Below are 55,997 nucleotides of genomic sequence, written 5' to 3' on the forward strand. Positions count from 1 at the left end.
ATCCGGGTCCACTCCGGGTTCACCGGTTGTTTCGCCCGAATTGGGAAGGTCCAGTCCAGGGTTGAGGCCGGTGTGGTGTCCGGTTTCGCCGCCCCAGCCCACGGGCAGGGGCGGGGGCGGCGGCCGTGGCGGCGTGCCGGGCGGGTCGGTCCTCGGGGGTGTCAGTCCTTCGCGGGTGAGCGCGGCGGGCTGACCGTCGTGCGCGGCGAACGGCGCTGCGAGGAGGTGCGGATGATGAGTTCGGTCGGTATCACCTGCTCGACCGGGCCGTCCGCGTCGATCCCCTCGATGGCGTCGATGAGGAGCTGGACGACGGCCGTGCCGATGCGGCGCGGTTTGAGCGAGAGCGTCGTGATGGGCGGTTCGGTGGTGGCGTAGACGGTCGACTCGCTGCAGCAGACCAGCAGCAGGTCGTCCGGGACGCGCAGCCCGTAGCGGCGCGCGGCCGCCAGGAGGTCGGTTCCGTTGGGGTCGAAGAGGCCGTAGACGGCGTCGGGCCGGTCCGGGCGGGCGAGCAGCCGGTCGGCCGCGACGGCGCCCGCGCACGGATCGTGCGCCGGATAGGCCTCGTAGACGGGGTCCTGGCCCACCCGTTCGCACCAGTTCAGGTACGCGGTGGTGGACAGGCGGGTGTACGTGTCGGTGGTGGTTCCGGTGAGGAGGCCGATGCGGCGGGCGCCGGCGTCGGCGAGGTGGTCGAGCAGGTCGAGGACGGCGGCTTCGTGGTCGTTGTCGACCCAGGCGGTGACCGGAAGGGTGCCGGCGGGCCGTCCGTCGGAGACGACGGGCAGGCCTTGGCGGACCAGTTCGGTGACGACCGGGTCGTGGTCGGAGGGGTCGATGACGACGGTGCCGTCGAGGGCGACGTTCGACCAGACGTCATGGCGGGAGGTGGCGGGGAGGATGACCAGGGCGTAGCCCCGGGCGAGTGCTGCCGATGTGGCGGCTCTGGCCATCTCCGCGAAGTACGCGAATTCGGTGAAGGTGAAAGGTTCATCCCCGTACGTCGTCACGGTCAGGCCGATGAGTCCCGATTTGCCCGTACGGAGCGTGCGGGCCGCCGCGGATGGGCGGTAGCCCAGCCGGTCGGCGACCTCGCGCACGTGGCGGCGGGTGGCGTCCGGGAGTCGGCCCTTGCCGTTGAGCGCGTCGGAGACAGTCGTGATGGAGACCCCGGCGGCGGCGGCGACGTCCCGGATGCCCGCGCGGCCCTGCCGGCTTCCCCGGGTCTGTGCCCGGCTCACCTGGTGCTTCCCTGCTGCTGTCATGGCGAGCCGATAGTAGGGCGATGAGGGCCGGTGGCGACGGTCGCATATGCAAGCATTGACAGGCACGTTTCTGCATGATCAAAAAGCATCAAGAGGCATGAAACCAAAGGCAGTTCAGGGCTTCACCATGAGACCTGTGGTTGTCGAACGGCGTACGCCTGGTGAGGGGGTGAGGTCTCGAAGAGGTCTCAACTCACCTCTACGGGGGATGCGCGCCACGGCGCCCGCCACCGGCGCACGCCACCCTGCCGCGCGCCCCTCAGGGGGTGCCGCGTTTCCACAGCGTGTCCCTCCTGTTGTCCACAGGCCATTCGCAGCGGGGGCGAATCCTCTTAAGGTGAGGAGTATTGGCGGTACGGACGGTCGAGGAGGCCACACAGTGAGCGAGACCAGCGGGACGAGCAAGGGCAGCCCGAGGCTGCGGGCCGAGCTGGACGGCGTCCCCACCTACAAGCCGGGCAAGCCGGCCGCCGCGGGCGGGCCGGTGGCCTTCAAGCTGTCCTCCAACGAGAACCCCTACCCGCCGCTGCCGGGGGTCATGGAGAGCACGCTGGCGGCCGCCGCGAACTTCAACCGCTACCCGGACATGGCCTGCACCGGCCTGATGGAGGAGCTGGCAGACCGCTTCGGCGTGCCCGTCTCCCACCTGGCCACCGGCACCGGCTCGGTCGGCGTCGCGCAGTCGCTCCTCCAGGCCACCTCGGGCCCGGGCGACGAGGTCATCTACGCCTGGCGCTCCTTCGAGGCGTACCCGATCATCACGCAGATCAGCGGTGCCACCTCGGTGCAGGTGCCGCTGACCGAGGGCGAGGTGCACGACCTCGACGCGATGGCGGCGGCGATCACCGACCGGACCCGGCTGATCTTCGTCTGCAACCCGAACAACCCCACCGGCACCGCGGTCCGCCGTGCGGAGCTGGAGCGCTTCCTCGACCGGGTGCCCTCCGACGTCCTGGTCGTGATCGACGAGGCGTACCGCGAGTTCGTCCGTGACGCCGACATCCCGGACGGCATCGAGCTGTACCGCGATCGGCCCAACGTCGCCGTGCTGCGCACCTTCTCGAAGGCGTACGGCCTGGCGGGGCTGAGGGTCGGCTTCGCGGTCGCCCACGAGCCGGTGGCGGCCGCGCTGCGCAAGACGGCGGTGCCGTTCGGGGTGAGCCAGCTGGCCCAGGACGCGGCGGTGGCCTCGCTGCGCGCCGAGGACGAACTGCTGGGGCGCGTCGGCTCGTTGGTGGCCGAGCGCGAGCGGGTCCACGCCGGGCTCGTGGCCCAGGGCTGGACCGTGCCGGACACCCAGGCGAACTTCGTCTGGCTGCGGCTCGGCGAGCGCACGGTGGACTTCGCGGCGGAGTGCGAGCGGCACGGTGTGGTGGTGCGGCCGTTCGCGGGCGAGGGCGTGCGCGTCACGATCGGTGAGACCGAGGCGAACGACCTGTTCCTGAAGGTGGCGGAGGGCTTCCGCAAGGAGGGCTGATCAGCCGCCGGCGAGCTCCACGCGGATCGGGTCGCCGTCCCTGACGGTGGCCAGGATCCGCGGGTCGCCGTCGAGCGAGCCCAGCAGGTTGCAGGGGCTCGCGAGCCGGCACTCCTCACCCCGGGAGATCGGGGTCGGGCCGTAGGGGAGGGCGAGGGCGTCGCCGTCCGTCCAGAAGGCCACCGTGCCCGGGTCGACGACCTGGCGTGCGCCGTCCTCGACGGGCACGGAGACCGGAGTGTCGAAGTAGACCTCCTCGCCCCAGGTGCGGGCGGTGGAGGAGATCGGGAGGGCTCCCGCGAGCGCCGTGCTCGTGGGGGTCTCCTCAAGGGTGGCCGTGGTGTGTCCGGCCGGCCAGACGATGCGTATCCGAAGGGTCATGCCCCGGATTCAACAATATGTTGAAGGCCCTGGGAAGAGGTGACCTTCGGTAGGGGGACCCCGACTGAAGGTACGGATTTCGTATGAGCAATAATGCTTGTGAATGTGAACGCGTTCACAAGCGTGTCCTGGTTCGTCCCTTAATAAGTGGGATTACCAGGGCAAACTGCCGATGTGACCACGGCGATGTAAGGAGAAAACGACGTGGACCTCGCTCTTGCGCCAGAGACTCTGGCGCGCTGGCAGTTCGGCATCACCACCGTCTACCACTTCCTCTTCGTCCCCCTGACGATCTCCCTCGCCGCCCTCACCGCCGGTCTCCAGACCGCCTGGGTGCGGACCGAGAAGGAGAAGTACCTCAGGGCGACGAAGTTCTGGGGCAAGCTCTTCCTGATCAACATCGCCATGGGAGTCGTCACCGGCATCGTGCAGGAGTTCCAGTTCGGCATGAACTGGTCCGACTACTCGCGCTTCGTCGGCGACATCTTCGGTGCCCCGCTCGCCTTCGAGGCGCTCATCGCCTTCTTCTTCGAGTCGACCTTCATCGGTCTGTGGATCTTCGGCTGGGACAAGCTCCCGAAGCGGATCCACCTCGCCTGCATCTGGATGGTGTCGATCGGCACGATCCTCTCCGCGTACTTCATCCTGGCGGCCAACTCCTGGATGCAGCACCCCGTGGGCTACCGCATCAACGAGGAGCGCGGGCGCGCGGAGCTCACCGACTTCTGGCTGGTGCTCACCCAGAACACCGCCCTCACCCAGTTCTTCCACACCATCACGGCGGCCTTCCTGGTCGGCGGCGCCTTCATGGTCGGCATCTCCGCCTTCCACCTGGCGCGGAAGAAGCACATCCCGGTGATGCGGACGTCGCTGCGGCTCGGCCTGATCACCCTGATCATCGCCGGCCTCGGCACCGCCATCAGCGGCGACCTGCTCGGCAAGGTCATGTTCAAGCAGCAGCCCATGAAGATGGCCGCCGCCGAAGCGCTCTGGGACGGCGAGGCGCCCGCACCCTTCTCGGTCTTCGCCTACGGCGACGTCGAGAAGGGCCACAACACGGTCGCCATAGAGATCCCGGGCCTGCTGTCCTTCCTCGCGAACGACGACTTCAGCTCGTACGTCCCGGGCATCAACGACGTGAACAAGGCCGAGCAGGAGAAGTTCGGGCCCGGCGACTACCGGCCCAACATCCCCGTCGCCTACTGGGGCTTCCGCTGGATGATCGGCTTCGGCATGGCGTCGCTGGGCATCGGCATGCTGGGTCTCTGGCTGACCAGGAAGAAGTTCATGCTGGCACCGGGACTGAGGACCGGTGAGGACGAAGTGCCGAACCTGGTCCTGTTCAAGCGGAAGGCGCTCAGCCCCCGCCTGGGCAAGTGGTACTGGATCATCGCCCTCTGGACCATGGCGTTCCCCCTGATCGCCAACTCCTGGGGCTGGATCTTCACCGAGATGGGCCGCCAGCCCTGGGTCGTCTACGGCGTGCTGCGCACCCGCGACGCGGTCTCCCCCGGCACCACCACGGGCGAAGTGCTCACCTCGATGATCATCTTCACGGCGCTCTACGCCGTCCTCGCCGTGATCGAGGTCAAGCTCCTCGTCAAGTACGTCAAGGCGGGCCCGCCGGAGCTCACCGAGGACGACCTCAACCCGCCCACCAAGATCGGCGGGGACTCTCGTGACCCCGACCGCCCCATGGCCTTCTCGTACTGAGGCTCAGGAGATCGAGGCATGGAACTCCACGACGTCTGGTTCGTACTCATCGCCGTCCTCTGGACCGGCTACTTCTTCCTCGAAGGCTTCGACTTCGGGGTCGGGATCCTGACCAAGCTGCTCGCCCGTGACCGGGTCGAGAAGCGGGTCCTCATCAACACCATCGGGCCCGTCTGGGACGGCAACGAGGTGTGGCTGCTGACCGCCGGCGGCGCGACCTTCGCCGCGTTCCCCGAGTGGTACGCGACGCTCTTCTCCGGCTTCTACCTGCCGCTGCTGATCATCCTCGTCTGCCTGATCATCCGGGGCGTCGCCTTCGAGTACCGGGTGAAGCGGCCCGAGGAGAGCTGGCAGCGCAACTGGGAGCAGGCCATCTTCTGGACCTCGCTGATCCCGGCGATCCTCTGGGGCGTGGCCTTCGGCAACATCGTCCGGGGCGTGAAGATCGACGCGGAGATGGAGTACGTCGGCAGCTTCTGGGACCTGCTCAACCCGTACGCGCTCCTCGGCGGCCTGGTCACCCTCACGCTCTTCACCTTCCACGGCGCGGTCTTCGCCTCGCTGAAGACGGTGGGGGACATCCGGGGCCGGTCGCGGGCGCTCGCGTTCAAGCTGGGCCTCGTGACGGCGGTGCTCGCGCTGGCCTTCCTGATCTGGACCCAGGTCGACACGGGAGACAGCTGGAGCCTCGCGGCGATGCTGGTCGCCGTGGTGGCGCTCGTCGGTGCCATCGCCGCCATCAAGGCGGGGCGTGAGGGCTGGTCCTTCGCGCTCTCGGGCGTCACGATCACCGCCGCGGTGGCGATGCTCTTCCTCGCCCTCTTCCCGGACGTCATGCCGTCTTCGCTCAACCCCGAGTGGAGCCTTACCGTGACGAACGCGTCGTCGAGCCCGTACACGCTCAAGATCATGACCTGGTGCGCGGCGATCGCGACCCCGCTGGTGCTGCTCTACCAGAGCTGGACCTACTGGGTGTTCCGTAAGCGCATCGGTACGCAGCACATCGCCGACGCTCACTAGAGGGGCATGTTTCACGTGAAACCGATCGATCCGCGCCTGCTCCGGTACGCCCGGGCCACCCGTCTCTTCCTGATCGCGGTGGTCGCCCTCGGCCTCGTCGGGGCGGCGCTGGTCGTCGCCCAGGCGATGCTCATCGCCGAGATCGTGGTGGGGGCCTTCCAGAAGGGCCAGTCGGTTTCCGCCCTGACCACCCCTCTGCTGCTGCTCGCGGGCGTCGCGGTGGCACGGGGACTGGTCTCCTGGCTGACCGAGCTCGCCGCCCACCGGGCGAGCGCGGCGGTCAAGTCGGAACTCCGGGGCCGGCTGCTCGGCCGGGCTGCCGCGCTCGGCCCCGGGTGGCTGAGCGGCCAGAAGACCGGTTCGCTGATCGCGCTCGCGACGCGGGGAGTGGACGCGCTCGACGACTACTTCGCCCGCTATCTGCCGCAGCTGGGACTTGCGGTGGTCGTACCGGTGGCGGTGCTGGCCCGGATCGTCACCGAGGACTGGATCTCGGCGGCGATCATCGTCGTCACCCTGCCGCTCATCCCGATCTTCATGATCCTCATCGGCTGGTACACCCAGGCCCGGATGGACCGGCAGTGGAAGCTGCTCTCCCGGCTCTCCGGACACTTCCTCGACGTGGTGGCCGGCCTTCCCACCCTCAAGATCTTCGGCCGGGCCAAGGCACAGGCCGAGTCGATCCGTGCGATCACCTCGGAGTACCGCCGGGCGACGATGCGCACGCTGCGGATCGCCTTCCTCTCCTCCTTCGCCCTGGAACTCCTCGCGACGCTGTCGGTCGCCCTCGTCGCCGTGACCATCGGCATGCGGCTGGTCCACGGCGAGCTCGACCTCTACACCGGGCTCGTCATCCTCGTCCTGGCCCCCGAGGCGTACCTTCCGCTGCGGCAGGTGGGGGCGCAGTTCCACGCGGCGGCCGAGGGGCTCGCGGCGGCGGAGGAGATCTTCGACGTCTTGGAGCAGCCGGTACGTGACGGCGGCACGGCGCCGGTGCCGGACGTCCTGCGGCTCGCACTCGACCGGGTGACGGTACGCCACGAGGGGCGCGCCGAACCCTCGCTCGACGCGGCGACGCTGACGGTCGAGCCCGGCGAGACGGTCGCCCTGGTCGGACCGAGCGGCGTCGGGAAGTCCACGCTCCTCGACGTGGTGCTCGGGTTCGCGGTGCCCGAGGAGGGCGGTTCGGTACGGGTCGGCGGCGAGGACCTCGCGGCGCTCGACCTGGAGGCCTGGCGGTCGCGGATCGCCTGGGTGCCGCAGCGCCCGTACCTCTTCGCCGGGACGGTCGCCGAGAACGTGCGGCTGGCCCGCCCGGACGCCTCCGACGAGGCGGTACGGGAGGCACTGCGGGACGCCGGGGCGGACGGGTTCGTCACGGGGCTGCCGCAAGGGCTCGACACGGTCCTCGGCGAGGACGGCGCGGGACTCTCGGCGGGCCAGCGGCAACGGCTCGCGCTCGCCCGGGCGTTCCTGGCGGACCGGCCGCTGCTGCTGCTCGACGAGCCGACGGCGGCGCTGGACGGGGAGACGGAGGCGGGAGTCGTCGACGCGGTCCGGCGGCTGGCGGCGGGCCGGACGGTGCTGCTGGTCGTGCACCGGCCTGCGCTGCTCGCGGTCGCCGACCGGGTGGTGACGCTGGGCCGCGCGGAGCCCGCCGGGGACGTGCTCGCCGCGGTTCCCGTCGCAGCGGGGGCGGCCGGGGGTACCGGCCGGGGCGACGGAGGCATCGGGCCCGACGCGGCAGCAGAGCCGTACCTCTCCGTCCCGCCCCGTGCGGAACGGACCCCCACCTCAGGGTCGTCGGTGCTCGGGCGCGTGCGGGGGATGGCCGGCGAGCTCAAGGGGCAGATGCTGCTCGCGCTGCTGCTCGGAAGCCTCGCGCTCGGGTCCGCCGTCGGACTGATGGCGGTGTCCGGATGGTTGATCTCGCGGGCGTCCGAGCAGCCGCCCGTGCTCTATCTGATGGTGGCCGTCACGGCCACGCGCGCGTTCGGCATCGGCCGGGCCGTGTTCCGGTACGCGGAGCGGCTCGTGTCGCACGACGGCGTGCTGCGGATGCTCGCCGAGCTGAGGGTCTCCGTCTATCGGGGCCTGGAGCGGATCGCCCCGGCCGGGCTGCGCCGCAACCGGCGCGGCGACCTGCTCGCCCGGCTGGTCCACGACGTCGACGCGCTCCAGGACTACTGGCTGCGCTGGTGGCTCCCGGTGGGCGCGGCACTCGTCGTGGGCGTGGCGTCCGCCGGGTTCACCGCCTGGCTGCTGCCCGAGGCCGGCGCCGTCCTCGCCGTGGGCCTGCTGGTCGCCGGGATCGCCGTGCCGGCGGCCGGCGGGGCCCTCGCCCGCCGGGCTGAACGGCGGCTGGCCCCTGCGCGAGGGGGCCTGGCGACCGCCGTGGCCGATCTGCTCCGCGGCTGCGCCGAGCTGACGGTGGCCGGTGCGCTGCGGGGCAGGATCGAACGGACCGGGGACGCCGACCGCGCCCTCACCGGCATCGCCTCCCGGCAGGCCGCGGCCACCGCGCTCGGGGCCGGACTCTCGGCACTGGTCTGCGGCCTGACGGTGGTGGCCGCCGCGGCCGTCGGCGTCCAGGGCGTGCGGGACGGGCGCCTCGACGGAGTGGCCCTCGCCGTGGTCGTCCTGACGCCGCTCGCCGCCTTCGAGGCCGTCACCGGACTGCCGCTCGCCGTGCAGTACCGGCAGCGCGTCAAGCACAGTGCCGAGCGGGTCTTCGAGGTGCTCGACACCCCCGTCCCCGTACACGAACCGGCCCGGCCCGGGACTCCCCCGGCCAGCCCGTTCCCGCTGGAACTGGACGGGCTGTCGGCCCGGTACGCCGGGCAGGACCGGGCGGCACTCGCCGACTTCCGGCTCACCCTGGAGGCCGGGCGGCGGGTCGCCGTCGTCGGCGCCTCCGGCTCGGGCAAGACCACGCTCGCCCAGGTGCTGCTGCGGTTCCTCGACCCGGAGCACGGCACGTACCGACTGGGCGGCGTCACGGCCGGGGAACTCGACGGCGACGCGGTACGGCGGCTGGTCGGCCTCTGCGCCCAGGACGCCCACCTCTTCGACAGCTCCGTCCGCGAGAACCTGCGGCTCGCCCGCACCGGGGCGGACGACGACGAGCTGCGCGAGGCGCTGCGCCGCGCCCGGCTGCTCGACTGGGTGGACGGGCTGCCCGCCGGGCTCGACACCCTCGTGGGCGAGCACGGCTCCCGGATCTCCGGCGGCCAGCGCCAGCGCCTCGCGCTCGCGCGGGCCCTCCTGGCCGACTTCCCCGTCCTCGTCCTCGACGAGCCGGCCGAGCACCTCGACCTGGCCACCGCCGACGCGCTCACCGACGATCTGCTGCGCGCCACCGAAGGCCGTACGACCGTCCTCATCACCCACCGGCTGCACGGCCTCGAAGCCGTCGACGAGGTGATCGTCCTCGACGGCGGCCGGACCGTGCAGCGCGGCCCGTACGCGGAGCTGGCCGCGGCGGACGGCCCGCTGCGCCGGATGCTGGAACAGGAGCGGCAGACCGATCTGCTGGCGGTGGGAGCGGGCGGAGCCGGCATGGCGGAGGGCGGCGGAGAGGACCAGCCGACTTTTCTCGCCAAATAGGACTTACTAGGCTCAAGCCCATGACCGCCGAAGAGTCCGACGCCCCGGACCCCCTGGAAGCAGCCACCCAGGCCACCCGCAGCCTCCAGGGACTGTCCACGGAGCTCACCGCCCGCGTGCCTCAGCTCCTGGAGGCCATGCGCTCGGTCGGTACCGGGCTCGAACTCCACTCCACCCTCGACCGCATCTGCGAGACCGCCGCCGAGCTCGCCGACGCCCGCTACGCGGCGATCGGCGTCGTCGACGACGAGGGCGAGGGCCTGTCCGACTTCGTCACCTTCGGCGTCGACGAGGCCACAGCCCGCCGCATCGGCCGCCGACCCGACGGGCACGCGGGACTGCTCGGCGCGCTGATCCGCGACCCGCAGACCATCCGCCTCGCCGACCTGTCCGAGGACCCCCGCGCGGCCGGATTCCCGCCGGGCCATCCGCCGATGCGGACCTTCCTCGGCGTCCCCATCCGGGTCCAGGGCGAGATCTTCGGCAATCTGTACCTCGCCGAGAAGCACGGCGGCGGCGAGTTCAACGACTACGACGTCCACATGGTCCGGGTGCTCGCCACCGAGGCGGGCATCGCCATCGGCAACGCCCGCCTCTACGAGGCCGCCCGGCAGCGCGAGCGGTGGATCGACGGCTCGGTCGCCGTCACCACCGCGCTGCTCTCCGGCGGCGACGCGGACGACGCCCTCACCGTCGTCGCCGAACAGGCCCGGCGGCTCGCCGACGCGGACGCCGGGATCGTGCTCCTGCCCGCCGAGGAGGGCGGCCTGGAGATCGTCGCCGTCTCCTCGCCCCGACCCACCAAGTCGCTCGGCGTGGTGATCCCGCCCGAGAGCGCCGTGGTCAAGGAACTCCTGGAGGGCCAGGCGGTCTTCATCACGGATGCCTCGACGGACCCGCGCATGATCAGCCGGCTGACCTCCGCGTACGGGCCCGGCATGATGCTGCCGCTGCAGAGCGGCGGGCGGGTCCTCGGGGCGCTCGCCACGCCCCGGGCGCGGGGCGCCCGCCAGTTCACCGAGGCGGAGCGGACGCTCGCCACCCAGTTCGCCTCGCAGGCCGCGCTCGCCCTGATGATGGCCGACGCGCAGCGGGACCGGGAGCGCCTCGCCGTGTACGAGGACCGCGACCGGATCGCCCGCGACCTGCACGACCTGGTCATCCAGCGGCTGTTCGCCACCGGGATGATGCTGGAGAGCGCCCAGCGCAGGTCGATCGTGCCGGCCGTGCGCGAGGGCGTGGGCAAGGCCGTCGACGAGCTGGACGTGACGATCCAGGAGATCCGTACGGCGATCTTCGCGCTCCAGCAGGGCCCCGCCGAAGCCCCGTCGGGACTGCGCACCCGCGTCCTGCGGGAGATCAACATGGCGGCCGTCCCCCTCGGCTTCAAGCCCGCGCACCGCTTCCTCGGCGCGATCGACTCGACGGTCGGCGAACTGACCGGCAAGAACCTCATCGCCGCCCTGCGCGAGGCGCTCTCCAACGCGTTCCGGCACGCCGAGGCGGACCGGATCGAGGTCGTCGTCGACGCCACCGCCACCCTTCCCGACGGCTCCGCGGGGGTGCGGCTCTCCGTCGCGGACGACGGCATCGGCATCCCGGCGGGCGGGCGCCGCAGCGGTCTGCGCAACCTGGCCCGGCGCGCCGAGTCACTGGGCGGCGCCAGCTGGTGCGGGCCGGGGCTCGGGGAGGACGGCGGCGGTACGACGGTGGTGTGGGAGGCGCCGCTGTAGTCCCCATACGGGAGCTCGGGTGTGGGAGTCCCCGTACGGGCGTTCCGGTGTGGGAGTCCCCGTACGGGCCGGTCGGCCTGACGGTCAGCCTTGCGCGGTGCCGTCCTGCGTCGCGGTGCCGTCCTGTGTCGCGGTCAGTGCCTCGGCGATCAGCTGCTCGATGACGACGGCGACCCCGTCCTCGTTGTTGCCGACCGTGCGGCCGGAGGCGGCGGCGATCACGTCGGGGTGGGCGTTGCCCATCGCGTACGAGCGGCCGGCCCAGGTCAGCATCTCGATGTCGTTCGGCATGTCGCCGAAGGCGACGACCTCGTCCGCCGTGATGCCGCGCTCGGCGCAGCACCGCGCGAGCGTGGAGGCCTTGGAGACGCCGAGCGCGCTGATCTCGATGAGCGCGGTGGGGCTGGAGCGGGTGAAGGACGCCAGGTCGCCGGCGGTCTCCTTGGCCACCGCGAGGAACGCGTCGGGGTCGAGCTCGGGGTGCTGGGCGAGCAGCTTGAGCACGGGTGCGGCGGCCCCGGGCGCCTCCTCGAAGAGGAGCTTCTCGGCGGTGGCGACGGTGGCGCCGGGGTCGAGGAAGAACGGCGGGTACTGCGGCTCGTAGTGGATGCCGGTGGTGAGCTCGACGGCGAACGAGGTGCCCGGGGCGGCGGCGCGCAGGGCCGTGACCACGGCGAGGGCGGCCGACCGCTCCAGCGGGCGTACCTCGACGAACGTGTTCTCTCCGTGGAGGTCCACGACGGCTGCGCCGTTCGCGCAGATCGCCAGGCCGTGCCCGTGGACGTGGTCGCTGACGACGTCCATCCAGCGCGCCGGCCTGCCGGTGACGAAGAAGACCTCGATTCCGGCTCGCTCGGCCGCGGCGAGGGCGGCGACCGTGCGTGCGGAGACGGACTTGTCGTCGTGCAGCAGGGTGCCGTCGAGGTCGGTGGCGATCAGCCGGGGCGCCGGCGCGGAAGGGCGCGGGGAACGGGGAGAGGTCACCGCACCATTCTTCCGCACCGGACGCACGTGCGTGCGGGGAGCCGCACATATGAGTGGCCTGGTTTCGGTCGGCCTGTGGCCGATACGGCTCAGTACGCGACCTCCACGACGGCCCGGTGGGCGCGCTCGTCGTCGACGCGGGTCAGCAGGTAGTGCGCGAGATCGGCACGGGAGAGGGACTTCGGCCGGTCCAGGTGACCGTTCTCGGCCGTGCGGTAGCTGCCGGTCAGCGGTCCGTCGGTGAGCATCGGGGGCCGTACCACCGTCCAGGCCGTGCCGCCGGCGGAGCCCGAGGTCATGAAGCTCTCCATCCGCGCCATGTCGGCGTAGCCGTGCCGGTAGAGCCGCTGGACCACGTACCGGGTGACGAGGCGTTGCGGCAGCGGGACGCCCGGGGCGATCTCCAGGCCCGCCGAGGAGAGGCAGACCAGTCGGCCGACGCCGGCGGCCTGCATGGCCTCGACGATGTTGCGGGTGCCCTCCGAGTAGACGGTCGTCGGGTTCTTGCGGTCGGTGCTGCCGAGGCAGGAGAGGACGGCGTCGTGCCCGGGGACCGCCCGCCGCCAGCCCTCGGGTGACAGGGCGTCCCCGGGTACGACGGTCAGCCGCGCCCCGGCGTTCGTGACCGGCAACCGGGCGGGGCGGCGGGCGACGGCGGTGACCTGGTGACCGGCGGCGAGGGCTTGGGCGAGGAGCTGCGCACCGGTGCCGCCCGTCACGCCGAAGAGAAGCAGCTTCATGACGTCCTCGTTCCCGTTCCTGTCTCCGTCCCCGTTCCCGTCCTCGTTCCCGTCTCTGTCTCCGCCCTCGTCTCCGTCTCCGTTCGGTTCGCCGTCGTTCCGCTCTCCGCGAGCGCGTCGACGAGCGTGATGGCGACGGCCCGCTGGCCTTCGAGGGTGAGGTGGATGCCGTCGTCGAGCTGCAGGCCGGCGGTGGCCTGCCGGGTGTCGACCGTGCGTTCCGGCCGGCCGAGGAGGAAGTCGGCGACGCCGTCGACGTCCTCGCTCGCCCAGCCGATGCCGGCGCGGCGGAAGTGCGGGTAGGCGTCCGCCCGTTCCTGGTCGATGGAGCTCGGGGTGAGCCAGATCCAGCGGTCCGGGGCGGTGTCTCCGGCGTCCCCGGTCCGCGTGGTCCGCCCGCCGAGTTCCCGCAGGGCGAGGAGGTTGCGGGTGGTCTCCGCCTCGCTGACCAGCCGGGTGCCGGGTGCGCCCGTGCCGCGGCCGAGCCGCTGGGCGTCGTTCGCGCCGAGCATGCACAGCACCCAGTCGGGGCGCAGGAAGGACAGTTGGGGCAGCTGGGCGAGGGCCTGGGAGGTGGTGAGGCCGGAGACCGCGAGGTTGACGAGCTCGACGCCGTCGGGGAGGAGGTGGCGCAGGATCGAGAACCACGAGAGCCGGTCGGCGGTGGTGCTCTCGCCGAGGGCCACGATCCGCTGCCCGGGCCGGAACGGCAGCCGGCCGGCCCGGTCGGCGAAGTCGGCGTCCTTCGTCAGCTCGGCGGCGGTGGCCCGCGCCTGCTCGTCGAAGTCCCGCAGCAGCGCGCGGTAGGCGTCGGCGTCCAGGCCGAAGAGCTCGGCCAGCCGCGCCTCGGGCAGCTCCCCCAGATAGCGCAGGGTCTTCTCGGGCTGCTGGAAGCGGACGAGCTTCTCGGTCAGGTGCGGGGTGGGGGGCGCGGTCGGCTGCGAGGTCATGTCAGTGCTCCTTGCGGGTGCGGCGGCGGGGCAGCAGGAATCCGGCGGCGATCAGCCAGCCCAGGCAGGTGAAGCGGGCCAGCGGAAGCAGCAGGGCGGCGCCGTCGAAGAGCAGGGTGAGCGTGGCGAGTTCGGCGACGGCCGCGAGGGCGAGGCCGGTGACGGCCAGTGCGCGGGGCAGCAGTCCGGCGAGGAGGCCGGGCACGGCGATCCCGGCCACGAGCAGGCCGAGCGTCACGACGTGCCCGGGGCCGCCGGTGGCGAAGGCCAGGTACTGGAGGGCCCGGGTGAGCGCCGGGAGTTCGAGGACCTCCGGGCGGGACAGGGTCCAGCTCACCAGGCCGCAGCAGGCCAGGAATCCGGCGGCGAGGAGGCCGCCGGCCAGGGCGATGGTCGCGCCGGGGGCGCGGACGCCGAGGCGGTGCAGCCGGGCCGAGACGGTGGCGGCGTAGACGGCCAGCGGGATCGAGGCCGCGAACTGGAGGGCGCCGGAGATCCGCACGGCGTCGGAGTGGGCGCGGAAGTACGCCACGATCTCGCCGCTGTCGCCGAAGGGCGAGGGGAACGGGTCGCCGCCGGCGAGCAGCGTGGCGAGGACGAGTCCGGTCAGGAACAGCGCGGTGAACACCACGGCGAGCACGCCCGGCGGCGGTCCTCCCTGGGCTTCCCGGGGGTTCCGGGGCTCTTGGTGTTCTCGGGGCTCCTGGCGCTCCCGGGGCGTTCCGGTCGGCTGGTGGGTGTCGGTTCGGCTCTCTGCAGACACGAGTCATGTCCGTTCTCTTAAGAGAATAGTTCACTGGAGAGAATCATTCTTGTCTCGTACCATAACCGGGTGAGTACCGACCGGCAACCAGCCGAAGACCCCGCAGCGGCCGCCGCCGCGCCCCCGCGCTTCGGCGCGTTCCTGCTCGCCCAGCTCGGGGCACACGCGGCCGGGCGCTTCGGCGAACGCGTCGGCGAACTGGGCCTCGCGCCGCCGGACGTCGGCCTGCTGCGGATGATCGCCATGGACCCGGGGCGCAGCCAGCGCTCCCTCGCCGCCGACCTCGGTGTCGTACCGAGCCGCGTTGTCGCGCTCATCGACAACCTGGAGCAGAAGGGGTTCGTGGAACGGCGTCGCAGCGCCGAGGACCGCCGCCACCACGAGCTGTACGTGTCCGAGGAGGGCCGTCGGGTCCTCGAACGGGTCCGGGAGGTGGCCGCGGCGCACGAGGACGACCTCTTCGCTGCGCTCGACCCGGAGGACCGGGTCCGGCTGACGGAGCTCCTCGGGCGGATCGCCGGCCAGCAGGGCCTCACGCCGGGTGTCCACCCGGGTTACCGGAACCTCCCGAAGCGTTCCGGCCGCCGCTGATCCGGCGCTCTACCGGCCCTTGCGCCTTCGGCGTACGAATGTGGCCGTAAACGCCCGTTCGGTTCCGGGTTGTGCGGGGAAGACCCTCAGGAGGCAGGGAGCCGGCGGCGTCTCGGAGGGGTGGGCATGGTCTCGGGTCGGCGGTCCGACGAGTGCGAGGCCTGCGGTGCGCCGTACGGCAGATGGATCGGGAGCCTCGGCATGGCCCTCTGCGGGACGTGCGAGCGGGCCGAATCGGAGCAGCCCGTGCGGGAACCGGTGCTGGTGGGCGACGTGCTGGCCGGCCTGACGGCCGCGGTGACGTTCGCGGCCGGCTCCGGCACGGCCGTGCCCGACGGGGTCGGCGTCGCGCTCGCGGCCCGCTCCGGCAGGTCCGTGCCGGACGCGCGGAACCCGTCGACCGGGACGCGCGACGGGCGCGGGGGCGGCGCCGGGGCGCGTACGGACGGCCGGCGGGCGCCGGCCAGGGGGCGTCCGGTCTGATCGGCGGGACACCCCCTTCGGGCTCAGCCCAGCTGGGCCAGGGCCTCGGTGGCGATCCGCTCGAAGACGGCCTGGTCGGTGGCGAAGGCGGAGTCCGCGACCGGCCAGTGGATCACGATCTCGGTGAAGCCCAGGTCGCGGTGGCGTCCGGCGAAGTCGACGAAGGCGGCCACGGACTCCAGCGGACCGTTGCGGTCCGGGGTGAAGCCGGTCAGCAGGATCTTGTCCAGGTCGGCGACGTCCCGGCCGGCTTCGGCGCACGCCTTGCCGAGCTTGTCGATCTGGCCGCGCAGCGCCGCCACCGACTGCTCGGGGGTCCCCTCCTCGTACAGCTTCGGGTCGCCGGTCGTCACCCAGGCCTGCCCGTGGCGGGCGGCCAGGCGCAGGCCGCGCGGGCCGGTCGCCGCCACCGCGAACGGCAGGCGCGGGCGCTGGACGCAGCCGGGGATGTTCCGGACCTCGTCCGCCGCGTAGAAGGTGCCGCGCTCCGTCACCGCGTCCTCGGTGAGCAGCCGGTCGAGCAGGCCCACGAACTCGCCGAACCGGTCCGCCCGCTCCTTCGGCGTCCACGGTTCCTGGCCGAGCGCGGTGGCGTCGAAGCCGTTGCCGCCCGCCCCGATGCCGAGGGTGACCCGGCCGCCGGAGACGTCGTCCAGCGACATCAGGTCCTTGGCGAGCGTCACGGGGTGCCGGAAGTTCGGCGAGGTCACGAGCGTGCCGAGCCGGAGCCGCTCGGTGACCGCGGCCGCGGCGGTGAGGGTGGGCAGCGCACCGAACCAGGGGCCGTCGCGGAAGGTCCGCCAGGACAGGTGGTCGTACGTGTAGGCGGTGTGGAAGCCGAGGTCCTCGGCGTGCCGCCACTTCCGGCGGCCCCCCTCGTGCCAGCGGTCGACGGGAAGGATCACGGTGCTCAGGCGCAGGCTCATGTCACCGAGCCTACGGCGGTCCGTGTCCCCGCGGCCGTCCGCGGTGCCGCGCGGGCGGTCGGCCCAGAGGGGGCCGGGGCCGTGGCGGTCAGCGGACGTTCTTGTTCATCCAGGCGGTGAGCGAGGCGCCGGGGACGTACTCCGTGTACGTCTCGTCGCCGGGCAGCGGCACGATCAGGCGCCAACCGGGCGGGAAGAATCGGCCCTTCACATGGGCGAGGCCGCCGTGGACGGAGCGGAGGAAGGCGGGGACGGCGTCGCGGGGCACGTCCGCGAACTCGATCCCCTCCACGATGATCTTGGCGTCGTCCTCGGGGAAGACCTGGACGGTGACGGAGGGGGAGCCGCCCAGTTCGACGTAGGCCTCGTGCGGGAGGGATCCGTCCGGGTCGAGGACGGCGAACGCGCCGGACGAGGTGCGCCGGGACGTCTGGTCCGCGCCGATGTCGTCGGTCACGGTCATCTCCAGCTCGAACTCCTGGGCGATCTCGCGGATCGCGGTGACGGCGGCCTCGGTGCTGGGCAGGTGCGGGTGTGCCATGAGGATGATCATGCCGCATGGCTCATTCCGGACACGGATTCACCCTGCGGACGGGCTCGCCCCGGGAAGCATGGGTTCACCCCGACAGACGGGCTCACCCCGGGAAGCGCGGGTTCGCCCCGGCACGCGGGATCACCCCGGGAAGCGCAGGAACTCCGGTGGGACGGCGTCGGCCAGCCAGACTCCGTTGGCGCTGACGCGGAAGACGTGCCCGGCCCGGTGCATGGCTCCGGCGTCCACGCTCAGGACGACGGGCCGGCCGCGGCGGGCGCCGACCCGGGTCGCGGTCTCCCGGTCGGGGGAGAGGTGCACGTGGTGGCGGGCCATGGGGCGCAGCCCTTCCGCCCGGATCGCGGGAAGCCGGCCCGCGACCGTACCGTGGTAGAGGTACGCGGGCGGTTCGGCGGCGGGCAGGTCCAGGTCCACCTCGACGGTGTGGCCCTGGCTGGCGCGGATGCGGGTGCCCTCGATCGCGAAGCGCTTCTTGTCGTTGGTCGCGACCACGTGGTCGAGCTCTTCGCGGGTGATGGGGAAGCCGTGCTCGGCGGCGGCCCCGAGGAGTGCGTCGATCTCCGTCCAGCCGTGTTCGTCGAGGGCGAGACCGATGCGCTCGGGCTGGTGACGCAGGTGCTTGGAGAGGTACTTCGACACCTTCACGGTGCGTCGTTCGTCCCTCTGTTGTGAGGTCATCCCGTCAGGATGCCGGAGCCGGGATCGCCGGACCAACGAATTGAATCGCCCTCATGAGTTGCGGCGTACATGTTTGATCCACAGCCAACATGACTTATCCACAGGCGAGTTGGCCATTCTGTGGACAACTGGCCTTTCATGTATCCCGAATTAGGTAAGTTAGTCCATGATGTGCCGATTTGAGGCGAGAGTGTCCAATGTTCTTTTGTGGACCTCTCGTTCGGTGGCCGCCGTGACGAAGGCCGCGACGCCCTCCGATCCGACGAGATCCTGAACCGCCCTGATCGTCCCGGCCGGTAGAGCCACCGCGCGCGGTTCGTCGGACTTCAGCTGGGGCGCCTCGGGCGAGAGGTGGAACTGGAGGTGCTGGGTCGCCAACAACTGCATCGCACGCGCCAGTTCGGCGTCGACCGTCTGCTGGGCGAGCGGGCGGAGCCGTCGCACCATGGTCGCCGCCTCGGCCGCGTCGGCGTCCGAGGGCGGCCGGTGCTCCAGATAGCGCGCGAAGACGTGCTCGGTCGTGAACTCCAGGAAACGGGAGGCGATGTGCTCGACCTGATCGCGAAGTTCCCTCAGGTGGCCGGTGATTGCGGAGAGCGGCACCCCGGCCGCGTACAACTCGACGGCCACGGCGAGCTCTTGCGGACTCGGTACGAGGTACTCCTCCGTCTCCCGGTCCGGCAGCGGCTCCAGTACGCCGAGCTCGACGGCCTCCCGGATCGCGCCCTCGTCCGGCATGCCGCCGAAGCGGGCGTCCAACTCCGTGCGGGAGATCCGGGCCGCCTCCTCGTCGGTCCACGGCCCGTGGACCTCCGCGACCAGACCGAGCACCCCGCCGAGCCCCCGGCCGGTGTCCCAGGCCTCCAGGAGCTCCTTGATCGAGGCCAGGGTGTACCCCCGGTCGAGGAGGTCGGCGATCTGCCGCAGCCGCGCGAGGTGCGCGTCCCCGTACACGTTCGACCTGCCCCGCCGCTCGGGCCGGGGCAGCAGACCGCGGTCCTGGTAGGCGCGGATCGTCCGGACCGTGGCCCCGCTGAGATGGGCCAGGTCCTCGATCCGGTACTCCGGCTGTGCTGACTGCTCGGACAAACCCGCTCCCACCGACCGCTTCCCGCACCCCGTCGCCGCGGGGCCCCTGCTGGGAGGGATCGTACGACCGCACGTCCCTCCCGCACCCGGCCCCCTACGCGGGCGGCTGCCAGCGGGCCAGGGCCCGCAGCGCGCCCGGGCTCAGCCGGGACAGGAAGTGGGCGCCCCGGGCCTCCGGCGTCACCGGGACGACGGCCCGGTCGTGCAGGACCGCCCCCAGGATCGCGTCCGCGACCTTCTCCGGCGGGTAGTTCCGCAGGCCGTACAGCCGGGTGGCCTTCTTCTGACGCCGCTTCTCCTCCGCGCCGTCCGTGACCCCGGCGAACCGCGTCGTCGCCGTGATGTTGGTGTTCACGATGCCGGGGCAGATCGCGGACACCCCGATGCCCTGACCGGCCAGCTCGGCACGGAGGCACTCGCTGAGCATCAGCACCGCCGCCTTCGACGTGCTGTACGCGGGCAGTGCGCGGGACGGCTGGAACGCGGCGGCGGAGGCGGTGTTGACGATGTGGCCGCCCTGGCCGCGCGCGGTCATCTGCGCGCCGAAGATCCGGCACCCGTGGATCACGCCCCACAGGTTGACGTCCAGGACCCGCTTCCACTCCTCGCTGGTCGTCTCGAAGAACGAGCCGGCGAGCCCGATGCCCGCGTTGTTGACCAGGACGTCGACGATCCCGTACTCGCTCGCCACCTTGGCGGCCAGCTTCTCCATCGCCTGCTCGTCGGCGACGTCGACGGTCTCGCCCCACGCCTCCGGGGCACCGATCAGCCGGGCCATCTCGGCCGTGCGGGCCGCGCCCTCGCCGTCCCGGTCCACGGCCACGACCCGGGCCCCGGCCTCCGCGAACGCGAAGGCGGTGGCCCGGCCGATGCCGCTGGCCGCGCCGGTCACCAGGACGAGCTGGCCGCCGAACCGCTCCGTGTACTCCGGCTTCACCGCGCTCTTCGCCGCCGTCGCCGCGACCGGCTTCGGAGCCTTCGTCGCCGGCTCCTCGTTGGCCCGCACGAACTCGGCGATCCAGGCGGACAGCTGGTCGGGTCGGGTGCGGGGCACCCAGTGCTTGGCGGGCAGGGTGCGCCGGGTCAGGTCCGGAACCCAGCTCCCCAGGTCGTCGTAGAGCCGCTCGGAGAGGAACGCGTCGCCGGTCGGCGTGATCAGCTGCACCGGCGCGTGGGCGTACGCGTCGGGGCGCGGCCGCCCGAGCCGCGCGCGGACGTTGTCCCGGTAGAGCCAGGCGCCGTGCGCCGCGTCGCTCGGCAGGGACGGCGTCGGGTAGTCGCCGGCCGGGACCTTCTCGACCCGCTCCAGGATCTTCGGCCAGCGCTTGCCGAGGGGCCCGCGCCAGGCGAGCTCGGGGAGCACGGGCGTGTGCAGCATGTACACGTACCAGGACTTGGCGCCCTGGCCGAGGAGCTGGCCGACGCGGCGCGGGGTGGGCCGGGCCATCCGCCGCTTGATCCAGTGCCCGAAGTGGTCGAGCGAGGGCCCCGACATCGAGGTGAAGGAGGCGATCCGGCCCTCGGTGCGCGGGACGGTGGCGAACTCCCAGGACTGCACGGAGCCCCAGTCGTGGCCGACGAGGTGGACCGGCCGGTTCGGGCTGACGGCGTCGGCGACCGCGAGGAAGTCGTCCGTCAGCTTCTCCAGGGTGAAGCCGCCGCGCAGCGGGGCCGGGGCCGTGGACCGGCCGTGGCCCCGGACGTCGTACAGCACCACGTGGAACTCCTCGGCCAGCCGGGTCGCGACCTCCGACCAGACCTCCTTGGAGTCCGGGTAGCCGTGCACGAGCAGGACGGTCGGCCGCTCCGCGTCGCCGAGCTCGGCGACGCACAGCTCTATCCCGCCCGTACGGACCCAGCGCTCCCGCGCCGTGCCGAGGCCGGCGATTCCCGCCATCAGACCGCTCCTTCGTTCCAGCGCCGCACGTGCGGCAGGTCGTCGTCCAGCCAGAAAGCGCTCTGCTCGGGATCCTTCGAGTCGGTGACGACCAGGATCTCCTCGAACTTCGCGCCCGTCCCCCGGAATCCGAGGTGCGGCTCGACCGCCCACAGGCCGGGCCTGGGCGGGTGGTCGGAGAACTTGTACGGCGACCAGAGCGGGGACCAGCCGTCCCGGTGGCCGTGCAGGGCGTCGCTCGCGAGCCCCTTGAGCGCCTGGGTGCCGAACCCGAAGAGCGTAGGCGACCAGCGGCGCTCGCTCACCCGGTCGATCTTGTGGGCGATGACGCCGAAGGGGTAGGCGCGGTGCCGGTTCGCGTACCCCTGGCGGACCATGAGCCGGTCCACGTCCTCGTATATCTCGCGCAGCGTGCGGCGCTCGCGCACCTCGCGCAGGATCAGCTCGCGGTGGTCCCGCAGGTCGGCGAGGAGCTTGTCGTGCAGGGGGTTGAGGCCCAGGCAGCCGCTGTACCCGATGTCGGCGGTGTGGCCCTTGTAGACCGGAGCCATGTCGAGGATGAACGGCATCCCCGGCTCCAGCCGCCGGTTCGTCGGGAAGAACTGCAGGGGGATCTTGAAGTCGACGAAGGCGGTGCGGTCCCCGAACCAGGCGAACGGCCGGTGGAACCAGTCCCGCACCCCGCGCTCGTACAGCCACTCCCGCTGCATCCGCGCGGCCTCGCGCTCGGTCACCCCGGGCTTGAGCTGCGCCGCGACGGCTTCCGCGCACTCGTAGGAGAGCCGCTGCACTTCCCTGAACCCCCGCAGCTCCGCGGAGAGTTCCCCTGTCACTGCTGAGGCCATGCCACCCGCCATCCCGTGTGAGCGCCCGATCGCACTACGCGTCCGTAACTTGACACCGATGAATGTGACAATGCTCGGCGGCTGCGTCAAGGGGTCGGGCACGAGCCTGTGGAAAACACCGACGGGCGGCCCCGGGGGAAGCCCGCCGCGCACACGGGGAAAGACTTTCGTCTCGACCTCCCCTACTGGCTTGTACTCCTCTGGTCGGACAAGGATCGAGCCGTTGGGCTGACGACCGCTGTGGCGCACACCACTACCTTCGAAACGTGACTGTGATCGCGACCGAAAGCCTCAGCAAGCGGTTCCCCCGGGTGACCGCGCTCGACCGGCTCTCCCTGGACATCGGGCCCGGTGTGACCGGACTTGTGGGTGCCAACGGAGCCGGCAAGTCCACCATGATCAAGATCCTGCTCGGCCTCTCCCCCGCCACGGAGGGCCGCGCCGAGGTCCTGGGACTCGACGTCCGGACCTCCGGCGCCGAGATCCGTGAGCGCGTCGGATACATGCCGGAGCACGACTGCCTCCCGCCGGACGTCTCGGCCACCGAGTTCGTCGTCCACATGGCGCGGATGTCCGGACTGCCCGCGACCGCCGCCCGCGAGCGGACCGCCGACACCCTGCGCCACGTCGGCCTGTACGAGGAGCGCTACCGCCCCATGGGCGGCTACTCGACGGGCATGAAGCAGCGGGTGAAGCTCGCCCAGGCCCTGGTCCACGACCCGAAGCTGGTCCTCCTCGACGAGCCGACCAACGGCCTCGACCCGGTCGGCCGCGACGAGATGCTCGGACTGATCCGCCGCGTCTGGACCGACTTCGGCATCTCGGTCCTGGTCACCTCGCACCTGCTCGGCGAGCTGGAGCGCACCTGCGACCACGTCGTCGTCATCGACGGCGGGCGGCTCCTCCGCTCCAGCTCCACCAGCGACTTCACCCGGATCACCACGACGCTCGCGGTCGAGGTCACCGACTCCGACACCCACCCCGACGGCACGGGCGCGCTCCGCGAGGCCCTCGCCGCCGCCGGCGTCACGATCCACGCGGGCGTCGAGGACGGCCTGCCCGGCGCCGGACACATCCTGCTCCTGGACGCGGCCGGCGAGGAGACGTACGACCTCGTGCGGGACACCGTCGCCGGTCTCGGCCTCGGCCTCGTCCGCATGGAGCAGCGCCGCCACCACATCGCCGAGGTCTTCCGCCCCGAGGGCGCCGAGGCGTCCGCGCAGCACGAGGAGGTGCAGGCCCGATGAGCACCGACACCTCCAAGGCCGCTCCCGACACGACCCGGATCCACAACATCGGCTACCGCTCCTACGACGGCCCGCGCCTCGGCCGGGCGTACGCGCGGCGGTCGCTGTTCTCGCAGTCGCTGCGCGGCGCGTACGGCCTCGGCCGCAGCGCCAAGTCCAAGGTGCTGCCGATGCTGCTGTTCGCGGTGATGTGCGTCCCGGCGCTGATCATCGTCGCGGTCGCGGTCGTCACCAAGCAGTCCAAGCTGTCGATCGAGTACACGCAGTACGCGCTGTTCCTCCAGGTCGTCATCAGCATCTACCTGGCCTCGCAGGCACCCCAGTCCGTCTCCCGGGACCTCCGGTTCCGGACGGTGCCGCTGTACTTCTCCCGCCCGATCGAGCGCGTGGACTACGTCCTCGCCAAGTTCGGCGCGATGGCCTCGGCGCTCTTCGTCCTCACCGCCTCCCCGCTGCTGATCCTCTGGATCGGCTCCATGCTGGCCAAGATGGACTTCGCCGAGCAGAGCAAGATGTTCGGCCAGGGGCTCGTCTCGGTGGCCCTGCTCTCGCTGCTCTTCGGCGGCATCGGGCTGGTCATGGCGGCCCTCACCCCGCGCCGCGGCTTCGGCGTCGCCGCCGTGATCGCCGTCTTCACGATCTCGTACGGGGCGGTCTCCACCCTCATGGGCATCGCCTACGCCACGGAGAACGAGGGCGCCATCCAGTGGCTCGGCCTGTTCTCGCCGATGACCCTCATCGACGGTGTGCAGACCGCCTTCCTGGGCGCACCGACGGGCTTCCCCGACGGCGGGGGTCCCGGCGCCGGTGTCGGCGTGGTCTATCTGCTGGTCGTCCTCGCGCTCGTCGCCGGCTCGTACGGCACCCTGATGCGCCGCTACCGAAAGGTCGGGCTGTGACAACGCTCCACATCGACCACGTCTCCCGCTGGTTCGGCAACGTCGTCGCCGTGAACGACGTCACGATGTCGGTCGGACCGGGCGTCACCGGCCTCCTCGGGCCCAACGGCGCGGGGAAGTCCACCCTGATCAACATGATGGGCGGCTTCCTCGACCCCTCCACCGGCACCGTCACCCTCGACGGCGCGAAGATCTGGGGGAACGAGTCGGTCTACCGCGAGATCGGCGTCGTGCCGGAGCGGGAGGCGATGTACGACTTCCTCACCGGCCGCGAATTCGTCCAGGCGAACGCGGAGCTGCAGGGCCTCGGCTCGACGGAGGCCCAGCGGGCGCTGGCCACGGTCGAGATGGAGTACGCCCAGGACCGCCGGATCTCCACGTACAGCAAGGGCATGCGGCAGCGCGTGAAGATGGCCTCGGCGCTCGTGCACGAGCCGTCGGTGCTGCTGCTCGACGAGCCGTTCAACGGCATGGACCCGCGCCAGCGCATGCAGTTGATGGACCTGCTGCGGCGGATGGGCGCGGAGGGCCGCACGGTCCTGTTCTCCTCGCACATCCTGGAGGAGGTCGAGCAGCTCGCCTCCCACATCGAGGTGATCGTGGCCGGGCGCCACGCGGCTTCCGGCGACTTCCGCAAGATCCGCCGGTTGATGACCGACCGGCCGCACCGCTATCTCGTCCGCTCCAGCGACGACCGGGCCCTGGCCGCGGCGCTGATCGCCGACCCGTCGACGGCGGGCATCGAGGTCGACCACGTGGAGGGCGGACTGCGCGTGCAGGCGGTGGACTTCGGGCGGTTCACGGAGCTGCTGCCGAAGGTCGCGAAGGAGCGCGGGATCCGTCTGCTGACGGTCTCGCCCTCGGACGAGTCCCTCGAATCGGTCTTCTCGTACCTCGTCGCGGCCTGAAAGGAGCCTGACCGATGTACAACCCCACAGTCGCCCGGCTCACCTACCGGGCCCTCCTCGGCCGCCGCAGGGCGCTGATCCTCTTCCTGCTGCCCGGCATGCTGCTGCTCATCTCGGCGGCGGTCCGCGGCTTCAACGGCGCGGACGACCAGGTCGCGGCCGACGTCCTCGGCGGCTTCGCGCTGGCCACGATGGTCCCGCTGATCGGCGTGATCGCCGGTACGGGAGCGATCGGACCGGAGATCGACGACGGCTCGATCGTCTATCTGCTGTCCAAGCCGGTGAAGCGGCCGACGATCATCTTCACCAAGCTGATCGTGGCCGTCGCGGTCACGATGGTCTTCTCCGCGGTCCCGACGCTGATCGCCGGATTCATCCTCAACGGCAACGGCCAGCAGGTGGCCGTCGCGTACACGGTGGCGGCGCTGGTGGCGTCCATCGCCTACAGCGCGGTGTTCCTGCTGCTCGGCACGGTCAGCCGGCACGCCGTGGTGATCGGCCTGGTCTACGCCCTGGTGTGGGAGGCGCTCTTCGGCTCCCTGATCGCCGGAGCGAAGACCCTGAGCGTCCAGCAGTGGGCGCTGGCCCTCGCGGAGAAGGTCACCGGTGACGGCCTGGTCACCTCGGACGTCGCGCTCCCGACGGCCTCGGTGCTCCTCATCGCCGTCACGGTCGCGGCGACCTGGTTCGCCGGCCACAAACTCCGCACCCTGAAGCTCGCGGGCGAGGAGTAGTCCCGAAGAAGGAAGCGGTACGGCTCCGGGGGCGTCCCCCGCCCCCGGGAGCCCCACCCCGGAGCCGCCCCGCCCCCGCCTTCCCCGCCCACCGCCCGGTTCACACGCTCCGGTTCACACGCTCCGGTGCAAACCGCCCGGCTCGCACCGCCCGGCTCGCACCGCCCGATTCACACCGCCCGGTTCACACCGTCCGGTCGCGGGCCGCGAGCAGGCCGACGGCGAGGGCCGCCGCGCAGACGCCGAGGACCACGCAGATCGGCAGGGTCCAGGAGCCGGTGGCCTGGTGGAGGGCGCCGGCCGCCAGCGGACCGGCCGCGGCGAGCAGATAGCCGACCGTCTGGGCCATCCCGGACAGCCTGGCCGCGGTCACCGCGTCCCCGGACCGCAGCACGATCAGGGTCAGGGCGAGGCCCACCGCGCCGCCCTGGCCGACGCCGAGCACCGCGGACCAGAGCCAGGCGCCCTGCACGGGCGCCGTCATCAGTCCGGCGTAACCGGCCGCCACCAGCGTGGTGACGAGGACGATCAGCGGGCGCTGGCTCCGCATCCGGCCGGCCAGCAGCGGCACCAGGAAGGCGCCGGCGACCTGGATCAGGTTGTTGAAGGCGAAGACCACCCCGGCGGTGGAGCGGCTCATCCCGTGGTCGGTGAACATCGTCGGCATCCAGGCGATCAGGACGTACGACCACAGCGACTGCAGCCCCATGAACAGCGTGACCTGCCAGGCGAGCGCGGAGCGCCAGACGCGCACCGGTCGGGCACCGCCGGCCGGGACGGCCCGTACGCCCGGGCCCGTACGGCCGCGGGCGACCACCACCTGCGGCAGCCAGGCGAGGGCCGCGACCACGGCGAGCAGTGACCAGACGCCGAGCGAGGCCTGCCAGCCGCCGCCCAGCGCCTTCTCCAGCGGCACCGCGGCCGCCGCGGCCACCGTCGCGCCGGCGATCATCGCGCCCGTGTAGACGGAGGTCATCGCCGCGGCCCGGTCCGGGAAGTCCCGCTTGATCAGACCCGGCGTCAGTACGTTGAGCAGGGCTATCGCGGTGCCGACGAGGATCCCGCCGCCGTAGAGCGCGAACACGGACGGCAGGACGCGCGCGAGGATGCCGGCGCCGAGCAGCAGGAGCGCCGCGAACAGCACGCGCTCGGCACCGAAGCGGCGACCGAGCCAGGGGGCCACCAGCGCCCCCACCCCGAGGAACAGCACGGGCACCGAGGTCACCAGCGAGCTCGCCGTGGAGGAGAGCCCGAAGTCCTCGGACATCTCGCCGACCAGGGGCGCCACGCTCGCCAGCGCGACCCGCATGTTCAGCGAGGCGAGCACGATGCCGGTCAGGAGCACCGCCGGGTGGGCGAGCAGCGCACGCCGGGCGGCCACCCGTCCGGCCGCCGGCAGTGCCGCAGCCCCCGTCCCCGCTTCGGCCGCCGTCCCCGCGCCGGTCGGCGCCGCCGCGCGGGTCTCCTGCTCCGCGCGTGCTCCGGTGCTCATCGGTGCTGTTCGGTCAGGGCGGCGACCGTCTCCATCGGGACCCGGAGCAGCTCGCGGGCCTGCCGCTCCGCCGCCTCCGGGTCGCCCGCCTCGATCGCCGTCACCAGTGCCTCGTGGGCGTCGATGTCGACCGGCGGCATCGCCTGGTCGCCGAGGGCTTCCACCAGCACCTCGTGCACCTGGGCGGAGAAGAAGCGGTACACCTCGACGAACGCCGCGTTGTGGGTCGCGCCCACGACCGCCAGGTGGAAGGCGAGGTCCGCGTCCGCGTCCCGGTCGCCCTCCTCCCGCAGGCCGGTCAGGGCCGCCCGCAGGCGCAGCAGGTCGTGGGTGTCGCGCCGGTCGGCCGCGAGCCGGGCCGCCTCGGCCTCCAGGGCGATCCGCAGTTCGAGGACGTCGGACGCGCCCGCGTGGCGCATTCCGCGCAGCACGGCGGTCGGGTCGGCGGTCGACCGGACGAAGGTGCCGTTGCCCTGGCGGGACTCCAGGAGGCCGGCGTGGACGAGGACCCGGACGGCCTCGCGGACGGTGTTGCGGCCCACGCCGAGCTGCTGTGCGAGGTCGTGCTCGGTCGGGAGGCGGTCGCCGACCGACCATTCGCCCTCGGCGAGCTGTGCGCGCAGCTGTTCCACGACGGAGTCCACCAGCGAGGTCCGCCCCGCCGCTGTGAGTGCCATTCCGTTCCGACCTCTCTATTCGCCCGGTTGTCCAGTCATCCTACAACTGCCCGCCTGACCGTCCGAGGAGCGCCGGACTACTGTGGGGCCGTACGTGGACCGAACACCCTCACCACCCTCGGGAGTCAGTCATGTCAGACCGCTTCGACGTCGTCGTACTCGGAGCTGGCCCCGGCGGCTACGTCGCCGCCATCCGCGCCGCCCAGCTGGGCAAGCGGGTCGCGGTCGTCGAGGAGAAGTACTGGGGCGGTGTCTGCCTGAACGTCGGCTGCATCCCCACCAAGGCACTGCTGCGCAACGCGGAACTGGCCCACATCTTCAACCACGAGGCCAAGACCTTCGGCATCAAGGTGGACGGCACCGTCTCCTTCGACTACACCGAGGCGTTCCGCCGCAGCCGCTCGGTCGCGGACGGCCGCGTCAAGGGCGTCCACTTCCTCATGAAGAAGAACGGGATCACCGAGTTCGACGGCCGGGGAACCTTCCTCGACGCGAACACCCTCCAGGTCGCCAAGTCCGACGGCACCTCGGAGACGATCCAGTTCGACAACTGCATCATCGCCACCGGCGCCACCCCGCGACTGCTCCCGGGCACCGCCCTCAGCGACCGCGTCGTGTCGTACGAGCAGCAGATCCTCGCCGAGGACGCGCCGCAGTCGATCATCATCGCCGGTGCCGGCGCGATCGGCATCGAGTTCGCGTACGTCCTCAACAACTACGGCACCAAGGTCACGATCGTCGAGTTCCTCGACCGGATCGCCCCGCTGGAGGACGAAGAGGTCTCCAAGGAGCTGGCGAAGCAGTACCGCAAGCTCGGCATCGACGTCCTGACCTCGACCCGCGTCGAGGCCATCGACGAGTCCGGCCCGCAGGTCCGCGTCACCGTCACGGGCAAGGACGGCGTCCAGAAGGTCCTGGAGGCCGACAAGGTCCTGCAGGCCATCGGCTTCGCCCCGAACGTCACCGGCTACGGCCTGGAGGCCACCGGTGTCGCCCTCACCGAGCGCGGTGCGATCGACGTCGACGGCCGCTGCCGCACCTCCGTGCCGCACATCTACGCCATCGGCGACGTCACCGCGAAGCTGATGCTCGCGCACACCGCCGAGGCCATGGGCGTCATCGCGGCCGAGACCATCGGGGACGCCGAGACGATGGAGCTCGACTACCCGATGATCCCGCGCGCGACCTACTGCCAGCCGCAGATCGCCAGCTTCGGCTGGACCGAGGCGCAGGCCCGCGAGAAGGGCTTCGACGTCAAGGTCGCCAAGTTCCCGTTCGTGGCGAACGGCAAGGCGCACGGTCTCGGCGACGCCACCGGCTTCGTGAAGATCATCGCCGACGGCACCCACGGCGAGATCATCGGCGCCCACCTGATCGGCCCGGACGTCACCGAGCTGCTGCCCGAGCTGACCCTGGCCCAGCAGTGGGACCTCACCGTCCACGAGGTCGCCCGGAACGTGCACGCGCACCCGACCCTGGGCGAGGCCGTGAAGGAAGCGATCCACGGTATTGCCGGACACATGATCAATTTCTGAGGTTTCTCCCATCTCGGGGTGATAGGCACTGAAAGGTGCCGAGCAAAACCTCTCCGGGTGGCGAACCGTCCCGGCCGATCAGGTCGTGGGTGCGTTCGTCACCCGGTACGCATGTGTGGCTGGCGGTCATCGCACTCACCAGCCTCGTCATCGCGCTCTCCCCGGCCGGTCTGGACACCTATCTCCTCCACCGCAACAGCAGCAATCTCCACCAGCTCGCCCACCACCCGCTGCGGGCCCTGCTCGGCAGCGCGTTCTGGATCGAGGACCCGGCCGACCTCCTGCTGTACGCGGTGCTCTTCGAGGTCCTGCACGCGCCCGTGGAACGCTGGCTCGGCACCCCGAAATGGCTCTTCACCGTCGCGACGGCCCATGTCGCGGCGACGCTCATCAGCCAGCAGGTGGTCCTCGCGGCCATCCAACTCCACGACGTGCCGCGCAGCATGGCGCACGTCGTCGACATCGGGGTCAGCTACGGGCTCGCCGCCTCGGCCGGGATCCTGACCTACCGGCTGCCGCGCCCCTGGCGCTGGCTCTACCTCGCCGGACTGCTCGCCTTCTTCCTCGTACCGCTCGCCGCCGACCGGACGTACACCGACCTCGGGCACGCCATTTCGCTGGCGATCGGACTCGCCTGCTACCCGCTGACCCGGGGAGAAAAATCGGTCGCACTCGAACAGGGGCCCGGCGCAGACTAGTTGTACGGGGGACACGGGGGATCTCCCGAAGGGGAGCGGCCGCTTCGAGCGCGTGGATCCGTCCGCGCGGGCCGCTCCCTCCCGGAGGATTGGCCGAGTGGTAAGGCAGCGGCTTGCTAAGCCGTAGTCGGGGGAGACCCCGCGCGCGTTCGATCCGCGCATCCTCCGCCGCGCACGACGAAGGCCACCCCGGAGGGTGGCCTTCGTCGTGTTTCGGAGGGTCAGGGGTCAGGCCGACAGCAGCCGTTCCAGGACGACCGCGATGCCGTCCTCCTCGTTGGAGGCGGTCACCTCGTCGGCCACCGCCCGGAGCTCCGCGTGCGCGTTCCCCATGGCCACGCCGTGGGCCGCCCAGCCGAACATCGGGATGTCGTTCGGCATGTCGCCGAAGGCGATCGTCTCCGCGGCCTTCACGCCGAGGCGGCGGGCCGCGAGGGAGAGGCCGGTCGCCTTGCTCAGGCCGAGCGGGAGGATCTCCACGATGCCGGGCCCGGCCATGACGACGTCGACGAGCCCGCCGACGGTCTCACGGGCGGCCCCGGTCAGCTCGTCGTCGGTCAGCGTCGGGTGCTGGATGTACAGCTTGGTCAGCGGCGCCGACCACAGCTCCGCCGGGTCCTGGTACGGCACGTACGGCAGGGGCCCTTCCTGCGCCCGGTAGCCGGGGCCCATCAGGACCTCGCCTTCCAGACCGTCACGGCTCGCGGCCAGGGCCAGCGGGCCCACCTCGGCCTCGATCTTGGACAGGGCGAGCCCCGCGAGCTGCCGGTCCAGGGTCAGCGAGGTCAGCAGCCGGTGCTCGCCGGCGTGGTAGACCTGCGCGCCCTGCCCACAGACCGCGATCCCCTCGTAGCCGAGGTCGTCGAGGATGTGCCGGGTCCAGGGCACCGCCCGGCCGGTGACCACGATGTGCGCGGCGCCCGCCGCCGTGACGGCGGCGAGCGCGTCCCGCGTACGGTCCGAGACGGACTCGTCGGAACGCAGCAGCGTGCCGTCGAGGTCCGTCGCGACCAGGCGGTAGGGGAAGGGGCTCACTTGGCGATCGGCTCCAGGACCTCGCGGCCGCCGAGGTAGGGCCGCAGGACCTCGGGCACCCGCACCGAACCGTCGGCGAGCTGGTGGTTCTCCAGGATCGCCACGATCGTGCGCGGTACGGCGCACAGCGTGCCGTTCAGGGTGGCCAGCGGCTGCACGGTCTTCTTGCCGCCCTGCTCGTCGCGCATGCGGACGGAGAGGCGACGGGCCTGGAAGCTGTCGCAGTTCGACGCGGAGGTCAGCTCGCGGTACTTGCCCTGGGTCGGGATCCACGCCTCGCAGTCGAACTTGCGGGAGGCCGAGGCGCCGAGGTCGCCGGTGGCGACGTCGATCACCTGGAACGGCAGCTCAAGACCGGTCAGCCACTGCTTCTCCCACTCCAGGAGACGCTTGTGCTCGGCCTCGGCGTCCTCCGGCGCGACGTACGAGAACATCTCGACCTTGTCGAACTGGTGGACGCGGAAGATGCCCCGGGTGTCCTTGCCGTACGTGCCGGCCTCGCGGCGGAAGCAGGGCGAGAAGCCCGCGTACCGCAGCGGCAGCTTGTCGGCGTCGATGATCTCGTCCATGTGGTACGCCGCGAGGGGCACCTCGGACGTGCCGACGAGGTAGTAGTCGTCCTTCTCCAGGTGGTACACGTTCTCCGCGGCCTGGCCGAGGAAGCCGGTGCCCTCCATGGCGCGCGGACGGACCAGCGCGGGGGTCAGCATGGGGATGAAGCCGGCCTCGGTGGCCTGCGCGATCGCCGCGTTGACCAGGGCGAGCTCCAGGAGCGCGCCGACGCCGGTCAGGTAGTAGAAGCGCGAGCCGGAGACCTTGGCGCCCCGCTCGACGTCGATGGCGCCGAGCGCCTCGCCGAGCTCCAGGTGGTCCTTGGGCTCGAAGCCCTCGGCCGCGAAGTCGCGGATGGTGCCGTGCGTCTCCAGGACGACGAAGTCCTCCTCGCCGCCGACCGGGACGTCCGTGTGGACGATGTTCCCGAGCTGGAGCAGGAGGCGCTTGGCGGTCTCGTCGGCGTCGTTCTGTTCGGCCTCGGCGGCCTTGACGTCGGTCTTGAGCTGCTCGGCCTTCTGGAGGAGCTCTGCGCGCTCCTCGGGGGTGGCCTTGGGGATCAGCTTGCCGAGCGCCTTCTGCTCGGATCGGAGCTCGTCGAAGCGGACGCCGGACGACCTGCGCCGCTCATCGGCGGAGAGCAGGGCGTCGACGAGCGCGACGTCCTCTCCACGGGCGCGCTGGGAGGCGCGAACACGGTCGGGGTCCTCACGGAGCAGGCGAAGGTCAATCACCCCACCAGGCTACCGTTGCGCGTTCGCCCGGCCCCACCGGATAAGGGCACGCGTTGTCGTGCGTGTTGTTTTGCCCGAATTGGGGCCCGTGTGAATGTCGGACCAGAGGGGCTCGCATTCACTTATCCACAGGCTGTGCGGAAGATCTGTGGACTACCGGGGAGGGGGAGTGGATTTCCGCTGCCGGTCCTGGGAATTCCGTGATCAAACACCATTTGCCCACTCATTTGGGTGGGAATTACTCGCCCCAAAGGGTTGATAGGGCGCGAGGCGCTGACGTGGGCGTCAGTCGGGCGCTGTGGACGGACGGCGGATGAGCGGGGAGTCGGCAGGGTGATTTGTCGACCTTGTCGGAGTGCGGTGTCGACTTGTCCCCAGGCTGGGTGAAACGCCTGTGGATAACCTCTGTGGGTAACTGAAAAGTATGCAGGTAGGACTACTGGTTCGCACCTGTGGACGACCGCCCCCGGCAGTGGGGGTGGTCGGTCAGTATCGGGTCAGGCCCGACCGTCCTGGGCCCTCGCCAGCCAGTCGGAGGCCGCAGTGAACGCCTGGTCCGAAGTCCCGCGCCGCAGCGGCAGCACGTCCTCGACGTCGACACCCGCCCTCGGGTACGAGCCGAGGAACCGCACCTGGGGGCAGATCCGCTTGAGCCCCATCAGCGCCTCGCCCACCCGCCGGTCCGAGATATGGCCCTCGGCGTCCACGGCGAAGCAGTAGTTCCCGATCCCGGCCCCCGTGGGGCGGGACTGGATCAGCATCAGGTTCACCCCACGCACCGCGAACTCCTGGAGCAGTTCGAGGAGGGCACCCGGATGATCGTCACCCAGCCACAGCACCACCGAGGTCTTGTCCGCGCCCGTCGGGGCCGCCGGGCGGGCCGGCCGGCCCACCAGCACGAAGCGGGTCTCGGCGTTCTCCGCGTCGTGGATCTCCGTGACCAGCGCTTCGAGGCCGTACGTCGCCGCCGCGAACTCCCCGGCGAAGGCGGCGTCGAAGCGGCCCTCCTGCACCAGCCGGGCGCCGTCCGCGTTGGAGGCGGCCGACTCCCACATCGCGTCGGGCAGGTGCGCCCGCAGCCAGTTCCGCACCTGCGGCTGGGCCACCGGGTGGCCCGTCACCGTCTTGATCTCCGAGAGCTTGGTGCCGGGCCGCACGAGCAGCGCGAAGGCGATCGGGAGGAGCACCTCGCGGTAGATCATCAGCGGCTCGCCGGAGGCCAGCTCGTCCAGGGTCGCGGTCACCCCGCCCTCGACCGAGTTCTCGATCGGGACGAGCGCGGCGGCGGCCTCCCCGTTCCGTACGGCGTCGAGCGCCGCCGGGACGGAGACCATCGGGACGAGCTCCCGCGTCGCCGCCTCGGGCAGCGTACGGAGCGCGGCCTCCGTGAAGGTGCCCTCGGGGCCGAGATACGTGAACCGGGTGGCGGACATACCGTCACCCTAATGGTCGCCGGGGGCGCGGGCCGCCCGCTCGAACGGACTCCCCGCTCATGCCTCCAGGAGCCGCTGGCCCACGTACTCGCCCTCGGCGGGGCCGCCCGGCACGGCGAACAGGCCGCTGGCCTCGTGGCGGATGAACGTGGACAGCGCGTCCCCGCGGTCGAGCTTCCGCTGCACCGGGACGAAGCCCTTCAGCGGGTCCGCCTGCCAGCAGACGAAGAGCAGCCCGGCGTCCGGAGTCCCGTCCGGGCCGATCCCGTCGTGGAAGGAGAACGGCCTGCGCAGCATCGCCGCCCCGCCGTTCTGTTCGGGGGCGGAGATCCGGGAGTGCGCGTTGTCGGGGATCACCGGCTTCCCGTCGGGACCGAGCTTGTTCAGGTCGAGTTCGGTCGTCTCGCCACCGCCGCTGAGCGGCGCCCCGTCGGACTTCCGCCGCCCGATCACCTGCTCCTGCCGGTCCTGGGGCAGCTTCTCCCAGTCGTCGAGCAGCATCCGGATCCGGCGCACCACCGCGTACGAGCCGCCCGCCATCCACTCCTCGGCGCCGCCCGCCCCGGCCGGGACGAAGATCCGCCGGTCGAAGTCGGGGTCCGTGGGCTTCGGGTTCCCGGTGCCGTCGACCTGGCCCATGAGGTTGCGGGCGGTCATCGGCTTCGCGGTGGCACCGGCCGAGCGGTTGAAGCCGTTCATCTGCCAGCGGACCCGGGCGGCGTCGCCCGCGTCCTTCTGCAGGGCGCGCAGCGCGTGGAAGGCGACGAGGGCGTCGTCGGCACCGATCTGCACCCACAGGTCGCCCTCCGAGCGCCTGGCGTCCAGCGCGTCGGCGGAGAAGGCCGGCAGCGGGTCGAGCGCGGCCGGGCGGCGCGCGGCGAGCCCGGTGCGGTCGAAGAAGGTGCGGCCGAAGCCGAACGTGACCGTGAGGGAGGAGGGACCCGCGTCGAGCGCGACACCCGTGTCCCCGGCCGGCGCCTTGCCCGCCATCAGCGCCTTCGCCGTGACCGACCAGCGGCGCAGCAGCGCGGCCGCCTCCTTGCGACCCGCGCCGGGGGCGAGGTCGAAGGCGACCAGATGGCCGCGCGACTGGAGGGGGGTGGTGATGCCGGCCTGATGTTTCCCGTGGAACATCACCTCGGTCGCGCCGACCGAGGTCAGCGCCGGCGCGCCGCCCGCCCCGGACCCGTCGGCGCCGTCGCCGCCGGACGCCGCCGCGGAGACGCCGACCCCGCCGGCCGCGCCGATGACGAGCCCGGCCGCGCCCGCCGCGCCGACGGTGCCGAGCAGGCGCCGCCGGGAGATCTCAAGGTTGTCGCTGTCGGTCACGTCGCTCAGCCGATCTTCACGTTCTTGTCGATGGTGGTCTGGTCGATCTCGGAGGTGCGGACGGTGACCTGGATCTTCCACTCGCCCGGCAGCGGGATCTGGACGCCGCTCGCGCTCCAGTGTCCGGTCTGGATCCGGTCGGGGGCGACGGGCAGCGGTCCGATGTCCTTCGCCTCCAGGGTGAGGGCCACCTTGATCTCCGGGACGTCCAGCGGCTTGCCGTTGGGGCGTTCGACGAAGAGGTGGAGAGCGTTGGCGCCGGTGCGGCCGGGGTCGAGGCTGAGCCGGACGACGCCCTTGCCGTCGACGCCCCCGGTGTCGAACGGCAGCCGGATGTCGACCGGCCGGTCGGGCACCGCGGCGGGACCGGCGGCGGTGGAGCCCGCCCGCCCGGCCTCCTCCTCGGTGCGGCCCGGCTCGGTCGACGTGAGGATCGTGGTCACGGCGAGCAGCACGACGGCGACGGCGGCCTCCGTCAGCACCGAGCGGCGCAGCCCGGCCCGCTCCGGATCGGCGTCCCGCTCCCGCTTCCGCCGCGCGGTGGCCACGGCGGCCCGCTGCCGGGCGAGCTGCACGGCCCGCTCGGGGTCGATCCCGGCGGCCTCGGACTCACGCTCGGTGTCGGTGTCGGTGTCGGTGTCGGACTCGGATACGGCCCCGGCCCCGGTCTCGGACTCGGCCTCAAGGCGAGCGTCGGTGTCGGTGTCGGTGTCGGTGTCGGCGTCGGTCTCGCTGCTGTCGGCCAGGCGCTGGGTCCAGCGGCGGGATATCCAGGCGATGCCGACGAGGACGGCGAGGAGGCCGATCTTGACGAGGAGCAGCCGGCCGTAGCTGGTGCCGGTGAGGGCGGACCAGGAACCGACCTGGCGCCAGGACTGGTAGAGCCCGGTGGCCGCGAGGACGGTCACGGAGCCGAAGGCGACCTTGGAGAAGCGCGCGACGGCACGGCGTTCGAGGGACGGCGCCCGGTAGAGGGCGACGAGGAGGACGGTGAGGCCGCCGAGCCAGGCGGCGACGGCGAGGAGGTGGAGGATGTCGACCGGCATGGCGATGCCGGGCTGGATGCCGGTCGAGGCGTGCTCGGCCAGGGCCCAGGTGCCGGCGATGCCCGCGGCGACGACGGTGCCGCCGATGCCGAGTCCGAAGGCGAGGTCCTTCCTCTCCTTCGGGTCGGTGCGCCGGGGGTAGGCGCCGAAGAGGACGGCCACGAAGAGCGCGGCGGCGCCGAGCAGCAGCAGCCGGGAGGTGAGCGCGGCCCCGGTCTTGGTCTCCAGGACGGCCTTCAGGCCCGCCAGGTCGAAGGCGTCCGCGAGCTCGCCGGAACCGGTGTACGGGTTGCGCAGGAGCAGCATCGCCAGGGTGGCCCCGGTGAGGGTGAGCCAGCCCCGTACGACCGTCTGCTGGACGGGCCGGACGCTCGCGCCGCGCGGCCAGCAGACCAGGACGAAGGCGCCGCCGCCGACGAGGACGGCGAATCCGGCGTACGAGAGGTAGCGCGCGATGCCGTAGAGGACGCCGACGGGTCCGCCGCCGGCCGCCTGGTCGGGCAGGGCGACGGAGGTCGTGGAGGGGGCGCCGATGGAGAAGGTGAAGGCGCCGGCGATGGGGTGGCTGTCGGCCGAGACGGTCTGCCAGGCGACGGTGTAGGTGCCGTCGGGCAGTCCGGCGCGGAGCCCCACCCCGTAGCGGACGACGGATCCGCTGCACAGGTCCCGGATCTCTCCGGTGTCGGCCCGCCGGCCCGCCGGGTCGAGGACCCGGATCGAGTCGGGGCTCATGGCCACCTGTTCGGAGAAGGTGAGGTTGACCTCCTTGGGGGCGGTGGCGACCACCGCCCCGTCCTTCGGGTCGCTTCCGGTCAGCGCCGCGTGCGCGGAGGCGGGGGCGGCGCCGGCGAGGAGCGTGCCGAGCAGCGCGGCCGCGAGGACGAGCAGCCGGGCCAGGGCGGTACCGAGGCGCGGGGCGGTGGTTGTCATCTCTGTGTCACTCCGTCAACGAGCTCAGTGCTGCTGCGGGTTGTGGTTGGCCGCCTCGACGGGAACGTCGACCTTGATGGGGTCGGCCTTCTCGAAGTGCAGCTCGATGCTGACCTTGTCGCCCTGCTTCGGCTTCGACTTCAGTTCCATGAACATGATGTGGTTGCCGCCGCGTTCGAGCTTCAGCTCCCCGTTCGCGGGGATGTCGAAGGACTTCACCTCCCGCATCTTCTGGTCCTTCGACTCGTGGATGGTGACGTCGTCGGAGAGCGGGCTGGTGACGGAGGTGAGCTTGTCCGCCGTGTCGCCGTCGTTCTTGATGGTGAGGAAGCCGCCGGCCATGTCCATCACGGGCTGGGGCATGAAGGCGCCGCTGACCTCCAGGCGGGGCTTGCCGTCGGAGGACGAGCACCCGGTCAGCGCGAGCGAGGCGGCGAGCGCCACGGCGGCGGTCAGGGCGGTGGTGCGGCGGTTCACGGGTTCTCCCCCTTGATGATCTTCGGCAGGTCCTTGGCGTAGTCGTCGACGGACGCGTCCTCGCCGTACAGGACGTAGCCCTGGTCGGTGGCGGGCGAGAAGGCGATGACCTGGGCTCCGTGCATGGAGACGACCTTGCCGTCCTCCACCTTCGGCGGGTCGATGCCGATGCCGATCTGCTTGGCGCCCGCCTGGATGGCGGAGAAGTCGCCGGTGAGACCGGTGAAGGAGGGGTCGCCGGCGGCGGGCAGCCACTTGGCGAGCTCGGCGGCGGTGTCCCGCTCGGGGTCGGTGGTGACGAAGACGACCTGGAGCTTGTCCTGGTCGGCCTTGGGGAGCCGCTTCTTGGCGATGGCGATGTTGCTCATCGTCAGGGGGCAGACGTCGGGGCAGTGCGTGTAGCCGAAGTAGACGAGGGTCGGCTTGCCCTTGGTGCGCTCGACCAGGTCGTACTTCTCGCCCTTGGTGTCGGTGAGGACGAGCGAGGGCTTGGTGAACGGCCGGTCGAGGACGGTCGCGGCCTTGGCCGGGTCGGTGCCGCCGGTGACCTCGGCGACCGGCCCGGAGGCCTTGTCGTCGTTGCCGCCGAGGCCGACGGCCGCGGTGAGGCCGATCGCCGCGGCGATGGCGACGGCCGCGATCACCAGGGGGGTGCGCCGCCCGGGACGGGCCGTGGCCGCCCCGGGCTTCTTCTCTTCAGACATGGTGGTTCTTTCGGTTCTCGGGTGAGGGTGCGGCCATCAGGCCGAGCGGCGGCGTCCGGCGAGGAGGCCGAAGGCGACACCGGCGACACCCACGAGGATGCCGATGACGCCGAGGACGCGGGCCGTGGTGTCGCTCGACGAGGGTGCGGCCGCGGTCTCCTCGTGGCCGCCGGCCTTGTCGTCGTGGCCGCCCTTCGCGTCCGCGGAGGCGGTGGCCGTGGGAGTGGCGCCGCCGCCGTGGTGGTCGGCGGAGGCGGCGGAGAGCTTCAGGACGGGGGCCGGGTTCTGCGGCTCCTCCGCACCCTCCTTCGACTCCTCGATCCAGCGCACGACCTCCTTGTTGTCGTACGTCTGGATCGCCTTGAGCACGAGCTCGTCGGTGTCCTCGGGCAGCCGGCCGAGGGAGAGCGGGAACTGCTGGAACTCGCCGGGGCCGATCTTCGAGCCGTCGGCGGTCCAGGTGACCTTGGCGACGGCCTGGTCGATCTTCTTGCCGTGCAGCTCCAGCGGCTTGGCGAGCTTGCTCTTGGTCACCACGGCCTTCCAGCCGGGGACGGGCTGCGGCATGACGGAGGCCAGCGGGTGGTCGAGCGGGAAGTTGACCTCGACCTTCACGGTGGAGGCGTTGTCGCGCTCGTTGGGGACCTTGAGGTTGACGGTCGCGTAGCCGCCCTTGGCGGCCTCGCCCTGCGGCTGGACGCTGACGTGCGCGAAGGCCGTACCGGAGAGCAGGACGACGGAGGAGAGGGCGATACCGCCGGCGAGGGCGACACGGGAGACGTTCATGGCAGAGGACACTCCAGCTCGGAGGAAGACGGGGGAGCCCGGCGCGCCGGGGGACACGATGTCCCAGCACAGGCGTGCGGACGAGCGCGGCCCCGCTCCCGGTGAGCGGTCCGCGTCAGGCTGCGAGGACGCAGTCGGCGGCCGGCGGGCCGCGCCTGATCACCGTGTTCCTGAGTGCCTCGGCTACCGGCGGCGGCGAGGAGTCGCCCGCGGTGCGGACGGCCGGCCGCGGTCCCGTGCGCGGGTCCGTCGGCAGTCCGGCGAGCAGGGCCCGTACGAGGCGCAGCGCGGCCCGCAGCGAGCGCACGAGCGCGCACTCGGCGAGCTCGGCGGCGCCCTGCCCGGAGAGCTCGACGAGCCGCCGGAGGGCGCGGTCGCCGCGGCGCAGCAGCCAGCCCGTGGCCAGCGCGGCGAGCAGGTGCCCGAGGAGCATGGGCAGCCCGGGCAGCAGGTCGGCCGCGGGCGCGGCGGCCGCGTGCCCGGTGTGGGCGTGCGGGCCGGCCGGGTCGAGTCCGGCGTCGGTGACGATCCGGGCGGCGTCGGCGGTGCTGAGGGACGACGGTCCCGCGCCGCAGACGAGCCGGGCGGCCATCCGTACGAGGGCTTCGTCGGCCTCGGGGCCCAGGGCGAGCCGGCGCTGTCCGAGGCCGAAGAGGACGTGCAGGCCGAGCTGCCCGCCGGCGAGGGCGGTGACGACGAAGCCGAGGGAGCGTTCGCGGCCGGCGAAGAGGACGGTGATCCCGAAGACGCCGAGGAATCCGGCGAGGAGGGTCCACAGGGCGATCCCCGCGCAGGCGGCGAGGGCGTGGCCCAGCGCGGACAGCACGACGCAGACCGCGGTGAACACCGCGGCCCTCAGCAGCCGTGGAGCGAGCGCGGGGGCAGTCATGGCGGGCCCATCATCGCACCAGGGGCCGCACCGCCATGCGGCAGGTCCGGAAGGTCGTTCTTGGGCCTCTTCGGGGTGACATACGGGGGTCTTCGGCCGGACATACACCGGCGCACGGCCGGTCGCATCCGCCGAACGAGCGCTCTTGACGGCTTCGGGGGCTTACGAAGGGTTCCGTCCGGCAATAGGTAACGGTATGTCGAGCCGCTGCCGGGAGGCTGGAGCATGAGCATCTGGTGGTCACTCCATCTGCGGCGCGAGGCCGCGAGCGTGCCCCTCGCCCGGCGGCTCCTGCTGGGCACGATGGAGACGGCGGGCGTCGACCCCGACGTGTCCTACGACCTGTCGGTCGCGCTCACGGAGGCCTGTGCGAACGCGGTCGAGCACGGCGGCGGGGCCGGTACCGGCCTGCCGGGCGGGTCGCCCTCGGGGGCGTACCGGGTGACGGCGTACCTGGACGGCGAGACCTGCCGCATCGAGGTGGCCGACGCGGGGCCGGGCTTCCCGGGCGCCGGGGTGCCGCGGGCGCCGTCGGACGACGCCGAGCACGGCCGGGGGCTGCGGCTGATCGAGGAGCTCGCCGACCACGTGCAGTTCGGGAACCGTTCGGGCCGGGGCGGCGCGGTGGTCAGTTTCGACAAGATCCTGAAGTGGCGGGACAGCCCGTCCCTGCTGCTGGCCTGACGGGCCGCCCCCCGGGGACGCTCGGTGGCACGGGGAAGGCCTCCCGCAGGTGACACGGGGAAGGCCTCCGTCGGAGACACGGGGAAGGGCCCCCGCCGGTCGGTCGGCGGGGGCCCTTCGGTTCCAACCTACGCGGAGGTCAGCCCTTCAGCGCGGCCATCCACGCCTCGACCTCGTCGGAGCGGCGCGGCAGCCCGTCCGACAGGTTCCGGTTGCCGTCCTCGGTGACGAGGATGTCGTCCTCGATCCGGACGCCGATGCCGCGGTACTCCTCCGGCACGGTCAGGTCGTCGGCCTGGAAGTACAGGCCCGGCTCGACGGTCAGGCACATGCCCGGCTCGAGGGTGGTGTTCACGTACATCTCGGTGCGCGCGGCGGCGCAGTCGTGGACGTCCATGCCGAGCATGTGGCCGGTGCCGTGCAGGGTCCAGCGGCGCTGGAGGCCGAGCTCCAGGACGCGCTCGACCGGGCCCTCGACGAGGCCCCACTCGACGAGCTTCTCGGCGAGGACGCGCTGGGCGGCGTCGTGGAAGTCGCGGTAGGCGGCGCCGGGCTTCACCGCGGCGATGCCGGCCTCCTGCGCCTCGTACACGGCGTCGTAGATCTTGCGCTGGAGCTCGGTGTACCGGCCGTTGATCGGCAGGGTGCGGGTGATGTCGGCGGTGTAGAGCTCGGTGGTCTCCACGCCGGCGTCGAGCAGCAGCAGGTCGCCGGAGCGGACGTCGCCGTCGTTGCGCACCCAGTGCAGGGTGGTGGCGTGCGGGCCGGCGGCGCAGATGGAGCCGTAGCCGATGTCGTTGCCCTCGACGCGGGCGCGCAGGAAGAACGTGCCCTCGATGTAGCGCTCGCTGGTGGCCTCGGCCTTGTCGAGGACCTTCACGACGTCCTCGAAGCCGCGGGCGGTGGAGGCGCAGGCCTTCTCCAGCTCGGCGATCTCGAAGGCGTCCTTGACGAGGCGGGCCTCGGAGAGGAAGACCCGCAGTTCCTCGTCGCGCTCGGCGGTGACCTTGTCGGTCAGCGCGGCCTCGATGCCGGCGTCGTGGCCGCGGACGTTGCGGACGGGGCCGGTGGCCTCGCGCAGCGCCTCGGCGAGCTCGCGGACGTCCTTGGCGGGGATGCCGAGGAGCTGCTCGGCCTCGCCGAGGGAGTGGCGGCGGCCGACCCACAGCTCGCCCTGGCCGTGCAGCCAGAACTCGCCGTTCTCGCGGTCGGAGCGCGGCAGCAGGTAGATCGTGGCCTCGTGGCCGTCGGCGGTGGGCTCCAGGACGAGGACGCCGTCCTGGGTCTGGTCGCCGGTGAGGTACGCGTACTCGGTGGAGGCGCGGAAGCTGTACTCGGTGTCGTTCGACCGGGTCTTCAGGTTTCCGGCCGGGATCACCAGGCGCTCGCCCGGGAAGCGGGCGGAGACGGCGGCGCGGCGCGCGGCGGTCTCGCCGGCCTGGGCGATCGGCGCGAGGTCGCGCAGCTCGGTGTCGGCCCAGCCGGACTTCATGTTCTCGGCCAGCTCGTCGGAGACGCCCGGGTAGAGGCCGTTCTTCCGCTGCTTGATCGCCTGCTCTTCGGTCGACTCTTCCGGGGTCTCCGGCGTGAGCTCCTCGGCCACGGGTCTGCCTCCTCTTGGTACGACACTGAACCCCCACCATCGTACGGTCGTGCGGAAGGGGGCACAGGGCCGGAAGGCCTCTTACCGAAGAGTCACGTTCCGCTTACACGGATCGCACGGGAATCTCACTCGAAGCGGGCGGCGAGCAGGACCACGTCCTCCCCGTCCACGGCGGGGTCGAGGCCCTCGGGCAGCAGGGTCCGCAGGACGTGGTCGGCCACGGCGCCGGGGTCGCCCCGGTCCGCCCTCGGCACGCTCGCGGCGGCCGCGTGCAGCCGGGCGAAGGCGCGGTCCATGGCGTCGCCGGTACGGCGGAGCAGCCCGTCGGTGTAGAGAAGCACCGTTTCTCCGGGCGCGGGGGACAGCTCCACGCTCGGCGCCTCCCAGCAGGAGAGCATGCCCAGCGGGGCCGACAGCGAGGTCTCGACGAACTCGGTCCGCCGGTCGCCGACGAGCAGCGGCGGGGCGTGCCCGGCCCCGGCGAGGACGATCCGGCGCTGCGCGGGCTCGGCGTACGCGAAGAGCGCGGTCGCCGAGCGGGCGGGCTCGGTGAGCCGGAGCAGCAGTTCCAGGTCCGAGAGGACGGCGACCGGGTCCTCGCCCTCCATCACGGCGTACGCCCGGAGCGAGGCGCGCAGCCGGCCCATCGCGGCGAGCGCGCTGGGTCCGGTCCCGGAGACGGAGCCGACGGCGAGCCCGAGGGCGCCGTCGGGCAGCGGCAGCGCGTCGTACCAGTCGCCGCCGCCCAGCGGTCCGGTGCTGTGGCGGGCGGCGAGCTGGACGCCGGGGACGCGGGGGAGGCGGCTGGGGAGCAGCTCCTCGGCGACGGTGGAGATCTGCACGCGGGCGCGCTCGACCTGGAGGAGGCGGGCGAGGTGCTCGGTGGCGAAGCGGCCGTAGAGCCCGATGAGGTGGCGCTGGCGGTCGGTGGGTTCGGCGGGCTCGTCGTAGAGCCAGACGGCCGCGCCGAGCCGGCCGGCCTCCTCGGTGGCGAGGGGGAGGGCGTAGCTGGCGGCGTAGCCGAGGCGGGCGGCGACCTCGCGGTGGCGCGGGTCGAGGCCTTCCTCGGTGCGTACGTCGCGGATGGCGATCGGATCGGGGACGTGGTCCGGGCGCCCGGGCTCGGGGAGGCCGTCGAGGAGGCGGCCGTAGCCGGTGGCGCCGCGCGGGACGGTCTCGATGGTGCCGAGGTCGGCGTGGGCGAGGCCGAGGCCGATGGTGGCGGCGGGGCCGAGGCCGTCGGACGGTTCGAGGACGGCCATGCCGCGGCGGGCGCCGACGAGCGCGGCGCCGGCGCCGAGCGCCTCGCGGAGGGCCTCGTCGAGGGAGGAGGTCCTGATGAGGCGCTCGGTGAGTTCGTGGAGCGTGGTGAGGTCGGAGACCCACGCGGCCAGCCGGTCCTGGATCAGCGCTCCGGGCGGCGGGACCGCGTCGGAGGGGGGCGCCGCCGCCGGGACGCCGGGGAGGGGCGCCGTAGTGTGCGGGGGCCCGGGAACCGTGGCATCGATTCCAGCCACTTTCGGCATGTGTGGGGCACTCATGTCAGTCGGCTTTCCGACCGGTGCGTTTGACGCCATAGCATCGCAAACCCCCATGTCATTCCGAGCCGCTCGATGCATCCACATGTACACGCACAAGAGGAACGATGTCCAGCATTGTCCCCACGGGACTTGTGGTGTCCGTGAGGTCGTGCGCGAGGGTTGAAGTGCGCGGGAAGTTGGCCGAAAATTGTCCCCGGTGTGCACCTTTTGCGGTCGACTGGCGTCGTTTGAAAGCGCGTCATTCCGAGCGTGCTGGGTACGTAATCGGTGACAGGCAGGGGCAGTTGGAGCTGCCCTGGAACGTGACGCGGGACCCCGGCGTCTTTCATGCCGCAGGCCGCACCCCCCTCCCGTGTGGCGGGGAACGTGTTCCGACCCGCCGCCGGACACGGCCCGGCACCACCTGGTTCTGACCTGGCTCCACCTGGTTCCACTCGGTTCCACCTGGTCCCGGCCCGGCCGGCCCCGCTCGAACGCGGGGCGCCACCCCGCCGACCCGGTACGCGCTGATACGCACGGTGAAGTGTCCTGCACATGGTGTGATGTGGATTCGGCGTTCAACGGAAAGGAACGAGCGCTCATGCGCGAGATCCTCGGAAGGCGACGCAGGCTCCGGTCCCGGCGCAAGGCGAGGACCGCCCGGCTCGACGCGGCGGTCACCTTCGCCGTCGAGTGGGACTGGCCCGTCCTGCCGGGAGCGGGCCTGAGAACGACGACCCGTACGGCCGCCGGCGCGGCCTGCGCCTGCCCCGACCCCGACTGCGCGGTCCCCGGGGCGCACCCGTACGACCCCGGACTGCTCGCGGCCACCACGGACGAGCGCATGGTCCGCTGGTGGTGGGCCAGGCGCCCGGACGCCCCGGTGCTCCTCGCCACCGGCGGCGGCGCGCCCTGTGCCGTCAGCCTGCCCGCGGTGGCGGGCGCGCGGGCCCTCGCCGCGCTCGACGCGACCGGCATGCGGCTGGGCCCGGTGGTCGCGACCCCGACCCGGTGGTCGATCCTCGTCGCCCCGTACGGCCTCGAACGGCTGGGCGAGCTGCTGTACGCCAAGGACAGCGTGCCCAGCTCGCTCCGTTTCCACGGCGAGGGCGGCTACCTCCTGCTGCCGCCCTCCGTCACGGGCACCGGCCCGGTCCGGTGGGAGCGGGCACCCCTCGCGGGCTCGGCCCGCCCGTGGCTGCCCGACGTCGAGGCCGTCGTCGACGCCCTGGTCGAGGCGAGCACGAGCACCCCGGGCGGCGGAAGCCGACTGACGTACTGAGGGACGGGGCGCAGGGGCGCCACGGCACCGGGGCACTCGGGACGCCGGGGCGGGCGCGGTCGTGTCGACGGCCGTTCACCCGAACGGGTGCGTACGGGGCCGACTTGTCCGGGAAACGGGCGCGCGGCAGGCCGGGCGCCCGCTGCCCGCCGATATGTTCACCCCACCGTTCGAGATCTCCAGCCGAGCAGGAGCAGGTGGGTTCCATGAGTCCGGTGAACCTCCGCGTGGTCGGACTCGGGACCACCGTCACGGTGGCCGTCCTGCTGCCGCTCGTCGCCATGGCGGGGCCGACGGGGGACCCCGCACGCTCCTCCGGCGCGGGTGACGCGAAGGCGGGGGATCTGCTGAGGGACCTCGGTCTCGGGCCGCGTACGGCCGCTTCTCCCGCGGCCCCCGCTCCGGCCGCTCCCGGCGCGGCCGCCGCTCCGGCGGCCCCGGAGCGGGTCACGCGCTGCGGTCCGGAACTCGCCTCCCCCGAAGGGGTCGAGGCGCAGACCTGTGTGCTGAGCGAGGGTCCCGACGTCTGGGCGCGCACGTACTACCGGAACGCCACGCGCCAGGATCTCGACGCGTTTCTTACCCTCATGGCCCCCGGCGGGCGGACCGTTCAAGTGCGTTGCCCGGTTCTCGCGCAAGACGAGCCGGGAACCTGCGAAACGCCTCCGGAGCGTGCTCGCGGCGCGGCCACGGCCTATACGGCGGTGTCGGAATTCGCGGGCACCGGCGAAGGCGCAGGCACTCCGCTGCTGCTGCGCTCGGGCAGCAACACGGCGGACAGCGAAGGAAGTTGAGAGTCAACGCGCCGGCCCTGCCGGAAGCGGACATGGAAAGGCCCGATCGCTGGCGACGGGGGATGCACCAGCGACCGGGCTTCCAGAACGGTAACAAGAGATCTGCTGTTCGCAAATTCGATCTCGGTTATTCGGACAGGGATTTACCCGTCCCCCGACCGTGTTGTGGCGGAAGTCACCGACTGGTCGGTCTGTCAGTCACCGATACCACCTGGGGTATCAGCTGAGAGTCACCTGACGGTTCGTGAGGCCGCCGCGCGCCCGGCGCTCCTCCGCCGTGAGCGGAGCGTCCGAGGCGAGCGCCTCGGCCAGCCGCTCGGCGAACTCGGCCGCCGGCTTCTCGCACTCCTCGGCCGTCATCGACGTCGGCAGGTCCCACACCGGCACCATCAGGCCGTGCGCCCGGAAGGAGCCGACGAGCCGGGTGTCCGCGCCGAGGGAGGTGCCCTCGCCGGCCTGGAGGCGGGCGAGCGCGTCGAGGAGCTTCTCCTCCGGGTACGGCATGACCCAGCGGAGGTGGTTCTTGTCCGGGGTCTCGCACCAGTACGCGGAGTCCACGCCCGTCAGCTTCACGGTCGGGATCGCGGCCGCGTTCGCCCGCTCCAGGGAGGCCGCGACCTCCGGGTCGCCGCCGTCCGCGGACTGCGGGATCCAGAACTCGAAGCCCGTGTGGACCTCGGGCGCGAACGCGGCGTCCGCGTCGAGCAGCTCCTGCAGGCGCGGGCCCTCGGCCGGCACGCGGCGCGCGGGGACCGGGGTGCCCGGCTCGACCTCCAGCGCGCGCTGGAGGGTGTCGGCCAGATCGCGGGCGAGGTCGCCGGAGGTGGAGTCGTTCTGCAGGGCGAGCAGGACGGAGCCGTCGTCGCGGCGGAGCGCCGGCCACGCCATCGGCAGCACGGTCGCGAGCGTCACGGACGGCACGCCCTCCGGCAGCCCTCCCTTCAGGGTGAGCGGCACGGTGGCGGCGGGCACCAGCTCGCGCAGCGCCACCCAGTCGCACTCGCCCGGCAGGCCCTCGAACGGACGCTGGACGAGCTCGGTCACGGCGTGTGCGGCGGCCCGGCCGTGACACGCCTTGTAGCGGCGGCCCGAACCGCACGGACACGGCTCGCGGGCACCGACGACCGGGATCTCCCCGCTCGTGACCTGTGCCTGACCGGTCTTGCCGGCCTTCGTCTGGGGGCGCTTCTTGGCCATGGTGTGGCTTTCTCCCGATCGCGGCGTGCTGCGCGCTGTGTGCGCTGAGTGCGTGCTGTATCGGGCGCGAGCCTAGCCGCACCGGACCCGACCGCCCCTCAGGCGGGGCGCGGAGCTCCCGTCAGGCGACCGGACCTGCCGGTGCTCGGCGTCGGGGCTCGCGGGTGCTCGGCGTCCGGCTCGCCGGTGCTCGCCGGTCTGGGCGGTGTCGGGTCCTCGCCGGTTCGGGCGGTGTCCGGTGCTCGCCCGGAGGCTGTCCGTTCCCGCCGTCCGTGGCGGGAACCCGAGGCTCTGCCGGGCCGACGTCGATTTCTCGCCGTCCGCGGCATCGGGGCCTTGCCAAGCCGGCGTCGGGTTCTCGTCGGTCCGGGCGTCGGTTCCCATCGGTCCGGGCGTCGGGCGTCGGGCCTCGCCGGTCCGTCGCGCGGGCCTCGCCGGCCGCGCTCCGGGGTCAGTCCAGATCGTCGTACGCGTCCAGGAAGTCGAAGCCGGAGCCGCCGCCGACGCGTGCCGCGAAGTCCTCGCGGCGGTGCCCCTCGGTGACCACCACCCAGACGGTGACCTCGCCGGTCGCGCTGTCCCGCACGCCCCAGTCCTGGGCCAGCGCACCGATGATGTTCAGCCCGCGGCCGCCGTGCGCGGTGACGGAGGGCGTCGACGGAACGGGGCGCGTCGGACCGCCGCCGTCCGTGACCTCGACCCGCAGGCCGCCGGCCGGATCGACCCGCCAGGCCGCCCGTACATCACCGTCGCCCCGCTCCGAGCATCCCAGCGGCCTGGCGTACCGGCAGGCGTTGCTGAGCAGCTCGGAAAGGATCAGTACCGCGTCGTCGACGACCGATTCGGACACCCCGCTGCGGTACAGCTCGTCCCGCATCCGGTGCCTCGCCTCACCCACGCCGGCAGGGCCATGGGGTACGGCCATGCTCGACGACGTGGGCACCTCTTGTGCCACCACCAACGCCACCCCCGAGACCTCCTTTGCCCCACGCCACCGTGTGGATGCCCCAATGGCCTGGACCGGAAACCGGCCAATCCGCGTTCGATGAGGCACTCGTGACGATCGCGTACACACAGAACGCGCCGGTGCACTCCCTGTAAGTCCTGTTGTGTCCTGTGAAGGGTGAGAAAAGAGAGGCGAACGAAAAGGGAGAAGTCGGGATATCGGCGCTCAGTCGCGGCCCAGTTGGGCGAGCACCTGCTTCGGGCGGTTGGTGATGATCGCGTCAACGCCCAGGCGCTCGCAGAGCTCGACGTCCTCGGCGTCGTCCACCGTCCAGACGTGGACCTGGTGCCCGGCCTTCTGGAGCCGCAGGATCACCGCGGGGTGGTGGCGGACGATCCGGATCGACGGACCGGCGATGCGCGCGCCCGCGGGAAGCCGTCCGTCGCGCAGCCGGGGCGAGACGAACTGGGCCAGCGAGACCGTGGGCAGCGTCGGCGCCGCCGCGGCGATCCGGTGCAGCGAACGCGCCGAGAAGCTCATGATCCGTACGGGAGAGTCGGCCGGGGACTCCGGCTCGTCCAGGCCGAACCGCTTGAGGAGCTGGAGCAGCCGCTCCTCGACCTGGCCCGCCCACCGGGTCGGGTGCTTGGTCTCGATCGCCAGCTCGACCCGGCGCCCGGCATCGGAGACCAGCTCCAGGAGGCGCTCCAGGGTGAGGACGGACGTCGAGCCGGGATCGCGCCGGTCCGGGCTCTCGCCCGACTCGTCGCGGCCCTTCCAGGTCCCGAAGTCCAGCGCCGCGAGATCGGCCAGTTCGAGGGCGGACACGGCTCCGCGACCGTTCGAGGTGCGGTCGACGCGGCGGTCGTGGACGCAGACGAGATGGCCGTCGGCCGTGAGCCGGACGTCGCACTCCAGGGCGTCGGCGCCGTCCTCGATGGCCTTCACATAGGCGGCCAGGGTGTGTTCCGGTGCGTCCTCGGATGCTCCACGGTGGGCGACGACCTGGAGGGGGACGCGGTTCGGGTGCTGCCGTGCGTGAGTCACGGCGTCATGGTGCCATTGGCGCGGTGCGGCGGGCACACCGGAGCGGGTCCGTTCTGTCCGTATATAAAGGTGTGGGTGCGAATGCACAGCTCCGCCTTACAGCGGCCTGACGTCCGGTGGGAAAAGCTGGTGCAGCACCCTGGAGCAGTAGAAGCAGTAGAAGCAGTAGAAGCAGTAGAAGCAGTAGATGCAGTAGGTGGTCAGCAGGACCACATCCCGCGCAGTCAACGAGGAGAGCGAGCTGTGAGCACCGAGAACGAGGGCACGGCGGTTCCGGCGGACCCGGCTGCCCCGTCCGCCCCTCCCACGCCTCCCGCACCCCCGACGACTCCGCCCACGAAGAGCGCGACGGAGTCGGCGGCCCAGGCCGCCCCGGCCCCGGCGGCCGCGGAGCCCACCCCGGCCGCTCCCGCGGAACCCGAGCCCGCCCCGACGCAGACGCTGCCCCGGACCGAGCCCCAGGCGCCCGCTTCCGACCAGGCCCACACCCAGGCTCAGCCCGCTTTCGACCAGGCCCACGGTCAGGCTCAGCCCGCCCACGACCCGGCTCACGCCCAGCCCGGCTACGCGCAGGCCCCGGCGGGCGCGCAGGCCCCGGCGGGCGCGCAGGCGCCGGCCCACGCCGCGGCCGGTGGCTGGCCGCCGCCCCCGCCGGCGGTACCGGCGTGGGGTGCGCCGCCCCCGCCCGCGCAGCCCGCACCGGGGGCCCGGAAGCGGGCCGGCGGGATGGTCGCCGCCGTCCTGGTGGCGGCGCTCGTCGCCGGCGGCATCGGCGGAGGCATCGGCTACTGGGCGGCGGAGCGCGGCGACAACGGCGGCTTCAGCTCGACCACGGTCTCCTCCGGCGACGCCCCGGCCTCCTTCAAGCGCGAAGCGGGCACGGTCGCCGCGGTGGCGGCGAAGGCACTGCCGAGCGTGGTCACCATCCAGGCGAAGTCCGGCGGCAGCGAGGGCGAGGGCGGCACGGGCACGGGCTTCGTGTACGACCAGGAAGGCCACATCGTCACCAACAACCACGTGGTGGCGTCGGCCGCGGACGGCGGCACGCTCTCCGTGACCTTCTCGGACGGCAAGTCGTACGACGCCGAGGTCGTCGGCCGGGCCCAGGGCTACGACGTCGCCGTCCTGAAGCTGACGAACGCCCCGAAGGGGCTGACGCCGCTGCCGCTCGGCGACTCCGACAAGGTCGCCGTCGGCGACTCGACGATCGCCATCGGCGCGCCCTTCGGCCTGTCGAACACGGTGACGACGGGCATCATCAGCGCCAAGAACCGCCCGGTCGCCTCGGGCGACGGCTCCGGCGGCAGCAACTCGTACATGAGCGCGCTGCAGACCGACGCCTCGATCAACCCGGGCAACTCCGGCGGCCCGCTGCTCGACGCGAGCGGCGCCGTGATCGGCATCAACTCGGCCATCCAGTCCACCGGCAGCGGCTTCGGCCAGTCCCAGGCGGGCTCGATCGGCCTCGGCTTCGCCATCCCGGTCAACCAGGCCAAGAACGTGGCCCAGCAGCTGATCAAGACGGGCAAGCCGGTCTACCCGGTGATCGGCGCGACCGTGAACATGAACAGCAAGGGCGGCGGCGCCACCATCGCCTCCCAGGGCGCCGGCGGCACCGCCCCGGTCACCGCGAACGGCCCCGCGGCCAAGGCCGGCCTGAAGGCGGGCGACGTGATCACCGGCTTCGGCGGCCACCAGATCGACAGCGGCCCCACCCTCATCAGCGAGATCTGGACCCACAAGCCCGGCGACTCCGTGAAGGTCACCTACGAGCGCGACGGCAAGACCGCCACGGCCACCGTCACCCTCGGCGAGCGCACCGGCGACAGCTGACGACCCCCGCCGCACGCGAGGGAGGGGAGCACCGGACACCCGGTGCTCCCCTCCCTCGCGTCACGCCCGTCCGTCGTAAGACGACTGCGAGTGCGTGCCCGTGCCCGTGTACGCGTACGTGTGCGGATCCGCGTACGTGTACGGCGCGGCGTCGGACTCCCACGCCCCCGGCGCGACCCCGACCTCCCCGATGTCGACCCGGGAGGCACCGCCGCGGCTGCTGCGGCTGCCGTGGCTGCCGTGGCCGGTGTGCCGTCCGTGCCGTCCGTGCCGTCCGTACTGCGGCTCGTCGCCGTCCCCCATGATCAGCAGCGGGTCGAACATCACGACGGCCGCGGCGAGGACGAGGAAGATCAGCGGCCCGACCAGCATCGGCAGGACGTTCAGGAGCGACGACCCCTCGGCCGCGTGCGAGACGTGGTCCACGCGCACGCTGACCGCGGCCATGCCGGTGTAGTGCATGCCGGTCACGGCGATGCCCATGACCACACTGGCGCCCAGGCTGGCCAGGAAGCCGCGGATCGAGACGGCCGCCCACAGCGCGGCGGTCGCCGCCGCGACGGCGATGAGAACGGACAGGGCGACGACGACGGGGTCGTACAGGAGCCGCCCGCCCATCCGCATGGCCGCCATGCCCAGGTAGTGCATGCCGGCGACGCCGAGACCGGTGAGCACGCCCGCGAGCAGCAGCGGGGTCGGCCGGGTGCCGAGGTAGCCCACGATGAACACGCCCACGCCCACCACGAGCACGGCCACCCGTGCCCGCCCGGCCCCGGCCACCCACAACCGCCCACCCTCAAAAGTCAGTACATCCGCAGCAGCGCCCAGCCGGTAGGCTGTAGCCGCTCCGCAGCAGGTGAGGCGAGGCACAGGTGGGTTGCCCGAGCGGCCTAAGGGAACGGTCTTGAAAACCGTCGTGGCGCGAGTCACCGTGGGTTCAAATCCCACACCCACCGCAGACGAACGGCCCCTGACCGGATGGAACGGTCAGGGGCCGTCGGCGTTCCCGGTGCCGTGGTGAGGGGAGCGGGTGGGGTCAGGGGTGGGTGCGGGCCTGTGGGTCGTTCAGGCAGAGGGCGATGTTGCGGACCGCCGCGGTGAGTTCCTCGATCACCCGGGCCGCCTGCTCCGCGTTGTGGAAGACCGGGCGGTCCGTGAGGGAGCGGCTCAGCTCCTCCGCGGCCCGGACGGCGGGGCCGGCGTCCCCGGCGGCCGCGGGAGGGGCCGCGGGCACGGGAGGGGCCGCGGGCACGGGCGCCGCGCTCTGAGGGGGAGGCGGAGGGGCGGAGGGGTACGACTCGGGCTCCGTCCGGTAGCCGCCGAAGGACGGCGAGAAGGAGCCGGAGCCGACGGCCAGGGAGGTGCGCGCCTCCTCCCGGATGTGCGGGACCGCGAAGTGGTTCTGCTCGTGCTGCGGGACCGCGAAGTGGTGTTGCTCGTGCTGGGGGGCCGCGAAGTGATCCTGTGCGTGCTGGGGAACTGAACCCTGTCCGTGCTGGGGGGCCTGAGTCTGGTCGTGCTGCGGGACTGGGACCGGGGTCGGGGCCATCCCGTGCTGGGGAGCCGGGGCCGGGGCCATCCCGTGCTGGGGAGCCGGGGCCGGGGCCATCCCGTGCTGGGGGGTCGGGGCCGGGGGCTGGGACTGGCGGGCCCGGGGAAGGGCCAGGTGGTCGAAGCCCGGGAACGCCGGCGTGGTCGGGTGCGCGGCGGGCTGGGGGTACTCGCTCTGCCACTGCGCGCGGTAGTACTCCACCTGGTCCTCGCAGGAGGAGCGGGAGTGGAAGACCGCGGTGTCGTCGCCGAGGTCCGGGTACCAGAGGTTGGGGCCGGGGAAACGTACGGTCCGCATGCGGGGTTTGATCTGCTCGGCGCACCCCATGCAGCAGCCCTCCGGCACGATGAGCGGGATGCCGCCGGTCTGCTCCGGACGCCGGGGGCCGCCCTCCGGGCAGTACTCCCCGTGGTGGCAGGGCGGCAGTTCGCCGCAGGCCCGGCAGACGGCGTAGTGCTCGGGGAGGACCTGCCAGTCCAGGCTGGCGGGGGCGCACCAGTGCTTCACCGCCGACCGGGGCAGGTTTTCGTCGCGCAGCACGAGCACCACCGGTCGCCTGTAGAACTCGGCGCGATCGGGGGCCGGTTTGAACGCCTGGTTCTCGGCCCGCCGCAGTTCGTTGGCGTGCCACCACAGCTCCACGTGGTCGCGCCATGCCTTCTCATAGGATTTCGGCCATGAGTTGTCCGGGTAACCGGTGATCTCCAGGACGCGCCACGCCCGTCGGTCCAGCACGACGATGGAACCGGCCCGGAGCCGCAGATGTGTTCCCTTGCCGTCCTCGTCCGGCCAGTCGTGACGGCCGATGAGCGTGGGCTGGTCCGGGAGCCACCTGCGAATCTGCATGACACGCTCCTAGGCGAAGAAACCTCATAGTTTCAACTGGGGCAGTAGGTGACATTCTGAACAATTTAGGCTTCGGCTTGGGGTTAGACACGCACACAGCGCTGATCGATTGAGGGCCGGAAACGCCTTCTGGCCGGGCATTTCGCTTCTCCCGCCCGACGGGATCCGGAGACGCGCGTCCCCGCGGGGCGGCTGCCGCGGAGCCGGGTGCGGCGTCCCGACACCCACTCGTACGCGTGACGCCGCTTCCACCGTCGTCAGCCCGTACGTATGCATCATCCCGTGCGGTGGCCGCCGGCTGCTTCGGACGGGGGTTTCTCGGTCCGGAGAGGTGGTAAAGCGGCCGTCCCCCCGCGGGCGGGGCCGGTGGGGCCGGGAACCGCGGAGACGGCGGTGTGGAGATGCGCGTCGTGCTCGTCCGGGGAGACATCACCGCCGAGGCGGCGGACGCGGTGACCGGCAGGCTCGGTGCGGGACCCTGTTCGTGCTCCGCACACGTCCAACGCCTTTGTCAGGACTTCCCACTGATCATTTCAGAGGGAACGGTCTTTGAAACCGTCGTGGCGCGAGTCACCGTGGGTTCACATCCCACACCCACCGCAGTGGGCCGGCGCGTGCGCCGGACGAGGAGGGGCGTCCCGGGTTCTTCCGGGGCGCCCCTTCGTCGTGGGCCCGTACTCCCGTCGGAGGTCCTGGCTCGCGGAGGGGTGCGGGGCGGGTGAGCATCGCAGCAGGTGTGGGTTGCCGCCCGCCCTCGACCGCTCGGGGTTCCGGCCGGGGTTTCCTCCCGGCGGTCGGTGGACCCCTGGTCTTCCCCGCCCCTTTCTGGAGGTACGCGTCATGGCAGGCTTCTCGCTCGACTCCGTGGAGGCCGTCGTCGGCGGCGGAAGGGCCGTGATCTCGGCCGACGACAGCACGGTCGTCGCCGCCGTGCAGGACACCCTGCGGCACGGCAGGTCCGCGACGTTCTACTTGACCCCGGAGCAGGCGGCGACGGTCCGGTCCTGGTACTGGACGCCCAAGCGGGTCGCGGAGCGCGGGCTGGAGCCCGTGTCGAACGAGGAGCTGCAGAGGATCGAGTCCGAGTTGGGGGTCGGGGGCATGGGCCACTCGTACTCCAACCGGGTCGCGTGCGAATGCGGGGCCGTCTACGGGGCGTTCGAGTTCGTCCAGCAGGGCATCGCGGAGCACGGCAAGGAGCAGGTGGACGCGGTGCTCGCGCTGGAGGACGTCTACGTCCTGCGGGTCAATCCCGTGAACGCCTCCGTGTGCCCCGCCTGTACGCGCGGGATCCTCGTCGGCCACGAGTACGACATGGCCAGCCGGTACGGGTGCTCCCGGACCGAGGCGCCCGTCTGACGGCGGAGGCGGCAGGTCGGACCGGGCGTCTCCGGCGTCTCGTCGCGGACCGCGAGGTGCAGGGCTTCGGGGGAGACGGCTCAGCGGATGCGGATTGCGGGGGGTGCCGTGATGCTGGAGGGGCTGGAATCGCGCTAGGAGGCCAGGATGTCCATGTTGGACAAGCTCAAGGGAATGCTGAAGGGCCACGAGGAGCAGGCGTCCCAGGGCATCGACAAGGCCGGCGACTTCGTCGACCAGAAGACCCAGGGCAAGTACAGCGGCCAGGTCGACACCGCCCAGGAGAAGCTCAAGGAGCAGCTGGGGCGCACCGACCCGGGGCAGGGCCAGGACAAGCCGCCCCAGCCGTAGGACCGCGCCGATCCCGCCGCCGCGGGTGTCGGCCGGCAGGTCCGTACGCCGGACGGTGAGGGGGCGCCCCGGGTTCTTCCGGGGCGCCCCTTCCGGGTCGCGGGGGGCGCCCCTTCCGGGTCGTGCGGCGGCCTGTCAGGGTGCGCGGTGGGAAATCCGATGGCCGGGGCGCATCCCGGGGGGCTTGAATCCGGCGGGGACGACCGGAGGAAAGGGCTCATCGTGGTGCGCATCGTGCTGGTTCAGGGGGACATCACCGCGGAGGCGGCGGACGCCGTGGTCAACGCCGCGAACTCCTCGCTGCTCGGCGGCGGCGGCGTCGACGGCGCCATCCACCGGAAGGGCGGCCCGGAGATCCTCGCCGCCTGCCAGGACCTGCGCCGCTCGCACTACGGCAAGGGCCTGCCGACCGGGCGGGCCGTGGCGACCACGGCGGGGCGCCTGCCGGCCCGCCACGTGATCCACACGGTGGGGCCGGTCTGGTCGCGGGACGAGGACCGCTCGGACCTGCTGGCCTCCTGCTACCGCGAGTCCCTTCGGGTGGCCGACGAGCTCGGGGACCGCACCGTCGCGTTCCCGGCGATCTCCACCGGCATCTACGGCTGGCCGATGGACGACGGTGCCCGGATCGCCGTGGAGACGGTGCGGGCGGCCCGTACCGAGGTGGAGGAAGTGCGCTTCGTGCTGTTCGACGCGCCCGCGTACGCGGCTTTCGAGGCGGCGGTGGGGGACGCGGGCGCGTAGACCGCGCTCCGGGGCGCGGACCGGCCTCGAACTCCTTCGCCGTGATGGCTCATGTGCTCGATGGCTCGGTACGGGAGACGCGCCGGGGCGTCCGTGCCAGGTGGCGGTCGGCGGAGAAGGTGCCGGAACGCTTCCCCCCTTGCGGCACACCGCCCGTGCCCGTACCGACCCCGCTTCACCCCGGTGAGCTGCGGCTTTGATCGGACTGCCGGGGTTTATCGGCTTGTCCTCACGCTTGCGGGGGAATCGGTCGCTCCGGGGTGGTTCGCCGGGGATTCGGTGGGCAACTCTGGAGTCGCGACGTCGAGCAGAAAACGACCGGGGCGGTAGGCCGACTGCCTTGGAAATGGCCGTACTTCAGCACCGATTTCAGTTCCCGGAGGAACACACATGGCAAGCATCCGTACCGCCCGCATCCTCGCCGCTGCCGCCGCCCT

General features: G+C 72.1%; 52 protein-coding genes and 2 tRNA genes (1 of these 54 running past the window's edge). 23 read left to right on the plus strand and 31 right to left on the minus strand.

The window, feature by feature from the left end; all coding sequences use genetic code 11:
* Positions 1-161 precede the first annotated feature (161 nt).
* A complete protein-coding gene (locus ACFCY7_RS06035) occupies positions 162-1,268 on the minus strand; it encodes a LacI family DNA-binding transcriptional regulator (protein WP_376481734.1) in 1,107 nt (368 codons plus the stop codon).
* 379 nt (positions 1,269-1,647) lie between these two features.
* Between ACFCY7_RS06035 and hisC the strand changes: the two genes are divergently transcribed.
* Positions 1,648-2,745: a histidinol-phosphate transaminase gene (gene hisC / locus ACFCY7_RS06040; RefSeq protein WP_376481735.1), complete on the plus strand. Its 1,098-nt coding sequence runs from the start codon at positions 1,648-1,650 to the stop codon at positions 2,743-2,745.
* On the opposite strand, the gene ACFCY7_RS06045 is transcribed toward hisC, so the two are convergent.
* Complete coding sequence (locus ACFCY7_RS06045) at positions 2,746-3,126, minus strand: cyclophilin-like fold protein (protein ID WP_376481737.1); 381 nt, start codon at positions 3,124-3,126, stop codon at positions 2,746-2,748.
* A gap of 204 nt (positions 3,127-3,330) precedes the next feature.
* Between ACFCY7_RS06045 and ACFCY7_RS06050 the strand changes: the two genes are divergently transcribed.
* The 4 genes from ACFCY7_RS06050 to ACFCY7_RS06065 are packed head-to-tail and all read left to right on the plus strand — an operon-like array spanning position 3,331 to position 11,198.
* Positions 3,331-4,839: a cytochrome ubiquinol oxidase subunit I gene (locus ACFCY7_RS06050; RefSeq protein ID WP_376481739.1), complete on the plus strand. Its 1,509-nt coding sequence runs from the start codon at positions 3,331-3,333 to the stop codon at positions 4,837-4,839.
* An 18-nt stretch (positions 4,840-4,857) separates the two neighbouring features.
* On the plus strand, positions 4,858-5,859 hold the full coding sequence (cydB, locus tag ACFCY7_RS06055) for a cytochrome d ubiquinol oxidase subunit II (RefSeq protein ID WP_376481741.1): 1,002 nt from the start codon (positions 4,858-4,860) through the stop codon (positions 5,857-5,859).
* A gap of 15 nt (positions 5,860-5,874) precedes the next feature.
* Positions 5,875-9,465 (plus strand): thiol reductant ABC exporter subunit CydD, encoded by a 3,591-nt coding sequence (gene cydD, locus ACFCY7_RS06060; RefSeq protein WP_376481743.1) that lies wholly within the window; start codon positions 5,875-5,877, stop codon positions 9,463-9,465.
* 20 nt (positions 9,466-9,485) lie between these two features.
* On the plus strand, positions 9,486-11,198 hold the full coding sequence (locus tag ACFCY7_RS06065; protein ID WP_376481745.1) for a GAF domain-containing sensor histidine kinase: 1,713 nt from the start codon (positions 9,486-9,488) through the stop codon (positions 11,196-11,198).
* Between the two features lie 84 nt (positions 11,199-11,282).
* Here the strand turns inward: ACFCY7_RS06065 and ACFCY7_RS06070 are convergent, their stop codons facing one another.
* From ACFCY7_RS06070 to ACFCY7_RS06085, 4 genes are all read right to left on the minus strand, one after another.
* Positions 11,283-12,182 carry a Cof-type HAD-IIB family hydrolase gene (locus ACFCY7_RS06070; protein WP_376481746.1) on the minus strand — a complete coding sequence of 300 codons (900 nt, stop codon included), beginning with the start codon at positions 12,180-12,182 and terminating at the stop codon, positions 11,283-11,285.
* An 89-nt stretch (positions 12,183-12,271) separates the two neighbouring features.
* Positions 12,272-12,922: an NAD(P)-dependent oxidoreductase gene (locus ACFCY7_RS06075; RefSeq protein WP_376481748.1), complete on the minus strand. Its 651-nt coding sequence runs from the start codon at positions 12,920-12,922 to the stop codon at positions 12,272-12,274.
* Positions 12,919-13,872 carry an SGNH/GDSL hydrolase family protein gene (locus tag ACFCY7_RS06080; RefSeq protein WP_376481749.1) on the minus strand — a complete coding sequence of 318 codons (954 nt, stop codon included), beginning with the start codon at positions 13,870-13,872 and terminating at the stop codon, positions 12,919-12,921. Before ACFCY7_RS06080 ends, ACFCY7_RS06075 begins: the two co-directional genes overlap by 4 nt.
* Position 13,873: 1 nt before the next feature.
* Positions 13,874-14,512 carry a hypothetical protein gene (locus ACFCY7_RS06085; protein WP_376481751.1) on the minus strand — a complete coding sequence of 213 codons (639 nt, stop codon included), beginning with the start codon at positions 14,510-14,512 and terminating at the stop codon, positions 13,874-13,876.
* Positions 14,513-14,704: 192 nt separating this feature from the next.
* Here ACFCY7_RS06085 and ACFCY7_RS06090 point away from each other — a divergent pair, with 192 nt between their 5' ends.
* On the plus strand, positions 14,705-15,226 hold the full coding sequence (locus tag ACFCY7_RS06090) for a MarR family winged helix-turn-helix transcriptional regulator (RefSeq protein ID WP_376481754.1): 522 nt from the start codon (positions 14,705-14,707) through the stop codon (positions 15,224-15,226).
* Between the two features lie 126 nt (positions 15,227-15,352).
* The gene (locus tag ACFCY7_RS06095; protein WP_376481755.1) at positions 15,353-15,709 is read left to right on the plus strand and encodes a hypothetical protein; all 357 of its coding nucleotides are present in this window, start codon (positions 15,353-15,355) and stop codon (positions 15,707-15,709) included.
* 23 nt (positions 15,710-15,732) lie between these two features.
* Here the strand turns inward: ACFCY7_RS06095 and ACFCY7_RS06100 are convergent, their stop codons facing one another.
* The 6 genes from ACFCY7_RS06100 to ACFCY7_RS06125 all read right to left on the minus strand — a co-directional run bounded on the left by ACFCY7_RS06100 (position 15,733) and on the right by ACFCY7_RS06125 (position 21,697).
* On the minus strand, positions 15,733-16,635 hold the full coding sequence (locus ACFCY7_RS06100; RefSeq protein WP_376481757.1) for an LLM class flavin-dependent oxidoreductase: 903 nt from the start codon (positions 16,633-16,635) through the stop codon (positions 15,733-15,735).
* A gap of 88 nt (positions 16,636-16,723) precedes the next feature.
* The gene (locus ACFCY7_RS06105) at positions 16,724-17,176 is read right to left on the minus strand and encodes a hypothetical protein (RefSeq protein ID WP_376481758.1); all 453 of its coding nucleotides are present in this window, start codon (positions 17,174-17,176) and stop codon (positions 16,724-16,726) included.
* 132 nt (positions 17,177-17,308) lie between these two features.
* On the minus strand, positions 17,309-17,866 hold the full coding sequence (locus tag ACFCY7_RS06110; protein WP_376481760.1) for an RNA 2'-phosphotransferase: 558 nt from the start codon (positions 17,864-17,866) through the stop codon (positions 17,309-17,311).
* Between the two features lie 159 nt (positions 17,867-18,025).
* Positions 18,026-18,955, minus strand: coding sequence for a MerR family transcriptional regulator (locus ACFCY7_RS06115; protein WP_376481761.1), 930 nt, complete (start codon positions 18,953-18,955; stop codon positions 18,026-18,028).
* Between the two features lie 94 nt (positions 18,956-19,049).
* Positions 19,050-20,852, minus strand: coding sequence for an SDR family oxidoreductase (locus ACFCY7_RS06120; protein WP_376481762.1), 1,803 nt, complete (start codon positions 20,850-20,852; stop codon positions 19,050-19,052).
* The gene (locus tag ACFCY7_RS06125) at positions 20,852-21,697 is read right to left on the minus strand and encodes a M24 family metallopeptidase (RefSeq protein WP_376481763.1); all 846 of its coding nucleotides are present in this window, start codon (positions 21,695-21,697) and stop codon (positions 20,852-20,854) included. The genes ACFCY7_RS06120 and ACFCY7_RS06125 overlap by 1 nt, the downstream gene beginning before the upstream one ends.
* Positions 21,698-21,969: 272 nt before the next feature.
* Here ACFCY7_RS06125 and ACFCY7_RS06130 point away from each other — a divergent pair, with 272 nt between their 5' ends.
* Genes ACFCY7_RS06130 through ACFCY7_RS06145 form a run of 4 tightly spaced genes read left to right on the plus strand, consistent with a single transcriptional unit; the run spans position 21,970 to position 25,485 of the window.
* Positions 21,970-22,944: an ABC transporter ATP-binding protein gene (locus ACFCY7_RS06130; RefSeq protein ID WP_376481878.1), complete on the plus strand. Its 975-nt coding sequence runs from the start codon at positions 21,970-21,972 to the stop codon at positions 22,942-22,944.
* Positions 22,941-23,843, plus strand: a complete 903-nt coding sequence (locus tag ACFCY7_RS06135) for an ABC transporter permease (protein ID WP_376481764.1) — start codon at positions 22,941-22,943, stop codon at positions 23,841-23,843. Before ACFCY7_RS06130 ends, ACFCY7_RS06135 begins: the two co-directional genes overlap by 4 nt.
* A complete protein-coding gene (locus ACFCY7_RS06140) occupies positions 23,840-24,751 on the plus strand; it encodes an ABC transporter ATP-binding protein (RefSeq protein ID WP_376481767.1) in 912 nt (303 codons plus the stop codon). Before ACFCY7_RS06135 ends, ACFCY7_RS06140 begins: the two co-directional genes overlap by 4 nt.
* 14 nt (positions 24,752-24,765) lie before the next feature.
* Positions 24,766-25,485, plus strand: coding sequence for an ABC transporter permease (locus tag ACFCY7_RS06145; protein ID WP_376481769.1), 720 nt, complete (start codon positions 24,766-24,768; stop codon positions 25,483-25,485).
* Between the two features lie 184 nt (positions 25,486-25,669).
* On the opposite strand, the gene ACFCY7_RS06150 is transcribed toward ACFCY7_RS06145, so the two are convergent.
* Together ACFCY7_RS06150 and ACFCY7_RS06155 are read right to left on the minus strand one after the other, a co-directional pair.
* Positions 25,670-26,977 carry a CynX/NimT family MFS transporter gene (locus ACFCY7_RS06150; protein ID WP_376481770.1) on the minus strand — a complete coding sequence of 436 codons (1,308 nt, stop codon included), beginning with the start codon at positions 26,975-26,977 and terminating at the stop codon, positions 25,670-25,672.
* The gene (locus ACFCY7_RS06155) at positions 26,974-27,654 is read right to left on the minus strand and encodes a FadR/GntR family transcriptional regulator (RefSeq protein WP_376481772.1); all 681 of its coding nucleotides are present in this window, start codon (positions 27,652-27,654) and stop codon (positions 26,974-26,976) included. The genes ACFCY7_RS06150 and ACFCY7_RS06155 overlap by 4 nt, the downstream gene beginning before the upstream one ends.
* Before the next feature lie 131 nt (positions 27,655-27,785).
* Here ACFCY7_RS06155 and lpdA point away from each other — a divergent pair, with 131 nt between their 5' ends.
* The 3 genes from lpdA (at position 27,786) to ACFCY7_RS06170 (ending at position 30,055) form a co-directional block, all read left to right on the plus strand.
* Positions 27,786-29,189, plus strand: coding sequence for a dihydrolipoyl dehydrogenase (gene lpdA, locus ACFCY7_RS06160; RefSeq protein WP_376481774.1), 1,404 nt, complete (start codon positions 27,786-27,788; stop codon positions 29,187-29,189).
* Between the two features lie 35 nt (positions 29,190-29,224).
* Complete coding sequence (locus tag ACFCY7_RS06165) at positions 29,225-29,887, plus strand: rhomboid-like protein (RefSeq protein WP_376481775.1); 663 nt, start codon at positions 29,225-29,227, stop codon at positions 29,885-29,887.
* Positions 29,888-29,970: 83 nt separating this feature from the next.
* A tRNA-Ser gene (locus ACFCY7_RS06170) sits at positions 29,971-30,055 on the plus strand.
* 60 nt (positions 30,056-30,115) lie between these two features.
* On the opposite strand, the gene ACFCY7_RS06175 is transcribed toward ACFCY7_RS06170, so the two are convergent.
* The 9 genes from ACFCY7_RS06175 to ACFCY7_RS06215 all read right to left on the minus strand — a co-directional run bounded on the left by ACFCY7_RS06175 (position 30,116) and on the right by ACFCY7_RS06215 (position 39,802).
* Positions 30,116-30,922 carry an HAD family hydrolase gene (locus tag ACFCY7_RS06175; RefSeq protein WP_376481776.1) on the minus strand — a complete coding sequence of 269 codons (807 nt, stop codon included), beginning with the start codon at positions 30,920-30,922 and terminating at the stop codon, positions 30,116-30,118.
* Complete coding sequence (serS, locus tag ACFCY7_RS06180) at positions 30,919-32,208, minus strand: serine--tRNA ligase (RefSeq protein WP_376481777.1); 1,290 nt, start codon at positions 32,206-32,208, stop codon at positions 30,919-30,921. Before serS ends, ACFCY7_RS06175 begins: the two co-directional genes overlap by 4 nt.
* Positions 32,209-32,705: 497 nt before the next feature.
* Positions 32,706-33,641 carry a prephenate dehydratase gene (pheA, locus tag ACFCY7_RS06185; RefSeq protein ID WP_376481779.1) on the minus strand — a complete coding sequence of 312 codons (936 nt, stop codon included), beginning with the start codon at positions 33,639-33,641 and terminating at the stop codon, positions 32,706-32,708.
* 57 nt (positions 33,642-33,698) lie between these two features.
* The gene (gene efeB, locus ACFCY7_RS06190) at positions 33,699-34,970 is read right to left on the minus strand and encodes an iron uptake transporter deferrochelatase/peroxidase subunit (RefSeq protein ID WP_376481781.1); all 1,272 of its coding nucleotides are present in this window, start codon (positions 34,968-34,970) and stop codon (positions 33,699-33,701) included.
* 5 nt (positions 34,971-34,975) lie between these two features.
* Positions 34,976-36,946 (minus strand): copper resistance protein CopC, encoded by a 1,971-nt coding sequence (locus tag ACFCY7_RS06195; RefSeq protein WP_376481782.1) that lies wholly within the window; start codon positions 36,944-36,946, stop codon positions 34,976-34,978.
* 24 nt (positions 36,947-36,970) lie between these two features.
* Positions 36,971-37,423 (minus strand): copper chaperone PCu(A)C, encoded by a 453-nt coding sequence (locus ACFCY7_RS06200; RefSeq protein WP_376481784.1) that lies wholly within the window; start codon positions 37,421-37,423, stop codon positions 36,971-36,973.
* Positions 37,420-38,127, minus strand: coding sequence for an SCO family protein (locus tag ACFCY7_RS06205; RefSeq protein WP_376481786.1), 708 nt, complete (start codon positions 38,125-38,127; stop codon positions 37,420-37,422). Before ACFCY7_RS06205 ends, ACFCY7_RS06200 begins: the two co-directional genes overlap by 4 nt.
* A gap of 36 nt (positions 38,128-38,163) precedes the next feature.
* On the minus strand, positions 38,164-38,913 hold the full coding sequence (locus tag ACFCY7_RS06210) for a YcnI family protein (RefSeq protein ID WP_376481788.1): 750 nt from the start codon (positions 38,911-38,913) through the stop codon (positions 38,164-38,166).
* Positions 38,914-39,028: 115 nt separating this feature from the next.
* A complete protein-coding gene (locus ACFCY7_RS06215) occupies positions 39,029-39,802 on the minus strand; it encodes a hypothetical protein (RefSeq protein WP_376481789.1) in 774 nt (257 codons plus the stop codon).
* 225 nt (positions 39,803-40,027) lie between these two features.
* Here ACFCY7_RS06215 and ACFCY7_RS06220 point away from each other — a divergent pair, with 225 nt between their 5' ends.
* On the plus strand, positions 40,028-40,486 hold the full coding sequence (locus ACFCY7_RS06220; RefSeq protein ID WP_376481790.1) for an ATP-binding protein: 459 nt from the start codon (positions 40,028-40,030) through the stop codon (positions 40,484-40,486).
* A 139-nt stretch (positions 40,487-40,625) separates the two neighbouring features.
* Here ACFCY7_RS06220 and ACFCY7_RS06225 read toward each other — a convergent pair whose 3' ends face one another.
* A complete protein-coding gene (locus tag ACFCY7_RS06225; protein ID WP_376481792.1) occupies positions 40,626-42,089 on the minus strand; it encodes an aminopeptidase P family protein in 1,464 nt (487 codons plus the stop codon).
* 125 nt (positions 42,090-42,214) lie between these two features.
* Complete coding sequence (locus tag ACFCY7_RS06230; RefSeq protein WP_376481793.1) at positions 42,215-43,666, minus strand: PP2C family protein-serine/threonine phosphatase; 1,452 nt, start codon at positions 43,664-43,666, stop codon at positions 42,215-42,217.
* 544 nt (positions 43,667-44,210) lie between these two features.
* On the opposite strand from ACFCY7_RS06230, the gene ACFCY7_RS06235 reads away from it, so the two are divergent.
* Both ACFCY7_RS06235 and ACFCY7_RS06240 read left to right on the plus strand, forming a co-directional pair.
* The gene (locus ACFCY7_RS06235) at positions 44,211-44,891 is read left to right on the plus strand and encodes a bifunctional DNA primase/polymerase (RefSeq protein WP_376481795.1); all 681 of its coding nucleotides are present in this window, start codon (positions 44,211-44,213) and stop codon (positions 44,889-44,891) included.
* Between the two features lie 206 nt (positions 44,892-45,097).
* Positions 45,098-45,685, plus strand: coding sequence for a hypothetical protein (locus ACFCY7_RS06240; protein WP_376481797.1), 588 nt, complete (start codon positions 45,098-45,100; stop codon positions 45,683-45,685).
* A gap of 219 nt (positions 45,686-45,904) precedes the next feature.
* Here the strand turns inward: ACFCY7_RS06240 and ACFCY7_RS06245 are convergent, their stop codons facing one another.
* The 4 genes from ACFCY7_RS06245 to ACFCY7_RS06260 all read right to left on the minus strand — a co-directional run bounded on the left by ACFCY7_RS06245 (position 45,905) and on the right by ACFCY7_RS06260 (position 49,103).
* Positions 45,905-46,882, minus strand: coding sequence for a DUF5926 family protein (locus ACFCY7_RS06245; RefSeq protein ID WP_376481799.1), 978 nt, complete (start codon positions 46,880-46,882; stop codon positions 45,905-45,907).
* A 451-nt stretch (positions 46,883-47,333) separates the two neighbouring features.
* A complete protein-coding gene (locus ACFCY7_RS06250; RefSeq protein WP_376481800.1) occupies positions 47,334-47,936 on the minus strand; it encodes an ATP-binding protein in 603 nt (200 codons plus the stop codon).
* Between the two features lie 117 nt (positions 47,937-48,053).
* A complete protein-coding gene (locus ACFCY7_RS06255) occupies positions 48,054-48,875 on the minus strand; it encodes a glycerophosphodiester phosphodiesterase (protein ID WP_376481802.1) in 822 nt (273 codons plus the stop codon).
* A gap of 96 nt (positions 48,876-48,971) precedes the next feature.
* Complete coding sequence (locus tag ACFCY7_RS06260) at positions 48,972-49,103, minus strand: hypothetical protein (RefSeq protein WP_376481804.1); 132 nt, start codon at positions 49,101-49,103, stop codon at positions 48,972-48,974.
* A 15-nt stretch (positions 49,104-49,118) separates the two neighbouring features.
* Between ACFCY7_RS06260 and ACFCY7_RS06265 the strand changes: the two genes are divergently transcribed.
* Positions 49,119-50,708, plus strand: a complete 1,590-nt coding sequence (locus ACFCY7_RS06265; RefSeq protein WP_376481806.1) for a S1C family serine protease — start codon at positions 49,119-49,121, stop codon at positions 50,706-50,708.
* Positions 50,709-50,768: 60 nt separating this feature from the next.
* On the opposite strand, the gene ACFCY7_RS06270 is transcribed toward ACFCY7_RS06265, so the two are convergent.
* Positions 50,769-51,464 carry an MHYT domain-containing protein gene (locus ACFCY7_RS06270; RefSeq protein WP_376481808.1) on the minus strand — a complete coding sequence of 232 codons (696 nt, stop codon included), beginning with the start codon at positions 51,462-51,464 and terminating at the stop codon, positions 50,769-50,771.
* Between the two features lie 115 nt (positions 51,465-51,579).
* Here ACFCY7_RS06270 and ACFCY7_RS06275 point away from each other — a divergent pair.
* Positions 51,580-51,664: transfer RNA gene (locus tag ACFCY7_RS06275), tRNA-Ser, on the plus strand.
* A gap of 80 nt (positions 51,665-51,744) precedes the next feature.
* On the opposite strand, the gene ACFCY7_RS06280 is transcribed toward ACFCY7_RS06275, so the two are convergent.
* A complete protein-coding gene (locus ACFCY7_RS06280; protein ID WP_376481810.1) occupies positions 51,745-53,106 on the minus strand; it encodes a hypothetical protein in 1,362 nt (453 codons plus the stop codon).
* 840 nt (positions 53,107-53,946) lie between these two features.
* Here ACFCY7_RS06280 and ACFCY7_RS06285 point away from each other — a divergent pair.
* The 4 genes from ACFCY7_RS06285 to ACFCY7_RS06300 all read left to right on the plus strand — a co-directional run.
* Positions 53,947-54,465 carry a hypothetical protein gene (locus tag ACFCY7_RS06285; protein ID WP_376481812.1) on the plus strand — a complete coding sequence of 173 codons (519 nt, stop codon included), beginning with the start codon at positions 53,947-53,949 and terminating at the stop codon, positions 54,463-54,465.
* Between the two features lie 147 nt (positions 54,466-54,612).
* Positions 54,613-54,816: an antitoxin gene (locus ACFCY7_RS06290; RefSeq protein WP_376481813.1), complete on the plus strand. Its 204-nt coding sequence runs from the start codon at positions 54,613-54,615 to the stop codon at positions 54,814-54,816.
* Positions 54,817-55,038: 222 nt separating this feature from the next.
* On the plus strand, positions 55,039-55,560 hold the full coding sequence (locus tag ACFCY7_RS06295) for an O-acetyl-ADP-ribose deacetylase (protein WP_376481814.1): 522 nt from the start codon (positions 55,039-55,041) through the stop codon (positions 55,558-55,560).
* A 390-nt stretch (positions 55,561-55,950) separates the two neighbouring features.
* A protein-coding gene (locus ACFCY7_RS06300; protein WP_376481816.1) for a hypothetical protein crosses the window boundary here: on the plus strand, positions 55,951-55,997 show its beginning. It continues 259 nt past the right edge of the window; the window shows 47 of its 306 coding nt (coding positions 1-47); it begins with the start codon at positions 55,951-55,953; the stop codon falls past the right edge of the window.

It is taken from the genome of Streptomyces sp. NPDC056361, assembly GCF_042262805.1.
Taxonomy (GTDB): Bacteria; Actinomycetota; Actinomycetes; order Streptomycetales; family Streptomycetaceae; genus Streptomyces.

Coding starts and splice junctions, on each gene's coding strand:
- ACFCY7_RS06290 (WP_376481813.1), top strand. CDS start 54,613: ATGTCCATGTTGGACAAGCTCAAGGGAATGCTGAAGGGCCACGAGGAG.
- ACFCY7_RS06065 (WP_376481745.1), top strand. CDS start 9,486: ATGACCGCCGAAGAGTCCGACGCCCCGGACCCCCTGGAAGCAGCCACC.
- ACFCY7_RS06145 (WP_376481769.1), top strand. CDS start 24,766: ATGTACAACCCCACAGTCGCCCGGCTCACCTACCGGGCCCTCCTCGGC.
- ACFCY7_RS06215 (WP_376481789.1), bottom strand. CDS start 39,802: ATGACTGCCCCCGCGCTCGCTCCACGGCTGCTGAGGGCCGCGGTGTTC.
- ACFCY7_RS06045 (WP_376481737.1), bottom strand. CDS start 3,126: ATGACCCTTCGGATACGCATCGTCTGGCCGGCCGGACACACCACGGCC.
- ACFCY7_RS06245 (WP_376481799.1), bottom strand. CDS start 46,882: ATGGCCAAGAAGCGCCCCCAGACGAAGGCCGGCAAGACCGGTCAGGCA.
- ACFCY7_RS06075 (WP_376481748.1), bottom strand. CDS start 12,922: ATGAAGCTGCTTCTCTTCGGCGTGACGGGCGGCACCGGTGCGCAGCTC.
- ACFCY7_RS06195 (WP_376481782.1), bottom strand. CDS start 36,946: ATGACAACCACCGCCCCGCGCCTCGGTACCGCCCTGGCCCGGCTGCTC.
- ACFCY7_RS06120 (WP_376481762.1), bottom strand. CDS start 20,852: ATGGCGGGAATCGCCGGCCTCGGCACGGCGCGGGAGCGCTGGGTCCGT.
- ACFCY7_RS06105 (WP_376481758.1), bottom strand. CDS start 17,176: ATGGCACACCCGCACCTGCCCAGCACCGAGGCCGCCGTCACCGCGATC.
- ACFCY7_RS06110 (WP_376481760.1), bottom strand. CDS start 17,866: ATGACCTCACAACAGAGGGACGAACGACGCACCGTGAAGGTGTCGAAG.
- ACFCY7_RS06235 (WP_376481795.1), top strand. CDS start 44,211: ATGCGCGAGATCCTCGGAAGGCGACGCAGGCTCCGGTCCCGGCGCAAG.
- ACFCY7_RS06220 (WP_376481790.1), top strand. CDS start 40,028: ATGAGCATCTGGTGGTCACTCCATCTGCGGCGCGAGGCCGCGAGCGTG.
- ACFCY7_RS06125 (WP_376481763.1), bottom strand. CDS start 21,697: ATGGCCTCAGCAGTGACAGGGGAACTCTCCGCGGAGCTGCGGGGGTTC.
- ACFCY7_RS06150 (WP_376481770.1), bottom strand. CDS start 26,977: ATGAGCACCGGAGCACGCGCGGAGCAGGAGACCCGCGCGGCGGCGCCG.
- ACFCY7_RS06285 (WP_376481812.1), top strand. CDS start 53,947: ATGGCAGGCTTCTCGCTCGACTCCGTGGAGGCCGTCGTCGGCGGCGGA.
- ACFCY7_RS06205 (WP_376481786.1), bottom strand. CDS start 38,127: ATGTCTGAAGAGAAGAAGCCCGGGGCGGCCACGGCCCGTCCCGGGCGG.
- ACFCY7_RS06035 (WP_376481734.1), bottom strand. CDS start 1,268: ATGACAGCAGCAGGGAAGCACCAGGTGAGCCGGGCACAGACCCGGGGA.
- ACFCY7_RS06210 (WP_376481788.1), bottom strand. CDS start 38,913: ATGAACGTCTCCCGTGTCGCCCTCGCCGGCGGTATCGCCCTCTCCTCC.
- ACFCY7_RS06155 (WP_376481772.1), bottom strand. CDS start 27,654: ATGGCACTCACAGCGGCGGGGCGGACCTCGCTGGTGGACTCCGTCGTG.
- ACFCY7_RS06095 (WP_376481755.1), top strand. CDS start 15,353: ATGGTCTCGGGTCGGCGGTCCGACGAGTGCGAGGCCTGCGGTGCGCCG.
- ACFCY7_RS06240 (WP_376481797.1), top strand. CDS start 45,098: ATGAGTCCGGTGAACCTCCGCGTGGTCGGACTCGGGACCACCGTCACG.
- ACFCY7_RS06230 (WP_376481793.1), bottom strand. CDS start 43,666: ATGGCGTCAAACGCACCGGTCGGAAAGCCGACTGACATGAGTGCCCCA.
- ACFCY7_RS06135 (WP_376481764.1), top strand. CDS start 22,941: ATGAGCACCGACACCTCCAAGGCCGCTCCCGACACGACCCGGATCCAC.
- cydB (WP_376481741.1), top strand. CDS start 4,858: ATGGAACTCCACGACGTCTGGTTCGTACTCATCGCCGTCCTCTGGACC.
- pheA (WP_376481779.1), bottom strand. CDS start 33,641: ATGTCCGCCACCCGGTTCACGTATCTCGGCCCCGAGGGCACCTTCACG.
- ACFCY7_RS06280 (WP_376481810.1), bottom strand. CDS start 53,106: ATGCAGATTCGCAGGTGGCTCCCGGACCAGCCCACGCTCATCGGCCGT.
- ACFCY7_RS06100 (WP_376481757.1), bottom strand. CDS start 16,635: ATGAGCCTGCGCCTGAGCACCGTGATCCTTCCCGTCGACCGCTGGCAC.
- ACFCY7_RS06080 (WP_376481749.1), bottom strand. CDS start 13,872: ATGACCTCGCAGCCGACCGCGCCCCCCACCCCGCACCTGACCGAGAAG.
- lpdA (WP_376481774.1), top strand. CDS start 27,786: ATGTCAGACCGCTTCGACGTCGTCGTACTCGGAGCTGGCCCCGGCGGC.